Here is a 55960-nt window from a genome sequence, read left to right as displayed (position 1 = left end):
GTCGCCTCCCGCTGCCGAAGCGGCAGCTGCCAGGGCGGAGCCGATGGTAGCCATCCTCCCGTTCCAAGTCGACTCGGCCGACAGCGAAACCAAGGCGTTGTTCGACGGCGCGGTAGAGGAAATCACCAACGCGCTTTCTTATTTCAAGACCGTCGCCGTGCTGGCGCGTCATTCGGCCTTCGCGCTGGCCCAGCATTCAAGTGAAGACATCAGGGCGACCGCCGAGCGCCTGGGGGCCGACTATGTCGCCGAGGGCAGTGTCGAGGCCGCCGATGGCGATTACAACGCGCGCGTCGTGCTCACCGAGACGGCGTCCGGCCGGCGCGTCTGGGCCCAGAACTTCACTTTTGCCAGAGGCGAGATCTTTGCCTTCCAGACGATGGTCGCGCAACGGGTCGTAACGGCCCTGGTTACCAATATCGAAAGCGCGGTAATGCGGCGCGGGCTGCCCGCGCCCGCCGCCAACGTCGCTGCCTATCTGCATTTCCTGCGCGGGAAGGAACTTCTGCGCAGCTATGGCGAACGGGTCAACCAAGAGGCGCGTGCGCATTTCCTGAAAGCCATCGAGCTCGATCCTGGTTCTGGCCTGGCGCACGCTTATCTGGCGCTGGCCGAGGTGATCATCGGCGGTTATGCCGACGCGCCGCGTAACGTGCTCGACGAGGCGCGAGACCGCGCGCTGCACGCCATCGCGCTCAGTCCCGACGAGGCAAGGTGCCATCGGATCCTGGCGCAGACCCTCCTTTATCGGGGGCTCGATGAATTCGACGCCGCCGAAAAGCATTTCGCCCGCGCGCTCGATTTGAACCCCTACGACGCCGACACGCTGGCCCAGATCGGCTATTTCCGAGCGCTGCGCGGTGGCGGCGAAGCCGGCCTCGCCTTGCTCGACCAGGCCGTCCAGCTCAATCCGATGCATCCAGTCTGGTATTATGCCGACCGGGCTGCAGCCCTGTTCGTGGTTGGGCGCTACCAGGACGCGATTGCGTCCCTATCAAGCCTGCCGCGCAAGAATGCCTGGCAATGGGCATGGCTGGCCGCGTGTCACGCGCTCCATGGCGATATGGAGAAAGCCGGAGCCTGCGCTAGGCAAGGCCGAGCACTTGAGTCAGGCCTCACCGTGGCGAACATTCTCGCCGAGTTGCGCATCGAACGCGCCGAGGACCGCGAGCGGATGAGCATGGGGCTGCAGCGCGCCGGCTGGGACGCTGCCAGTTGAAAGCAACCGTCCATCCTTAGAAACTCACCACCACCGCATCCGCGTTCCGCTTCGCCGGCCCATGAAACACCGCCTCGATGTTGTTGCCGTCCGGATCGAGCAGGAAGCAGGCATAGTATCCGGGATGGTAGGGGCGCTCGCCCGGCGCGCCATTGTCCTTGCCGCCGGCGGCGAGCCCGGCCTGGTAGAAGGCATCGACCTTGGCGCGGTCCTTCGCCTGGAAGGCGAGATGGTGACGGCCGGTGAGCACGCCTTGGGCGGAACGGCTGTCGGGGGTCGAGACGAACAGCTCGTCGGCCCAGAAATGGTCCTCAGCGCCACCGCCGATCGGGATGCCCAGCACTTCGAATAGGCTGCTGTAGAAACGCCGGCTGGCCTCGATGTCGCGCACCACCAGGTGAAGGTGATCGATGAGCCGGCCGCGATAGAGTTCCATGGGATGCTCCTGGTTGAGAGGGTAAATCTAGATGGGACGGGTGTGCGGTCAATGACGGGTACTGCCGGCTGCTGACACTTCAGCCACTCGCGGGACAGCGCCTGGGACAACGAAATCGGCCCTCAAAAAAATCCGGATAAAAAATGCAACCAGATTGTAGGATCGGCTCCCGCTCCGGCGTCCTTCGGACGCAAGCGGCCCGGTGGACTGGAAAAACCGTGCCGCATCAAACAGGATGCCTTACGGCATGGAGAAAACCATGAACCATTCCTATCGTTGGGTCATCGTCGCGGCCGGCGCGCTGATGACCTGCGTGGCGCTCGGCGCCATGTTTTCGCTGGCGATCTTTCTGGAGCCGATGTCGCTCGACACGAACTGGTCCCGCACCGGCATTTCCAGCGCCATGACCTTGAATTTCCTGGTGATGGGTCTCGGCGGCTTCGCCTGGGGCGCGATCTACGACCGGGTCGGCGCCAGGCCCGTGGTGCTTGCCGGTGCCGTGCTGCTTGGCCTGTCGTTGGTGGTGGCGAGCCGGGCCACCTCGCTTATCGTCTTCCAGCTCAGCTACGGTGTCATCGTCGGGCTGGCGGCCAGCGCCTTCTTCGCGCCGATGATCGCGCTCACCACCGCCTGGTTCGACACCAATCGCAGCCTCGCCGTCTCGCTGGTCTCGGCCGGCATGGGCGTGGCGCCGATGACCATCTCGCCCTTCGCCCGCTGGCTGATCACGGCCTATGACTGGCGCACCGCCATGTTCGATATCGGCGTGATGGCCTGGGTGCTGCTGCTGCCCGCCGTCTTGCTGGTGCGCCAGCCACCGGCGGCGGTCGCAGCCGGCGACGGCACGCCGGCGCCCGTCACCGACGATCCAGGAATGAGCGTCGGCCAGGCGCTGCGCTCGCCGCAATTCATCGTGCTCGGCCTCACCTTCTTCGCCTGCTGCGCGGCGCATTCGGGCCCGATCTTCCACATGGTGAGCTATGCCATGTCCTGCGGTGTGGCGCCGATGGCGGCCGTGTCGATCTACAGCGTCGAGGGGCTGGCCGGCCTTGGCGGGCGCGTGCTCTACGGCGTGCTCGGCGACCGGCTGGGCGTCAAGCCTGTGCTGGTCACCGGGCTTGCTATCCAGGGCCTGGTGATCGCCGCTTATCTCGCCGTCGGCCAGCTCGAGCAGTTCTACCTTCTGGCCGTCATCTTCGGCGCCACCTATGGCGGCGTGATGCCGCTTTACGCGGTGCTGGCGCGCGAATATTTCGGCCTGCGCATCATCGGCACCGTCCTCGGCGCGGCCACGATGCTCTCCAGCCTCGGCATGTCGCTCGGGCCGCTCGCCGGCGGCATGATCTACGACGCCACTGCCAGCTATCGCTGGCTGTTCATCGGCTCGGCGCTGATTGGGCTGGGCGCCGCCGGTATCGCGATCGCCTTCCCGCCGCAGCCGAGCCGGCAGAAACTGCAGATGGCTTGAGAACTGCTGATGGTCTCCCGCCTTGTGGGGGAGATTAGCCAGTCCTCTCACCCGGTCCCCGTGCCCGTGCGTACCGCCTCGCGGTCGCTCTCGTCGCGCTTCACCCGCTCGTCGGAGATCAGCACCACTGGGCATGGGCTGCGCCGCAGGACGGCGGTCGTCGTCTCGCCGAAGATCAGCTCCTCGCCCTGGCGCCGCGCCACGCCCATGACGATCAACGCCACGTTGCGGCCGGCCTGGCGGGCGATGGCGTCGGCGGCGGCGGCTCTGCTGCGGATCGCCGTCTCGATCTCGACGCCGTAGCGGTCGGCAAGCGCGACGATGTCCTTCAGCACGGCTTCCCTGCGGCGGTGCGAGACGGTGTCGCGCAGCTCGTCGCGGCCGGCCCGTGCGACATAGAGCGTCTTGACGGGCGCGCCGGTGACGGCGGCGACGGCCAAAGCCAGTTCGGCGCCGCGGCGGGCAACCGCCGTGCCGTTGACCGGCACCAGTATCTTGCCCGATCGCGGGCCGAGCCGAGGCATCTGGCGGCCGGCGGTGGCCGGCTTCAACACCAGGCAGAGCGGCCCGTCGAAGGCGCCGGCGACCTCGTTCAGCCGATGCGAGAAGGCCCCCTTGGAAGTAACCGCGCGGCCGAGGCCGACGAGCAGCATGCCGTAGCCCTTGCGCGCCTCCTTGGTGACAGCCTCGGCCGAGAGCTCCTCATGCTGGCGGCGGGTGACCGGGGCTTCGCGCACCGGCGTCTCGTCACCTTGCTTCGCCGCCTCACGGCTGTCTTCGGCGCCTTTCTCGATTTCCTCCAGATGCAACCCTTCGGTCGGCTCGGCATCGGTCTCGCCGCTCGAATGCAGCACCGTCGTCGGCTTGCCGGCGCCGATGACGCCGGCGAGATAGGCGGCGAAGCGTCCGACGACACCCTCGTCGACCACAACCAGCAGCCGCTCCAGATTGGCGACGAATCCGCGCTGGTCGATCTCCTCGCGCTCCAGTCTTTTCTGCTCGCCCTCGCCCATCGGCAGGCGGCGCAGCGCCCAGCGCAATGTCGGCGGCATGGCCAAGGTGGTGATGACCGCCATGGTGACGATCATGGTGAAGAGGTTGTGCGACAGCACGCCCATCGACAGGCCGATCGAGGCGACGATGACCTCCGTGGAACCGCGCGCGTTCATGCCGCAGCCCACCGCTACGCCCTCGGCGCGGCTCATGCCGGCGACCTCGGCGCCGATGAAGGCGCCGCCGAACTTGCCGATGCTGGCGATGATGACCAGCGCCACCGTCAGCAGCGCAAGCTGAGGATCGAGAAGCACAGTGAGGTCTGCGGATAGTCCGGCGACGCCGAAAAACACCGGCATGAAAAGGGCGGTGATGATGCCACGCAGCTGCCCTTCGATGTGGCGCGACAGGATTGGCGACTCGCCGACCAAGATGCCTGCGACGAAGGCGCCGAGCACGGTGTGCACGCCGATCAGATCGGTGATCAAGGCCATGGCGCCCATGATGGCGAGGATGACGGTGACGACCGCGTATTCGGAGCGGAAAGTGTCGTTGGTCCAGCGGATGGCGTCGAAGACGATGCGGCGCCCGAGCGTGAAGGAAAACGCCATGAAGAGGGCGACGCCGGCAACCGTGAAGGCCAGGTTGCCGATCTGGATCCGCCCCTGGGTGGCGATGCCGATGGTGATGGCGATGATCACCCAGCCGATCGTGTCCTCGATGATGGCCGACGAGACGATGATCTGGCCGAGGTCGCGGCGCATGAAGTTCATATCGCGCACCACCATGGCGACGATCTTGACCGAGGAGATGGAGAGCGCGGTGCCCAGGAACAGCCCGGCAACGATGCGTTCGCTGCCTGCGGCAAGCAGCGTGGCCGGCATGAACTGGGCGGCGACGAAGCCGAGCGCGAAGGGCACCGCCACGCCGGCGGCCGAAATGGAAAAACAGGCGCGGCCGACGCGGCGCACGAGCCGCAGATCCGTTTCCATGCCGGTGAGCAGGAGCAGCATCAACACGCCCAGCTGGGCGATGGCGTTGATCATCGACTTTTGCGAGGCGTCACCGGCAAAGACCAGCCGCTCGGCCGCCGGCCAGACCCAGCCAAGCAGCGAAGGCCCAAGCAGGATGCCGCCGATCAGCTGTCCCATCACCGCCGGCTGGCCCAGTATTTCCAGGACCTCGCCGATGCCGCGACCGACGACAAGGAGCAGGATGAGTTCGGCGACGAAAATGCCTTCCGAGGACATGCCGGTCTTCTCGGCGGCGAAGGCGACGACGGGCATCAGCAGAAGCGCAGCGGCGGCTAACACGACCGACCGGCGCCGATTGAGTATTTTGGACAAGCTGTCTCCCCTCGATTTCGCGTCATAACGGTTTGGCCGGTGGTTCGGTTGCACGGCCTCGGAGCTGCCAATCTTCCCCTCGTGGGGAGATGTCCGGCAGGACAGAGGGGGTGCGAAGGAACGCGGCTTCACAGCCAGAAGCGTTAACATCTGCAGGTCCGGCATGGGACATGCAGCAAGAGAGACAGGCAGAAGTTGGTACTCTACGGCGCCCCCTCTGCCCTGCCGGGCATCTCCCCCACAGGGACCCACGGGGGGAAGATCCGCAGTTCCGGCGCCGTTTCCTACAATTCTAATCAAATGCCACCGCGGATTTTTGCTTCCCGGTAAAGCGACTCGGCGATGTTCGCGCCGTGGCGGGCAATAAGGAGAAGCTAATGAAAAGCGACTTTGCCGCCGCCCACCTGCACCTCGACCGGGCTTGCCATTACCTGCGCGGCGACGATGAAACGAGCCGCGCGGCGCTTGCGGCGCTCGACCTTGTGATCGAGGCAGTGGCGGCAGCCCAGCATGCCAGGCCGATGGCCGATGTGCTGCTCTTTCCACGGCGCGCGAACGATGGTGTCCCCCGCTTGCAACCTGACTTATCTGCCTGAAAAGGCGGGAACATTCTGGCCGGCCGCACGTTGAAGCGACAGGGGTGTGGCCGGTCGATGTCAAGGCGAGGACCGGCCATGGCGGCGGGAGGCGCCCGGCAGAATGTCCCAGACGAATGCCGCAAAATCCACGGATGTAGCTGTGGCAAGGTCGACAGAGGCGGCTGCGCCGGCAAGATCCACTGAGAACGCCGCGCCGCCGCGCGCTTCCGACACGCTGGCGCTGAAGCTCAGCTCTCCTGAATTCACCACGACGCTGTCCCATTTCCATCGCGCCGAGATCGCGCGCATGGCCGGCTGGCGCGACCGACTCGACCGCACCAGCAACTGGGCGATCACGGTGGTGGCGGCGATGCTGTCGGTATCGCTGTCGACGCCCAGCGCGCATCATGGCGTCCTTTTGTTCGCCATGCTCCTGATCACGCTGCTGTTGTGGATCGAGGCGAGGCGCTACCGCTTCTTCGACGTCTACCGCGCCCGTGTGCGGCAATTCGAGCGCTACTACTTCGCGCAGATCTTTTCGCCGCAGCCGGACTATGCTTCCAACTGGCTCGCGATCCTCGGCGAAGGCCTGCGCTCGCCGCGTTTCCTGATCACGCAGCGCGCGGCGCTGATCCGCCGGCTGCGCCGCAACTACATCTTCATGTACACGATCCTGCTGCTTGCCTGGATCCTGAAGATCACCACGCCGAGCCTGTCGCGCGAAGGCTCTCCCATCGGCTTCGGCGCCTCGCTCGTCGACACGTTCCGGGTGGCGACGCTTGGCCCGATTCCCGGCGTCGTCGTCGTGTGCGGCGTGGCCGGCTGCTACCTCGCGCTGCTCGCCGCGGCGTTCCTGGTCCGCGCCGATGACGGCGAGCTGTCCTTCGGCGACGTGCATGTGTGAGGGAAGGCAGTGGGGCAGTAGTGAGTAGTGAGTAAGTTAGCGATGGGAGTTCGCGGCGTCTACGTGGCCTGAGACTCTTGACCTACTCCCCTACTCCCTACTCCCTACTCCCTACTCCCTACTCCCTACTCCCTACTCCCTACTCCCCTACTCCCCTATTCCCCTATTCCCTTCACTGCAGCGACAGCGCCGTCCGAAACTCCCGGGTCGAATTGCGGGCGGGATAAGGCTCTTCCGGCACGGGAACGCCTAGATGGGCGCAAAGCGGGGCCCAGCCGTCGCCGAGCTTGTGGACCAGCAGACGTTCGGCCGGCACGGTATTCAGCACCGCCTCGACATTGTCCCGATAGATCGCGATCGCGTGGGCGCGATCCTGCGGGCGACCGTCAAAAACCTGTTTCGAAACGAGCGAGATGCCGAGCGACTCCTGGTCTGTGCTGCCGACGATCGCCGGCAGGATGGTTTTTTCGAAACTCTCCCACCAGCTTTCGGGCGAGCGCCAGGTGAGGATGACGCGCGCCTGGGGATAGATTTCGATCAGCTCGCGCCAGTAATGCGCCGAGGGCCAGTCGACGCAGGATTTATAACCGGCAAAGAGCTTGTCCCAGTCGGGCGCGGCGCCCCTGGCCAGCGCCCGCCAGAGCAGCTTCTGCTCCTCATGCGCCATCACCTCCCACATATGATGGCAAGGGCCGAAACCCAGCATGGTCAGCGCCTCGCGCATCGAATCCGTCCCGGTCCGGCCGAAGCCGGTTCCAATCACCTTGAGCGACATTTCCCCTCCTCCTTCGTTGCGATCAATCTCCCTGGACCACGAGCCGCAGGCGGTTGCCTTCCGGATCGGCGGTCGAGATCACGCGACCGTCCCTTTTCACCGGTATGTCGGCTGCTTCGAGCCTGCGCTCCACGGCAGCGAGCTCCTGCGCCGAGCCAAGCTCGATGGTGAAATGGTCGAGGCCGGCAGCACCCGGCGGCGGCTCGCGCAGCTCGTCGCGCGCCCAGATGTTGAAGGCCACCATATGGGCGCGGCGCGCCGTGCCGCAGTCGAACATGCCGAAAGTCCGGGACTGGATATGCGGCCGGAAGCCGAGCACGCCGAGATAGAATTTCATCAGCATCTCGGGCGCGCGGGCGCGCAAATGGATGTGGCCGATAAAGGCATCCTGCGCCATCTTCGGCTCGATATGGCCGGAATTGCCGAGGTCGCGCAGCAGGCCCGATACGTCCAGCGGCTCGAGCCCCGAATGCGCGCTGCCGTCGGTGGCAATCAGCGTCACGCGGCCATTGGGCGACACGTCGCGGCGCAGCAAACGCTGCGGCGTGTCGAAGCATATCTCGATGCCGTTACCGGAGGGGTCGGAGACATAGAGCGATTCCGAAACCAGGTGATCCTGGGCGCTGAACCGTAGGCCAGATGCCTTGAGGCGGGCGGCCGTATGCGCGAGATCGCGGCGGCTGGTGATATGGATGGCGACGTGGAAGAGATCGCGCGCCTTCTGCGGCAGCGGTGCCTCCGCGCCGGCATGGAGCACGATCAGCGTCCGGCCGCCGGCGCCAAGCTCCGCCATGGTGGCGTCCTCGCCAAGCAGCGCCAACCCAAGCGCGTCGCGCCAGACATTCAAGGCCGCCGGCACGTCGGTCACCTTGAGATGGACCGGCCCGAGACGGGTCACCGGAGACAGCAATCCATCATCCATCGTCGTCTGTCCGATTGCGGCCAATGACATATTAGCTGTGAATGAATTGCCTGTCGCGCTCCAAGTTCGGGTTGACCCCTTCCCGGCGGGCGGCGACTATTGCGACGGCCGGTTTTTCTGGAATTGGTTCAGCAGGAGGAGATCGCATGGACGAGACCGAACAGTGGCGCAACATGGCGAGCGCGCCGCGGGACGGCAGCCGCATCCTGGTGACGGTGCGTTCCTCCGAGCAGGGACCGGCCGAGGTGGACATGGCCTACTGGTCGCGCGCCGACCAGTTCGGCGAGGAAGGCTGGCGGGCGTCGGACTCCTCGCCCGGCCGCATCGTCGAATATGCAGAACCGGAACTCAGATGCTGGATGCCGCTGCCGACCGCAGGACGCGGGACGATGCCCAGCCCGTGGGAGGGAGATGACGTGCCGTTGGTGGACGGCGAGGGAATTTAGGGGTGAAGCCCGCCGTCGTTCAGAAGGCCGGTTTTCAAAGCCGAAGCGAGGCGGCACCTCGCCCGGCACGCCGGCGAGAGAGCACTGCACGGGCCGACGCTGCCACGGCAAGAAGCCTGCTCACGAGCATTGGTAGACTTATCCTGGGAGCGCCGGGCAACCGTTGAGCTAACTGCTGCTCCAAGTACCGCGCCTGGGCGATGTCGTGACGAAAGATTGCGGGTGGGCCTTGGAGCCGGTAGAAACCGTCATCTTGCCGGAAGGGCCAGTCGGTCGGGCTGAATGGCAGCATTGAGGTTCTCCCACGTTTCAGGTTCGGCCAACTCTCTGGCGCGACCGTGATAAAGCTGGAGAAGGCAGCGTGATCGAAACGTGAAAAAGACCGCCTGGGACAGATAGCGGTTGAATTACCAGGGGCGAAGCGAAAGAATTGCCATAATCGTGGCCGGGGCCGAACTCAATGAAGGGGCCTCATCTTTATCTTCTGGGCGGATTTGATCTCGCCGGTACTGGCGCGGCTGCTCCAACCTTGAGCCGCAAGGCACGGGCGATGATGGCCTATCTCGCCCTGCAAGCCGGACAGGCACAATCGCGCGAGAAGCTGGCCGCCCTGCTCTGGAGCGTGAATGGCGAAACCCAGGCCCGGATGAGCCTCAGGCAAGCCGTTTCGGCCATCCGAAAGGCCATGCGCGAGTGCGGCAGCGGACGGTTTCTGACAGACGGCGCCAGTGTCGGCCTGTATCTCGACGAGATCGACTTCGATGTCGCCCGGTTCGAGACGCTTGCGACAGGATTCTCGCCCGAACGCCTCGAGCAGGCACTCGCCGTCTACCGCGGCGACCTGCTCGACGGTCTTGGCGTGAAAGAGGAGCCGTTCGAAGATTGGCTTCGAATTGAACGCGAGCGGCTGAGAACGATCGCGATTGCAGCGCTGGACAGGCTGGTGGCGCATTACAGCGCGTCGAACGACCTTTCATCCTGTGCGCGGACGGCTGCGCGACTGCTCGCAATGGAGCCTCTGCGCGAAGATATCCACCGGGCATTGATGAGGGCCTATGCCGCGCAGGGCCGCATCAACCTTGCTCTTAAACAGTATGAGCTCTGCCGTGAGGCGCTGGAGAGAGATCTTGGGCTGCAGCCAGAATTGGAAACGCGCCAACTGTACGAGGCTCTGCGGACACGCCGGATGAGCTCATCGCCTCACTCGACACGTCCGGTTGCGGCCGCCGAGCCGGCGGCCGGTTCAGGGGCAAATGCCGGTGGGAGCCTTTCCGGCGGCGAGCCGTTGCCACCGACCACCCACTACGTCAAATCGGCAGGAATCAACATCGCCTATCAGGTGACCGGCGAAGGGCCGATTGACCTCATATACGTGCCCGGCTGGGTCTCCAATCTCGACCTTGCCTGGGGCTCGCCGCGCTTCGCGCATGTGCTCAAGCGGCTCGGCACCTTCTCACGCCTGATCCGATTCGACAAACGCGGCACCGGTCTATCCGACCGCAATGTCGGCCTGCCGACGCTGGAAGAGCGCATGGAGGATGTGCGTGCGGTGCTGGACGCAGTCGGCTCCACCCGAGCGGTGCTGTTCGGCAGCTCGGAGGGCGGTCCGATGTGCATGCTTTTCGCCGCCACCTATCCCGAGCGTACGTCCGCGCTGGTGCTTAACGGAACCTACGCCAAGGGCACTTGGTCAAAAGAGTATCCGTGGGCCAGAACTGTGGCGCAGGTGGACGACGACGTAGCGGCCGTCGAGAGACAATGGGGCAAGCCAGCCGACATGAGCAACGCAGCGCCGAGCCTGACCGAAGACATGGTCGAACGCGAATGGTTCGCCGCCTATCTCAGGAATTCGGCCTCGCCCGCCGATGCAATCGCGCTCTGGCGCTGGGGTACCGAGGTCGACGTTCGCGACATCCTGCCGGCGATCCGCGTGCCGACGCTGATCGTGCAGAGGACCGGCGATCGCTGGGTGCGCCCAGAGGAAGGGCGTTACTTGGCAACCCACATCCAAGGCGCCAGATACGTCGAGCTGGCCGGCAGAGACCACGTGATCTGGGGTGAAGATTGCGACAGTCTGGTTGACGAGATACGAAGCTTCGTCACCGGATCGACATCCCGAAAGACCATCTCTGCGCTCACCGGATGAGCGGGGGCATGTCGTCGGCAGAACTGCTCATTTCCCGTCCGTGGGAAGGTTGGCGGTTCCGACGCCGCGCCAAAAGGGGCGCAGCCCTCAGAATAAAAACGCCGCCGTGGCCGGATCGGGTCCCGTCCGGCCGTCGGCCGAATCCAGACCGTGAACGGTCCGCATGTCGTCCGCGTCCAGCTCGAAGCCGAAGATGTCGAAATTGCCGGCGATGCGCTCCCGGTGGATCGACTTCGGAATGACGACCAGCCCTTCCTGCAAGTGCCAGCGGATGATGATCTGCGCCACCGACTTGCCATGCTTCTTCGCGATCTTCTCCAGCGTCGGATCGGCCAGCAGCCGGCCGCTGCCCAGCGGGCTCCAGCTCTCGATACGGATGTTGTGCCTGGCGTGAAAATCGCGCTTGTCACGCTGCTGGAAGCGCGGATGCAATTCGATCTGGTTGACGACCGGCGTCACGCCGGTCTCGCCGATGATGCGCTCCAGATGGTCCTGGTTGAAGTTCGAGACGCCGACAGACTTGATACGGCCGGCCTTCCGCAGCTCGACCAGCGTCTTCCAGGCCTCGACATATTTGTTCTGACTGGGCACCGGCCAGTGGATGAGGAACAGGTCGATCTGGTCAATGCCGAGCTTCTGCATCGTGTCGTCGAAGGCGCGCAGCGCCGCGTCACGCTGATGCGCGCCGTTGCGCAGCTTGGAGGTAATGAACAGCTCAGCACGCGGGACGCCGGCAGCACGGATCGCCTCGCCGATGCCTTCCTCGTTGCGATAACCCTCGGCGGTGTCAATCAGCCGGTAGCCGGCCTCGATGCCCCAGCGCACAACCTTGGCCGTGATCTCCGGATCGACCTGCCAGACGCCCAGCCCGATCTGCGGGATGGTGGCGCCATCGTTCAATTTGAGCTGTTCGGGCATGGGAGGTTCCTTTTGGAAGGGAGGGTGGTGCCGACTATGTAGGCCACGGGTCGGGGAATGCCAGTCAGGGAGAGGTTGGCGAGACAGCAATCCCTCTGTCCTGCCGGACATCTCCCCACGAGGAGGAGATTAGCAGCTGCGGAGGCTCAGCCCCTCGCCCCGAACCGCAGCCCATCCATCAAGAGCTTCACCAGCCGCCCCGACCGCTCGCGCCAGTCTGGCGTGTTCGGCGCCGAGTAGATGCCGCCCAGCGCATGCATCACATCGGAAGCATCGACGTCGGCGCGGATTTTTCCCGAGGCGGCGGCGGCCTCGATCAGGCTTCGCATGGCGCCCGAGACGCGGCCGGACGTGTCGGAGAACAGCGTCGAGTTGGTGGTGAGCAACAGGCGCAGGCTGGTGGCGAGGCCGCGCTTGGTGGCGATGTAGTCGACGAAGCGCTGCATCCAGAGCTCCAGCGCGACATCGGCAGGATGCTCACGAGCAAGTTCCTCGGCCGCGTGGCAAAGTCCTTCCACCTCGCGGCGATAGACGACCTCGACCAGATGCTCGCGAGTCGGGAAATGGCGGTAGAGCGTGCCGATGCCGACCCCTGCCCGCTTGGCGATCTCCTCCAGCGAGGCGTCGACGCCATCGGTGGCGAAAGCCTGCGCCGCCACCTCGACCAGCCTGTCACGGTTGCGTTGCGCATCGGCGCGCAGCGGCTTTGGCGCATGCGCGTCGCGCTTCGCTTCAGCGGTCATTTCCTGGTCAGGCACTTTTTTCTCCACCGAACGCAATATGGGGGGTTGAACCATGACCGGCCAGACCCCACGTAAATAAACGGAGGCGCCTCCGGTTTAGTGGAGTGCTTTTATCATATAACCAGGGGAAGCGGTATGTCACGTAGAGAAGGACGGCAAGCGCACCCTGGTTGGTGGAGCGCGGCGATGAGGCTGCTGATCTCCCCCGCAAGGGGGAGATTAATCTCCCCGCCGTCCGCGCCCTCCCTCAAATGTTGCCCTTGCCCCTCCCCTGCCAAGTCCCATTTCCATCGCTAGCGTCCAGCAATCGGAGCCCGACGCCCCATGACCAGCCAGACCATCATCGATCCTCCCGAAGACGGCCATTTCAGGAACGGTCTTGCCGCCAACGGTTCAACCCCTAGTCCCACCATGCTTTCACTCCACCTCACCATTAATGGCCAGGCCCACGCGTTGGAGGTCGAGCCGCGCGTCACCCTCCTCGATGCGCTGCGCGAACGGCTCCACCTCACCGGCACCAAGAAAGGCTGCGACCAGGGCCAGTGCGGCGCCTGCACCGTGCACGTCGACGGCGAGCGCGTGCTGGCCTGCCTGGCGCTCGCGGCCCAAGTCGAAGGGCGCTCGATCACCACCATCGAGGGCCTTGCCGGCGAGGACGGCACGCTGCACGCCGTGCAGGCCGCCTTCCTCGAGCAGGACGCCTTCCAGTGCGGCTATTGCACGCCGGGACAGATCATGTCGGCGGTGGCCTGCATCCGCGAGGGCCATGCCGGTTCCGACGATGAGATCCGTGAATACATGGCCGGCAATCTGTGCCGCTGCGGCGCCTATCCGCACATCGTCGCCGCCATTCGCCAAGCCGAACAGGAGCTGCGCTCGTGAGAGATTTTTCCTATCTACGCGCCGACAGCGTCGAGGCCGCGCGCAATGCCGCCGCTCTTCCCGGCGCCATGCTGCTTGCAGGCGGCACCACGCTCATCGACCTCGCCAAATGCGGCGTCGCCGAACCCTCGACCGTCATCGACATCAGCCACATCGAAGGGCTTAACGCCATCGATGTCACCGCCGACCGCGCCGTGATCGGCGCGCTGGCCAGGATGAGCCATGTCGCCGACCATACTTCCGTGAAGAGTTGCTTCCCGGCCGTATCGGAAGCCCTGTGGCAGGCGGCCTCGGCGCAGTTGCGCAATATGGCGACCATCGGCGGCAACCTGATGCAGCGCACGCGCTGCCCCTATTTCCGCGATCCGCAAAATTTCCCGGCCTGCAACAAGCGCGCGCCCGGCAGCGGCTGCTCGGCGATCGGCGGCGCGACGCGCGGCCATGCCGTGCTCGGCGTCAGCGAGGCCTGCATCGCCACCTATCCGGGCGATCTCGCCGTGGCACTCGTCGCCTTCGACGCCGAGGTCGATCTCGGCGCGCGCAAGCTCAAGGTCGAGGACTTCTTCCTTGCGCCAGGCGCCACCGCCGAGCAGGAGCACGACATCCGCCCCGGCGAAGTGATCACCGCAGTAGAGATCCCAGGCTCGGCCCCCGCCAGACGCTCGACCTACATCAAGGTGCGCGACCGCCAGTCCTATGAATTCGCGGCGGCAAGCGCGGCGGTCGGACTGGAGCTTGAAGGCGACGGCCGCATCATCCGCGACATCCGTGTCGCGCTCGGCGGCGTCGCCACGAAACCGTGGCGGGCGCGCGCTGTCGAAGAGGCGCTGAAAGGCAAGCCGCTCGACGAAGCCACGATCCGCAAGGCGAGCGAGCTCGCCATGGAGGACGCCATCGATCATGGCGCCAACCACTACAAGATTGCGCTGGCGCCGCGCGTGATCGCGCGCGCCATCCTCAAATTGGGAGAGACGGCATGACCGTTCATGACATGAAACACGCCGCGTCTGACAGCGCGCGTCTCGAAGCGGTCGGCGGGCGGCTGTCGCGCGTCGACGGCCCGGCCAAGATCACGGGCGCAGCGAAATATGCCTTCGAGCAGCAGCTCGAGGGGCTGGCGCATGCGGTGCTGGTCGGCGCAACGATTGCCGCCGGCAAGGTGACGGCGATCGACGCCCGCGCAGCCGAGACCGCGCCCGGCGTGCTCGCCGTGCTGACGCCCGACACCATCATGGAATTGAGGGGCGCATCGGACTGGCTCGGCAACCCGCCGTCGCAGCCGACCTACGCGCCGCTCGTGCGCGAGGTCACCTTTTCCGGCCAGCATGTCGCGGCGGTGGTGGCCGAGACATTCGAGCAGGCGGTCGCCGCCGCGGCGCTGGTCAAGGTGTGGTATGACGAGACGCCGGCCATCGTCGACCTGAGCGACGGCAAGGCGGGCGACGGCATCCCGATCGACGCCATGACCAAGGAATGGGGCGACGCTGAAGCCGCCTTCGCCGAAGCGCCTGTGCGCATCTGCGCGGCCTACAACACGCCGCGCGAATTCCAAGCCGCGATGGAGCCGCATGGGCTGATCGCGCGCTGGGAGGGCGACGAGCTGACCATCTGGGAGCCCAGCCAATGGCTCGACGGCATGGCGCGCACCTATGCCGAGTGGTTCGGCCTGCCGTTCGAGAATGTGCGGCTGGTCTCGCCCTATATCGGCGGCGGCTTCGGCTCCAAAGCGCTGGCGCTGGCGCATAGCGCGGTGGCTGCGGCTGCCGCCAGGATGCTCGACCGGCCGGTGAAGCTGGTGCTCACCCGCCCGCAGAATTTTACGTCCTATGGCGGTCGCGCGGCGACGCGTCAGACCGTTGCGATCGGCGCCGACAGGGATGGCAAAATCCAGTCGATCGTGCATCGCGGCGTCAACGAGACTGCGGTCGACGGCATGTGGGTTGAGCCGCTCGGGTCGGTCACCTCGATCATGTATGCCACGCCCAACTTCTCCTCGAAGCAGAATGTCGTGCGGGTCAATACGGTGGTGCCGGGCGCAAAACGCGCGCCGGGCGAGAACCCGAGCGCCTTCGGCATCGAAAGCGCCATCGACGAGCTTGCCTATGAGCTCGGTATCGATCCGCTGGAGATGCGGCTGATCAATTATGCCGAGCAGGACCCGCATGCGAAGAAGGCGTGGTCGACACGCCAGTTGCGCGAGGCCTTTGCCGCCGGCGCGGAAGCGTTCGGCTGGGCGAAGCGCAGCAACGCGCCGCGCTCGATGCGCGACGGCCGCCAGCTCATCGGCTGGGGTGTCGCGGCGGGCACCTATCCGGTGCGACGCGCGCATGGCGAGGCGGTGGTGAAGCTGCTTTCCGACGGTTCGGTCGAAGTCGAAAGCTCGTCCATCGACATGGGCCAAGGCACTTACACGATCCTGGCGCAGACCGCCGCCGAGACGCTAGGCGTGCCGGTGGAGCGGGTGTCGGTGAAGCTCGGCGACTCGCATTTCGCCCGCGCCGGCGTCACCGGCGGCTCGCGACTTGCCGGCGTCATGACCGGCGCCGTCCACAAGGCGGCAGGCCAGGCGCTGGACGAGCTGATCGGGCTCGCGCTTTCCGACCCGCGCTCGCCGTTCCAGAAGCTGCAGGCGAACACGCTGCAAGTGAGGGATGGCCGCATCGCCTCGCCGCGCGGCGAAGGGCCGGACCTGTCGATCGCCGACTTCATGATGGCGATCGGCCGCAACCAAATCGAAGCCAAGGGCGACACGCTGCCGGCCAGCACGACGCCGGAAGAGCGCTACAAGAACTACACCACTATAGCCATGTCGATCCCGCACACCGAGGGCGACTATTCGCGCCATTCCTGGTGCGCGCATTTCGTCGAGGTGCGCGTCGACGAGGATTTCGGCACGGTGCGCGTGTCGCGCGTGGTGTCGGCGCTGGATTCGGGCCGGCTCTACAACCCGAAGCTGGCGGAGAGCCAGTGGAAGGGCGGCATCATCATGGGCATCGGCCAGGCGCTGCTCGAGGAAGGCATTGTCGATCGTCGCCACGGCCGCATCGTCAACGGCAATTTCGCCGACTACATGCTGCCGACCAATGCCGATATCCCAGACATCCAGACCATCTCGGTCGGCATCCCCGACCCGCACTCCTCCGCCCTTGGGGGCAAGGGCGTGGGCGAACTGGCAATCGTCGGCATCGCGCCGGCGATTGCCAACGCAGTGTTCCACGCGACAGGGAAAAGGGTGCGGGATCTGCCGATCACGCTGGAGAAGCTGATCTGAGGTCGACGCCAGCGACGGCCTCCGCCCTAGCCGGCGGCACGTGTCGCGCCGACGGGCCGAGCGCGCGTCGTCATCGTCTCGGCCCGCGCCGGCGGACGTGAATGCCTTTACGGCACGAACAAAACCTCGGCGCGAGGCCAGGGTTTTGCTCGGCCTGCCAGATCAGAACTTGTAGCTGAGGCCGACCCGCAGATCGTGCGTCTTGAGATCGATGTTCGCAACCGTGCCAGGACCGAACAGCGGCACCGAAACATCCTTTTTGCCGAAGTCGGAGTAGCGATATTCGACGCGCGCGATCCACCTGTCGGTGAAAGCGTGCTCGACGCCGGCTCCAACCGTCCAGCCAAGATGGGTTTCGTCGTGGATCGGTATTGAACCGCTGGTGGCGATCACAGTCATTTCATACTTGGCCGCGGCCACGCCCGCGGTGATGTAAGGCAAGGTCCGATCGAAAGCGTAACCGGCCCGCAGCCGCGCCGAACCCGACCACTTGAGTTCGGTCTTGAGCAACGCACCGGCACCGGTGAAGGTCCCCACCCCATCCACATTGCTGTAAGCAATGTCCGCCTCGGCGCCGAGCACGAAGCGGTTCGCCATTTCCTGATCGAAGCCGATATGGATGCCGCCAATGAACCCATCCGGGTCGAGGGGCGCGTTAACGTCGGCACCCCCAGGGCCAGCGTCGGCGATGAAGAGATTGGACTTTCCGGCGACGTAGCCGAAGTGAGCGCCAGCATAGAGGCCGGACCAGTCGTAGTCGGCGGCAACGGGCAAGGTTTCATTGATGTCCGCCGCCGACGCGATGCCGACAGGCGCCAGAATGAAGGCTGTGGCGAGAAGAACCGTTTTCACTGTTTGCTACCCCAATGTTGCTTCCCCAGCCGCGAAATGCTCGGCGGCGATCCGGGTGTCGTCGAGGTTTTGCATTGTTCGCCAGCGGCGTCTTGGGCTGGACCGCACCTGAATTGTCCTGGAGAGCGCCGCAACGCTTTCCCGGTCGGTGTGGCCATACAGCCTCAGTCGATTGCCGGTCTGGACGCAGCGATTGGGTGTGAGTCTACCTGGCTCCGCCCGGCGCCGACGAGGAATTCGGCGCGGTCAGCTCAGCGGCGGGCGGCAGCCTGATCAGTTACGAAAGGCATGCCTATGTCCGAAATCAGTTTGACGAGATCTGCTTGGCGCCTCGTGCCGGTCTTGGCGAATATCCGGTTGAGATGGGTCTTCAACGTGTTTTCACTGATGCCGAGCAACGAGGCGCTCCTGGACGCGGGCAATCCGCTGCCGATCCGCAGGAGGACCCGTGCCTCCGCGGGAGTAAGATCGAACAGCGTCGTGAGAACGGCCTCCGGCAGCGGAGAAGAGGACGTTGTGGTCGATACGAAGACGGCAGCGCAGGCGGGCCGGAAAGCCGCGCGCGCAGTTCCTTCGGTCAGCGGCAACACATAGGCTACGGCGGGCGGTTGACCCGGCGCTGAAACGGGCAGCCCTATGCCGCGAGAGCCAAGCGAAGCATCTGCGCCGGCAGCGCTGGCTAATGCTTCCGCCAAAGCGCGGGCGACCACCGGATTCTGCGGTTGGAGCAGGCCCTTCCTGGAAAGAATGGGACCCTGCCCGGAAAACATCCGGTCGGCAGCCCCATTCGCATGGAGGATTGCTCCGTCGGCGCCGGCAAAAACGATGGGCACGGCGAGATGGTCGAGCGCTTCGCGATAGAAATTGGCGGTAATGCGGGTCTGATCGAGCAGATCTCCAATCAGGGAAGCGCGACGCAGATGCGGCGAGAGCAATGCCAGGAACCGCTGCTCTTCAACGGTTATGATACCCCTGTTGGCACGCGTGGTGCAGCCCATGAGACCAATCCGGTCCGGCGTGTGAACGAATTTGGTGATGCAAGCCTCGCGCAATCCCTGCGGTCCGGCCCAATTCTGGAAGAACGGCGTTTGCTGGAGCTCGGCCTCGCTCATATGCGACAGCGTCGCAACAGGCGTGTCGATGTCGCCAACGACCGCGGCCTTCAATCCGGGAATTTCGTCAAAGTCATAATCCTCCTGGAGCGCGCGCATTTGCACCGGATCCCAAGCTGATTGAGCCGCGAAACGGCCCTGATTGTCAGCAGTGCTGGCCAGCGCGACAGTGGTATAGGCAGCGTCGACAGCTTCGGTGACCCGGGTCATCACTCCGGTCCAGCCTTCCGGATTCAAAACGCAATCATAAATTTCCCCGATAATCGAATAAAGTACTTCGCTGCTAAGCCTTTCCACCGTTTCTCCTAATCCAGGCATGCCCCGCCCCTCACAGGATGGATGGCGGGCAAAAATGAAACCAGCACTTTGACAGCGGCCCGGTGCAAGGACACCGATCCCGCCTGGAGGATTTTGCTGGCGTCATACTTTCGGGTGACGCCAAGCGTGGTGGGGCTCGATTAAGGGGCTCAATCAGCTGAACGCCGACCGCTCAATGTTGCTGGTAATTCCTGGAATGGAAAGTGTCGCGTTCGATTTTTTTGAGACTGCGGGTTTTAGCGGGCGCTTCCTTGTCACGAAAGACGGTGTTTTCATCGGCTCGCCGGTTGAGGTCTTGATGCTGTTACGATGCAGGCAGGGGAACGTGCTTGCAGTATGAGGGATGCTTGCACAGGATTATCTACAATTCCAGCGACCTGATCGGCGGCGAACAAATCCAGAAAGAGCAGTGGATCTCAACGCTGTCATCCGGTTACGCCCGTCTGCGTGCCGATCCGGCCGTCGGCAGATCGTTCGAAGGCGAACTCAGGATTGTTCGAACTTGCGACGTTTCGGTGGGCACGATCCACGGCACTGTCAAATCGATATCGAGAACCACTGAAGACATTGTGGCCCAGAGTACCAACAATGTCGTGTTGCTTCTCAATGCCGGACACTCCGCGCTCAGCGTCGACCAGTCGGGAAGGAGCGTCGATCTGAGTCCAGGCGCGTCCGTTCTTGTCGAGCAGAGCGCTCCGTCAATCATCCGAGTGAGCGACGGACAATGCGGCCTGATCGCCGTGCAGACCGATCGCGAACGCGTGCATCAGCGATGTGCAGGGTTTGAGGATCGCCTGATGACGGCCGTGTCTAGCTCCATGATGATCAACGCCCTTGTTCGTGCCTATGTCGGCGTTCTGGCCCATGAGAAAGAAGCCGAGTCTCAACTGACCATGCAGTTCGTGGCCGATCATATTGCCGATCTGATCGCCGCCACCGCTTCCCCTACCGCACCTGTGACGGCGGACGACAATGCGGACGCGCGAGGTCTACGTGCGGTACGGACGCAAGCGATTCTGACTAAAATTCGCAGCGGCTTCACCGATCCAGAAATCTCCGCGCAAGGCGTCGCAAAAGAGCTCGGCCTGTCGGCGCGCTATGTCCAGGATCTGCTGCAGGAGACAGGCATCAGCTTCTCCGAACGCGTTCTCGAACTGCGCTTGCAGTACGCGCACAGGATGCTCTCGCAAAGGCACAACGACGCCTTGCGCGTCAGCGAAATCGCGCTGATGAATGGCTTCAGCGACGTGTCCTACTTCAATCGCTGCTTCCGCCGCCGCTTCGGCTACACGCCAACAAGCGCCAGATAGAACCGGGCGTCTCCCGAAATCGATCAGGCGACGCGATTTCCGATTTTTCCATTCGCTCTATCTGCTTGTATTAGCCGCATTTTTGCGACGCCAAGCGACGCCGCTTGGCTGCAAAATGCTCGGTGGTGCCAAACCATCACAGCGCGCAGAAAAGAACCGGCATCTCTTTCCAGTCCAATTCCAGTGCGGCGCTGCCCAAGACAATGCCGGGCTCCAATGACATGTCACCTTCAGGGTGAAATGACTTGTCTGTCAGGGGATTAAATGCCGAAGAATGGATTTGAAGGCCGGAAGAAGGCGTTGAAATATCTGGCGTTGACGTCGACGGCGCTGATCGGCCTTGGCCAGCCAAGCGCCACGGCAGCCGAGATCTGGACCGGCGCGGCGTCCACGGATTGGTTCACCGCCGGAAACTGGAATCCCACCGCTGTCCCGACATCGAGCGACGACGTCACCCTCGACGCGGCGTTTCCGCACCCGACCGTGGTCAATGCGGCGAACGCAGCCGCGCAAAATCTGTTTGTCGGCACCATTGCGAGTTACACAGGCTCGCTGACGATTACGAACGGCGGCACGCTTGCCGACACCGCCGGCTATCTCGGCTACGCTTCGAACGCCAACGGCAACGTAAGCGTCGTTGGAGCGGGCTCGCTCTGGAGCAACAGCACCGACCTTTTCCTTGCCTTGGGCACCGACAGCACCGGCACCCTTACGATCTCAAACGGTGGCGCCGTGAGCGACACCGTGGGCCATGTCGGTTTCGGTCAGGGCACTGGCACGGTCACGGTGGACGGGACTGGCTCGACCTGGACCAACAGCGGCGATCTCTATATCGCCGAACGTGGCGTCGGCACACTGGACATCACCAATGGCGGCGCGGTCAACAGCGCCACGGGCAGCATCGGTACGAATGCAGGCTCCAATGGCATGGTGACGGTCGACGGCGCGGGGTCGACCTGGACAAACTCTTCCCACCTGTACGTCGGCGATCAGGGCACCGGCGCGCTGAACATCTCGAGCGGCGGCAAGGTCAGCAATCTGAGCGGCATTCTAGGCAACCTGGCGGGCTCCACTGGCACAGCAACTGTCGACGGTGCTGGTTCGACCTGGGCGAACGCGGCCCTTGCGGTTGGAAACGCGGGCTTCGGCGCGCTGGAGATCACCAATGGCGGCGCAGTCACCAGTTCGGTGGGCTATGCCGGCTATGCCGCAGGCTCCAAAGGCCTGGTAACGGTCGACGGTGCCGGCTCGGCCTGGACCAACACTTCGGACCTCTTCATCGGCTTCCAGGGCCAGGGTGCGCTGACGGTTACGAATGGCGGCGCGGTCAGCAACACCATCGGTATGATCGGCGCGCAGACGGGCTCTGTCGGCACAGCGGTGGTCACCGGCGCCGGCTCGACCTGGACCAGCAGTTCGAACTTCTATGTCGGCGATAGCGGCACCGGTGTGCTGACGATCGGAAATGGTGGCGCGGTCAGCAATGGTGAGGGCAATATCGCCGCGCAGGCAGGCTCGACCGGCATCGCGTTCGTCGATGGCGCCGGCTCGACCTGGACAAACAGCTCCAACCTGATGGTGGGCGATTTCGGTAACGGCACCCTGGCGATCTCTCACGGTGCCGTTGTCAGCAACACTTGGGCCGCTGTCGGCGCGAAGGCGGGCTCCATCGGCATGGTGTTCGTCGACGGCGCCGGCTCGACCTGGACCAACAGCTCCAACCTGGGTATTGGCGATTTCGGCGCCGGCACTTTGGCGATAAGCAATGGCGGCGCGGTCAGCAGCGCCTCGGGCTATGTCGGCAACTCGGCGGGCTCGACTGGCGCGGTGTTCGTCGACGGCGCGGGATCAAAGTGGACGAACAGCGGGAACCTCTACGTCGGAGGCCTCAGCAAGGGCACGTTGACGATCTCGAACGGCGGCGCGGTCAGCAATGACCTGGGCTACCTTGGCTTCGACGCGGCCTCGACCGGCACGGCAACGGTCGACGGCGCAGGCTCGACCTGGGCCAATAGCGGAAACCTCGTCGTCGGCTATCATGGTACCGCCACGCTGGCGATTTCAAACGGCGGCGCTGTCAGCGACACCAAGGGCTATGTCGCACTCGAAGCCGATTCGGCCGGCGGAGTCGTGGTCGATGGACCGGGTTCGACCTGGATGAATTCCGGCGACCTGTTCGTCGGTTTCAAAGGCGCGGGTACGCTCCAGGTCACCGATGGCGGCCACGTCCTCAACCAGGCCGCGATCCTCGGAGAATTCGGTACCGCAACCGCGACCGTGACTGTGGACGGAGCGGGATCTTCCTGGAGCACCGATGACAGTCTTACCCTGGGAGGCGCCGGTCACGCGACACTTTCCATCTCCAACGGCGGCTCAGCAGATGCCAATTTCGTCTTTGTCGGCCAGGCGGCAACAGCCACCGGTGCAATTACCGTCGACGGCGCGGGCTCGAAATGGACCAACAAGAACGGCATGTACCTTGGCGGTCTCGGAAGCGGCACTCTTGCCGTCACCAATGGCGGCGTCGCCTCCGGCGGCACCGCCTACATGGCGATCGCCACCGGTGCCACCGGACAGGCAACCGTCGACGGCCCGGCCGCGCTGTGGGAGATGCACGGCGACCTGGGGATCGGTTTCGGCGGCACGGCTTCGGTGACGCTCTCCAACGGCGGCGTCGCTCTGGTGGACGGCGTTACCGTGATCGCCAGCCAGGCCGGCTCGACCGGCACGCTGAACATCGGCGGCGCAGCGGGCACTGCGGCGACGGGCGCCGGCGTCCTCGATTCGGCCACATTGCAGTTCGGCGCCGGCACCGGCACGCTCAATTTCAACCATACCAGCGCGAACAATGGCTTCGCTGCCGCGATCAGCGGACTGGGGACGATCAACCAGATCGCCGGCAACACGAAGTTGACCGGTAATTCCGCCGGGTTCACCGGGACGACGAACGTTCTCGGCGGCGGCCTCTATGTCAACGGCTCGCTCGGCGGCGCGATCAATGTCACCGGCGGCCTGCTTGGCGGATCAGGCACGGCAGGCAATGTGACCATTGCTTCGGGCGGGACCTTCGCCCCAGGCAATTCGATCGGCACGATCAATGTGAGCAATACAACCTTCTCGGCCGGTTCGATTTATGCCGTTGAAGTCGAAAGCGGCGGCACATCCGATCTGATCAGCGCCACCGGCGCCGTGACGATCGGCGGCGGCACGGTCGTCGTCATCCCCTATCCGGATTATGCGACCGGAACGACCTACACGATCGTCACGGCGGCGGGCGGTGTCACCGGTGCCTTCGACAAGGCCAGTCTCGAAGGCTCGATCTTCATTGCGCCGACGCTGACCTATGACGCGAACAATGTCTATCTCAACCTGGCCAAGGCAAGCTTCGCTCAGGTTGGCCTGACGCCGAACCAGATCGCCACCGGAGGTGGCGCCGAAAGCCTGGGGGCTGGCAATCCGCTCTACGACGTAATCGCCGTGCTGCCGACAGAGGCAACTGCCCAAGCGGCCTTCGACCAGCTCTCGGGCGAGATCCACGCCTCGGCCAAGGGGATGTTGCTGGAGGACAGCCGCTTCATCCGCGACGCCGCCACCAAGCGGATCAGCGCCGCGTTTGGCGATGCCGACGCAGCCGCGTTGCCGGTCATGGCCTATGGCGAGGGCGGGCCGGAAATGGTCGCGGCCGACACCGATCGCGTCGCCGTCTGGGGCCAAGCTTTCGGCTCGTGGGGGCATGTCGGCAGCGACGGCAATGCCGCCGCCTTCGATCGTTCGACCGGGGGGCTGCTGGCGGGTGCGGACGGGCTGGTGGGCGACTGGCGCGTCGGCCTCCTCGGCGGCTACAGCCATTCCTCCGTCAACGCCGATGCTCGCCGTTCCAGCGGCGCCGGCGACAATTATCATCTCGGGCTCTATGGCGGCACCAACTGGGGCGCCATCGCGTTCCGCACCGGCGTCGCCTACAGCTGGAACAGCATCTCGACAAAGCGCGCGGTTGCCTTCAATGGCTTCGCCGATCAACTGTCGGCCGACTACGACGCCGGCACGGCACAGGTGTTCGGCGAACTCGCTTACAAGGCCGATGCCGGGCGCTTCAAGTTCGAGCCCTTCGCCAATCTCGCCTATGTCAGCGTGCACACCGACGGCTTCACCGAGAAAGGTGGCGGTGCAGCCCTGACCAGCGCAAGTTCAACCACCAACGCGACCTTCACCACGCTCGGGCTACGCACCTCGACCGGCCTGACGCTGGGCAACATCGAGGCGACCGCGCGTGGCACGCTCGGCTGGCGCCATGCCTTCGGCGATGTCACGCCGACTTCGACTTTCGCCTTCGCCGGCGGCGATGCCTTTACCATCGCCGGCGTACCTGTCGCCAGGGACAGCGTGGTGATCGAGGCCGGTTTCGACCTGCCGATCTCGGCCAATGCCACGCTCGGCCTGTCCTACACCGGTCAGTTCGGCTCCCATAACGCCGACAACGGCGCCAAGGCCAACCTCGACGTCCAGTTCTGATGGCGAGAGGTGAGAAGGATCGGGAGTAGCATGAGAACGCTCGGCCGACGGAGCCCGGCCGAATATGGCAAGGGCTCGGGCGGCGAGGCGGATTGAAGCTCCCACATCTTCCTGTCAGGGAAGTCGGCTTCAGGGAGACCGAGAGATTCATCGCTTTCGCCCACTCCAGCGTCGGCTCTTCCTACCAATCCAAGCCGAACACCAGCTTGCCGAAATGCAGGCCGCCGGCGGCCATGTAGGTGTAGGCTTCGGTCGCCTCGTTTTGTGAAAACACCTTGTCGACGACCGGCTCGATCCGGGCGGCGCCGATGGCACGGGCGGCGTCGCGCAGGTCCGAGACCGATCCGGTGTTGTTGCCCACCACCTTCAGCGCCTTGATGATGATCGGCAGCAGATTGACCGTGGCCTCGGCGCCGGTGACGAAGCCGATGGTGAACAGCGTGCCGCCGGGCGCGGTGGCGTTGACGGCGCGCGCGAAGGTGGCGGTGCCGCCGGTCTCGACGACGAGGTCGGCGCCGAGGCCATCGGTCAGTTCCAGCACCTTGCCGTCCCAATCCGGTGTCGCGCGGTAATTGATCAGGTGATCGGCGCCGAGCGCCTTGGCCCGCTCGAGCTTCTCGTCCGAGGACGACGTGATGATGACGGTGGCCCCGGCCGCCTTGGCAAGCTGCAGGGTGAAGATCGAGACGCCGCCCGTGCCGAGCAGCACGACGACGGAGCCCGGCCCGACATCGGCGGCGCGGATGGCGTTCCACGCGGTGGTGCCGGCGATCGGCAAGGTCGAGGCCGACTCGAAGGAGAGATGCGCCGGGACCGGCACGACCGAGTTGGCTGGCAGCGCGACATATTCGGCCAGCGACCCGGGCAACGAGATGCCGCGCATCTGCGTCATCTCGTGGGGACGCGGCCGGCCGCCGATCCAGCGCGGCTTGGCGTGGGCAACAACGCGGTCGCCAGGTTTGAATGTCGTCACGCCCTCGCCCAGCGCGACAATCTCGCCGGCACCGTCGGCAACGGGAACGAGCGGAAACACCGGGCCGGGATAATTGCCGCTCGCAACGGCGACATCGACGAAGTTCAGGCTCGCCGCACGCTGGCGGATCAGCACCTCGCCGCGTTGCGGTTCGGGCGTGGCGATGCTGGCGGCGCGGAAGGCGTCGAGCCGGGGTTGGCTGAGTTCGATGGCTTTCATGGGTTCACTCCGTGCGTGGTCGATGGACGATTGAGCGAACCTATCTGCTGCGCTACTACTCGATAATCGTTGGACTTTGCATTTGAGTATTGCAAATCATGCAGCAATCAGTTGAGCCCTCCGCCCTTGCCGAAATGGCGGCCTTCGCGGCCGTCGCCGAGGCGTGCTCCTTCACCAGGGCGGCAGCGAGAGTCGGGCGCGACGCGACCATCCTGTCGCGCCGTCTCCAATCGCTGGAAGAGCGGCTGGGGGTGCGGCTGCTCCACCGCACCACGCGCAGCGTGTCGCTTACCGAGGCGGGCGCGGAATTCCTGTTGCGCGTACGCGCCATCCTTGCCTCGGTCGACGAGGCCGAGGCGGCTGCATCGGCGCATGCCGCCGGCGGGCCGCGCGGCCTGCTCAAGCTGGCGCTGCCCGGGACCTTCGGGCGCATGTGGATCGGGCCGCTCTTGCCGCAATTCCTGGCGGAGTTCCCCGAGGTCCACATCGAGGCAGAGTTCTCCAACCGCTTCGCCGATCTCGTCGCCGAGAATTTCGACGTCGCCGTACGGCTGGGCAGCCTGGAGGACTCGCGCCTGGTGGCGCGCAAGGTGGCGACGCGCCGCCGGCTGCTCTGCGCCGCGCCCTCCTACCTCGCCAGAAGGGGCAGGCCGGAAACGCCGCAGGCGCTGCTGGAGCATAGCTGCCTGGGTTTCTCCGGCTTCCAGACCTTTCCGGCCTGGGAGATGACCGACCGCGAGGGCCGGCGCGTGCGCGTCGAGGTTTCGGGGCCGTTGGTCAGCGACGACGCCGAGGTGCTGGTCGAGGCCGCCGTGCAGGGCGTCGGCCTGATGATGAGCACCGACTGGCTGGTCGGGCGCGAGCTCGCCGACGGCCGGCTGGTGCCGATCCTGGAGGACTGGACACTTGCCGACGAGGGCGCGGTCTATGTCGTCATGCCCTCGGCCAAGGGTCAGGCCGCCAAGACCCGCGCCTTCGCCGACTGGATCGGCAAACGCTTTGCGCCTGAGCCGCCGTGGCGAAAGTAAGCGCGACATAGCGGGCATTCGCGGCGGAGATCCCGAACGCCGCGTTCGCAGGACAAGGTTTCTCGCTCCAGAAGGGGATAGCCAGAAGGGGACAGGCAGTTCCGGCGGCCGCGCCCTACCCTTTTGCCGCCAGCAAATTCGCATCCCGCGCCAGCCCCCAGCGGCCGTCATTCTCCTTGCGCAGCAGCGTCAGCGTATAGCCGGACCGCCGCACCGGCTCGCCGCCGGGCGGTGTCGCGGTCATATCGATGCGGTTGCGGATATAGGCCCAGTCGCCGAGCAGTTTGAGCTCTACGATCTCGCTGTCACTGTCGATCTTCGTCTCGCCCATGTTCCTGGAGGCCGCGGCGAAGGCTTCCTTTCCGAAGGGCTCCTTGCCGGGAACCATGAAGACGACATCGTCCGTCATCAGACCAAGCACGGTCTCCAGATCGCCTTTCCGGCTCGCCGCCATCCAGGTCTCGACCACCTGGCGGATCGCGGTTGCGTCATCGGTCATCGGTTTACCTCCTTGCAATCGTCGGCGGTCGGATTGTCGTCAATACCTGGTGCAATCGCCGTCGCCGGCAACGCCGCGGACGAACCCGAGCGCTATCGCGCGCGTTTTGCGACGAAGGAGGTCGCCCGGTTGCGCATGGCAGGCCTAAACTTCCGCAATGAAATCGTGACGAGGCCGGGCGGCTCGCAGATCTTGCTGGTCGACTCTTTGGCAATCTGCTGGAATTGTTCGAGCCGGCCAAGAGCACTTAAGCGAGATCCATTCAAGAGAGATTGGCCGCTCGCCGGCTTTCGCCAATCTCTATATGATGCCCACCACGGTGGGGGATCGACTATGAAAAGCGCACTGGCAATCGTCACACTTGCCCTTCTAGCCACCCCTTCCGCCCATGCCGCGCCTTGCGCCTGGTCCGCCCGGATGGAGGAGGACGAAGGCGGCAGGGTGATGACGGCTTCGGTGTGCGGCGGGCCGAAGGGCGATGCGCATCTGATGCTGGCCTGCTTCGATAAGCCGGTGCTGAGCTATGATCTCGGCGCCGCGGGCGGGCAGCTGGAGCCCGGCATCGGCGGATCCTTCACCTTCAAGGCCGGCGGCAAGAGCGTGACCAAAAAGCTCGAGCTCGAGGCGATGTACAATTACTTCACGGCAGACCTGTCCGGCCCTTCCGACCCGTTGCTGGCGCTGCTGCGGGGAAAGGGCGAGGTGACGATCTCGGCCGACAAATACGGCACGGCGAGCTTTCCGCTGAAAGGCTCAGGTGCTGCGATCGGCAAGGTGCTGGCAGAATGCGGCAAGGGTTCGGGCGGCGAGGCTGATTGACTCTGCCGACGAGGGAAGACCGGGCAGCGTCAATGGCTCATTTGCCCTGCCCTTTCATGAACTGCCCGAGCAGTTCCACCGGCAGCGGGAACACCACCGTGGACGAGCGCTCGCCGGCGATGTCGTGCAGAGCCTCGAAATAGCGCAGCTGCATGGCCTGCGGCTCGGCCGCAAGCATGCGGCCGGCCTCGACCAGCTTCGCCGCCGCCTGCTGCTCGCCGTCGGCATTGATCACCTTGGCGCGGCGCAGCCGCTCGGCCTCGGCCTGCTTGGCGATGGCGCGGATCATGCTTTCATTCAGGTCGACATGCTTGATCTCGACATTGGAGACCTTGATGCCCCAGGCATCGGTGCGCTGGTCGAGGATCTCCTGGATGTCGCTGTTGAGCTTGTCGCGTTCGGCCAGCATCTCGTCGAGCTCGTGCTTGCCGAGCACCGAGCGCAGCGTGGTCTGCGCCAGCTGGTTGGTCGCGGCCATGAAATCCTCGACCTGGATGATTGCCCGCTCGGCGTCGACGATGCGGAAATAGAGCACGGCATTGACCTTGACCGAGACGTTGTCGCGCGAGATGACATCCTGCGGCGGCACGTCCTGCACCACCACGCGCAGATCGACCCGCACCATCTGCTGGACGAACGGGATGAGGATGATGAGCCCAGGGCCCTTGACCCCGGTGAAGCGGCCGAGCGTGAAGACCACGCCGCGTTCATATTCCCTCAGGATGCGGATGGCCGCCGACAGGAAGATGATCACCAGCAGGGCAATGATGAGATAGGCCACGTAACCGACCATCATTTCACTCCGTTGTTGCTCGCATCGCGACGCCGCACGGTCAGGACGAGGTCGCTTCGGTCACCTCAACGCTGTCGCCGGGTGCGACCGGTCGTCGGCCCTCGCCCGCCAACGCTCGCCCAAGGCCAGCACATGGCCCTCGCCGCCCTGCCAGTCGACGATCTCGACGGGCAGGCCGCGCATCGCCTCGCCGCCGACGCGCGGCGGTTTCCTGCGCGCCGCCCAGACATAGGTTCCGGTGAGCAGCGCCAGCCCGAGCGTCAGCACGGCGGCGGGGCCGATGACCGCCCACGACATGGCAAAGCCCGGCCCTTCGATCCTGAGCAGCATGGCCGAGCCGAGCAGGAAAGCGGCGACGCCGCCCAACCCCAGAACCACGGTGGGGTTGAAGGCCTCGATGATCAGGAAGGCGATGCCGAGCACCATCAGCGCCAGGCCGGTATAGTTGATCGGCAAGAGGTTGAGCGCATAGAGCCCGAGCACCAGGCAGATGGTGCCAATGACGCCGGGCGCCACGGCGCCCGGGCTGGCGAACTCGAAGACGAGGCCATAGACGCCGACCAGCATCAGGATGACGGCGGTGTTCGGGTCGGTGATGACGGAGAGCAGCCGTATGAACCAGCCAGGCTCCAGCGTCTCGACCGGCAGCCCTTTCGTCGCCAGCACTTTCTTGGCGCCGGCGACATCGACGGTGCGCCCGTCGGCAAGCTGCAGCAACTCGGTAGTGTCGCGGGCGACGAAGTCGATGACATGCTCCTGCAGGGCGGCGTTGGCCGACAAGCTCGCTGCCTCGCGCACCGCCTTCTCGCCCCAGTCGCCGTTGCGGCCGCGCATCTCGGCGAGCGAGCGGATGAGCGCGACCGCGTCATTGGTCACCTTGGCCATCATCTCGTCGCCGGGCGGCTCGGCGACGTCCTTCTGGTTCTTGTCCTTGTCGCCGCCCGGCAGCGACGGCAGCCCGCCCATCTCGACCGGCGTCGCCGCGCCCAGATTGGTGCCCGGCGCCATCGCCGCGACATGGGTTGCGTAAAGAATGTAGGTGCCGGCGCTCGCCGCATGGCCGCCGGCCGGCGCGACGTAGCCGATGACGGGCACGGGCGAGGCCAAGATGTCGGCGATCATCTCGCGCATCGAGGTGACCAGGCCGCCCGGCGTGTCGAGCTGAAGGATGAGCACTTCGGCGTTGCGTTGAGCAGCAGTATCGAGCGCCTCCTCGAGCTGCCTGGTGCTGGCCGGCCCGATAGCGCCGTCAATGGCAACGCTCAACGCGACCTTCCCGCTCCCGGTCGAGGAGAAGGAAGAAACGGCAGCCGCGGCCAGGAGGGCAACGGCGAAAAGGGCCACCCGCGCGAAGGTCACGCTCGAAGCTCCATGAGCTCAAATATGGGTTGTGCCGTGGCGAAGTCCATGGGCGTCGAAGGGCGCCTGCGCCAACCGTCGGCGGCTGCGGTTGGGCGCCATGGTTCAGGCCAGCGAGCTGAAAGCGCTGCGCAGCGGAATCGGTCCTGAAGAGACAAATCGGAAAAAAACGCTCCCGGCCCGTGTCTGATCGCACGAGCCGGGGCGCGGGGCGTCAATAGTCGGAGCCGCCCTCGACGACGACCCGACGATGATGGTGCCGGTGGATCGAACTCGTGACGACCACGTCCTGACGACGGTGATGGCGATAACGCCAGCTACGCTTGCCATTGTCATAGAAGGCGACCGTGCCGTGATGGCGGTGATGCAAGCGATGGCCCTCGTCATTGATGATGATGGCGGGGCGGTGATGATAATGATGCCTGTGATGCGTCCTGATGACGACATCGGCCTCGGCCGCCGAAGCGACGGCGGGTGCGGCGACGCAGAGCGCCAGGGCAGCAAGAAGCACTGTTTTCATTGCTTTATTCCTGATTCCTGAATCATCCCTTCGGCTGGGTAAACCGCTGCCTGTCGCTTTGGTTCCGGGGAGGACGACATGCGCCATCCGCTCCGGCGCGCGGTCGAGATCGGGTGGGAGGATGGGCCGGCGCCGCAGTGGGCGGGGGTTCGTTGGGGGTAGCTGAGGCACCGGCCGAAGGCGGAATGGGCACCGCCGCGTGTCAGAATATGCTCCCCGTGCGGTGACGAAATTGCGCGATCGCGGAAGGAAGGGCGCGGCGCCGAGCTGCCGCTCTCCCCAAATCATGCGATCCGGCCTCTCCGCCCAGCCACCGCTATCGCGGCCGCCAACGCCACCACCCCCGTGGCCGCCGCGAAGGTGAACACCATGCCGCCGGCGACCGCTGCCGGCGCTGCCGTCGCGACGTCCTTGGTGCCCACGGCGAAGGCGAACACCGCGCCCATCACCGCCGTGCCGGTGACAAGGCCGAGATTGCGCGACAGGCTCAGCATGCCCGACACCACGCCGCGCTCGGACCTGTCGACGTCGGCCATGACGGCGGTGTTGTTGGCCGCCTGGAAGAGTTGGTAGCCGGGCGTCAGCAGGATGATCGCCGCCACGTAGCCGACGACACCTAAGACGCCCGGCAGCACAGCGAGCGCGACGCAGCCGGCGACCATCAGCACCAGCCCGGCCATGACCATCGCGGCAGCGCCGAGGCGGTCGACGACACGCCCGGCAATGATGCCGCAGAACGCCGAGACCACGGGCCCGATCGACATCACGGCTCCGGTCGCAGCGTCGCCGAGGCTCAGCGCACGCGACAGGAAAAACGGGCCGACGACCAGCGTGGCCATCATCACCGTCGAGACCAGCGCGTTCATGGCGAGGCTCGGCGCCAGCACCGGGTCGCGCAACAGCGCGAGCTTGACCAGCGGCGACACTACCTTGGCCTCGGCGACGACGAACAGCGCCGCGCCAACAATTGCCCCGCCGAGCAGCGCTATGTTCAGACCACCGAAATGACCGCGCCCCATGGTCATGGCCAGCGCGTAGGCGGCAAGCGTGGCGGCAAGCAGCAGCGTCCCCAGCACATCGAAACGCGCGGCTCCCTTCGCCTCTGCGCGGTCGATGCCCGCCCCTTTGTCGCCCGGTAAAAAGCGCCAGACGGCCAGCAGCGCGACGGCGCCGAGCGCGGCGTTGACGAGGAAGATCGAGCGCCAGCCGAGAGCTGCGATCAGCACGCCGCCGAGCGAGGGGCCAAGCGCCGTGCCGATCGCCGACATGGTGCCGAGCAGGCCCATGGCGCTGCCGGTGCGTTGCTTCGGCACCGTCTCGCCGACGAGGGCTATCGTGAGCGCCATCATCACCGCGGCGCCCAGGCCTTGCACGGCGCGGGCAGCGATCAGCATCGCCAGCGACGGCGCGAGCGCGGCGGCAAACGAAGCGGCGCTGAAAAGCGCCAGGCCGGCGATCAGCAGCAGCCGGCGGCCGACGACATCGCCGAGACGCCCGACGCTGACGATCAGCGCCGTGATGGCGAGCAGATAGGCGAGCACCACCCACTGCACTGCCGGAAAGGACGCGGCGAAGACCGCGCTCAACGTCGGCAGCGCGACATTGGCGATGCTGGTGCCGAGCGAGGAGACGAGCATGGCAAGCGACAGGCCCGCCAACGCGCCCGTCGTCGAATGGCGCAGGGGCGCGGCGCGGGTTTCGGCAATGTCGGCCATGATTTCTTCTCCGTCGGTTGAACTTGCGGGGAAGATAGGCGTGCGCATGACATGGCGGAACACGCAGCGTATGCACTTGAATAGTGCATCAGACGCCATGCCGCGTTGACGAATCCGTGCTATGGTCGCGCCATGTCGCGACCCGATCTCAACCTGCTCGTCACGCTTGACGTGCTGCTTGCCGAAGGCAGCGTCGCCAAAGCCGCACGGCGCATGAAGCTCAGCCCTTCGGCAATGAGCCGGACCCTGGCGAGGCTGCGCGAGGCGACCGGTGACCCGCTTCTGGTGCGTGCCGGGCGCGGCCTGGTGCCGACGCCGCGCGCTGTCGAGCTCGGCGGGCAGGTCGGGCGGCTGGTGAAGGAGGCGGAAGCGGTGCTGCGGCCTGCCGAGCGGCTCGACCTCGCGCGGCTTGGCCGCAGCTTCACGCTGCGAAACAGCGATGGTTTCGTCGAGAATTTCGGCCCGGCGCTGCTCGCCCGCGTGGCTGAGGAAGCGCCGGGCGTGCAACTGCGTTTCGTGCCCAAGCCCGACAAGGAGAGCGGCCCGATGCGCGAGGGCGTGGTCGATCTGGAGACCGGCGTAGTGGGCGGTTCGACCGGGCCGGAGGTGCGCGCGCAGGCGCTGTTCCGCGACCGCTTTGTCGGCGTCGCGCGGGCCGGCCATCCTTTGTGCGAAGGCCGGATCACCGCTGCGCGCTTCGCCGCCGGTCGGCACATATTGATCTCGCGCCGCGGCCTCGACCGCGGCCCGGTGGATGACGCCCTGGAGCTCGCCGGGCTGACGCGGACAGTCGCGACCGTCGTCGGCGGCTTCGCCGAGGCGCTGGCGCTGGCGCGTGGCTCCGACCTCATCGCCACGGTGCCGGAACGCTATACCGGAACGCTGCGCGAGGGCCTGTTCACCTTCACGCTGCCGGTGAAGCTCGCCGCGCTGACGGTCTCGCTCTTGTGGCACCCGAGGCTCGACGCCGATCCGGCGCATCGCTGGCTGCGCGGGCTGGTGAAAGAGGTGTGCCGCCTTTCCTCTCCGCCGTTTCGCGAGGGCGAGGAACCCATGCCCTGATACGCCGCGGCACCGCGGAACCAACCGCGCGTTGCAGGCGATGCCTTTATCATATTAGCCATTACTAACATGTACTATCGTACGCAGGACTAACCGTATCTGTCATGGAACCCGCGGCATAGTCAGCGCGTTGCCGGGCGCGCGTGAAACAGCCGGAGGCTCGCTTGAGCGAATTCAGGAAGTTCGCCTGCCCCCGGTGTCTGGGCGCCGGCAAGGTGTTCGAGTGCGAGAAACAGGTGGCGTCGAACGGCGCATGTTGTCCCTCTGGCGCGTTCCGCGACAATTGCCCTGGACAACGGGGTTCCTGCCAGGCCTGCAACGGAACCGGCCTGCGCGGCTACGGCGCGCCCTCTTCGATAGAGGAGTAAACCCGGCAGGCTTCGCTTTCGCTACACTTGGGAGTCTTGCCTTTCATTCGTAACTTCTAATATAATGCCTAAGGACGAGAGCGGAGCGGCGGGCGCCCCGCATGACAATCTATCGTGTCGAGGAAATGGACGGCGAAGCCGTCGTCGCGGTCCATTCGGCCGCAGCAAAGACGCCTTTCGAGGCGGCTGAGAAGGCGCTTGGCCAGAAAGTCACTTTGCGCGCCGGCGCCGACAGATGGGTCCGCGTCGTCGATCTCACCGAGCGGCCGAAACCGGTCAGGCTCAGGCCCACGACATTCGAATTCAAGGCTATAGGCCAAAGGAAATAGCGCGCTCCGTTTTGCACTGGCGCCAGTGTGCACGAAGGGCGGCGAAGTCGCCGAGCAAACCGCCGCGCACTTTTCCTGGCTTTAAGTGCTGGCGCCGCCCATCAGCGCGGCGACCAGGGTCGCCAGGAACACGAGCAGCCCCAAAGCGACCCGGTCCAGCCATGACCGCCGTCTGGCAAGAACCTCGAACAACCGTTTGGCCATCGCAACTTCCCCCATTCGGCGACACTCTATCACGTCTTTCATGAGCGGGTCATGAAACGGCTCACAGATAGATTCGATGCCCCTTTCAAGCGGAATCCCGTCGTCGCCGGGCATCAATGCTGTACTGCCGAATTGCACCCAAAAAAAGTCGGGGTCGAAGCGATATGCCGGCCGGCGAAAAATCAGCCTATTCAAGCGGATAGGATATGCGCGGGGCTGCTTGGTGGATGTCTGAAAAGCCTGGAATTCCGCCATTTCGTGGCTTTCGCCGTGTCCCCGGCACGGCTGCAAAGCGTGCTTCGAGGACGAAAAGGCGGCTAAAAAGACGCTTCCGGGCCGCTGTCCGGCGGCGTTGACAGGGCACCGCGCCAATGGCACTCGGCAACCACTGGTCACGCCATGACCGTTGCTGTTGGGGACGGACGGGGTTTCAGCAGCTTGGCGGCGGCGCCGGACGGGCGGGCATCTTCGAGGTGTACCGCCCGCTCCTGGCCAGCCTCAATTTTCAAGCCGGATGTCGCGGGACCAAGCCGGAGCATCACCGCCCCGATTCAACGCTTGACCGACAACGGCACCGCGGCTGCCAGTTCCCGGCGCCTGTCTGGCATCGGCCTCAAATATCGCCCAACCAGGCCTGCCGACGGCATCGGCGCGTGATCGGATCGGATCTCAGAACGTGAAGTCCGAGGATGGCACTGCGGCCGTCACCGCCGAAAGCCTGTCACGCCCTCCCTTTATGTTGCACCGCGTTAGATTTGTTGCATTGCGATATGAGCCCGCAGGCGCAAGTCTTCTCCAAGGCGGGATACGAACGAGCTTGCGAGGTTCGTATTCGTGTCAGCATCAGCGCAGGATTTCCGGCCCGACATAGAAGGGTTGCGGGCGGTGGCCGTGGCGGGCGTCATCGCCTACCATTTCGGCCTGACCGCGCTGCCCGGCGGCTTTGCCGGGGTCGACATCTTCTTCGTCATCTCGGGCTATCTGATCACCCGCCATCTGGTCGCCGAGATTTCCGGCACCGGCCGGCTCGACCTTCTGCGTTTCTACGCCCGGCGCGCGCGGCGCCTGCTGCCGGCGGCGCTTTTCGTCATCGTCGCCACACTTGCCGCCGGCGCGGTCATCCTGTCGCCGGAAGAACAGGCGCTCTATGCCAAGGGCGCCATGTTCGCCTCGGCTTATATGATCAATCTGTGGCTGATCCGCTGGTCGTTCGACTATTTCGCCAATGACGCCGCGAGCAACCCGTTCATCCATTACTGGTCGCTGTCGGTCGAGGAACAATTCTACCTCGCCTGGCCGGCGCTGCTGATGCTGGCCGCCTGGCTGAAGCCGGGCAAACGCTCGATCGTCATTGCAATCGCCGCGGCCGGCCTCGTCTCCTTTGTCCTCTGCGCCTGGCTGACGAGCGTATCGCCACCCTGGGCGTTCTACTTTTCGCCGCTGCGCGCATGGGAATTTGCCGCCGGCGGCCTCGCATCGATGGTGCCGGCGCGGCTGTTGCAGGAGCGTCCGCGGCTGGGGCGGGCGTTGAGCCTGGCCGGACTGGCGATGATCGGGGCCGCTTATCTCACCTTCAGCGAGGGCGCTCCCTTCCCCGGCTTTCTGGCGCTTCTGCCGGTGGCCGGCACAGTCCTTCTGCTCAAGGCGGGAGCGGCCGGCGTCAGGGACGGCACTCCTCGTTTGCGCAATTCCGAACGGAACTGCGTGAACGCCGCCCTGGCGCTGCCGCCTTTGCAATGGATCGGCAGGCTCTCCTATTCGCTTTATCTCTGGCATTGGCCGGTCATCGTCTATGCCGGCATGCTGGCGCCGGAGCTGACGCCCGCCGAGCGGCTCTGTTGCCTTGCGCTGACACTCGCGCTGTCCATCCTCAGCTACCACCTCATCGAGAACCCGATCCGTCGCAGCGGCTGGCTGATGGCCAATGCGGCGCGGGCGCTGGTGCCGGCCCTCCTCCTGACCGGCACCGGCGTCGCAGCCGCCTATGGCAATGCCAGGCTCGCCGCGCATGATCTCGACCCGCGGCAGCGCATCATAGCCGCGAGCGCCGCCGAACCCTCCACGGCCCGCGCCAAAGCAGGCTGCGTGCTGGACTACGAGACGGTCACGCCGATCCCTTGTGTGTTCGGCGACGGCGGGCGCACCATAGCCCTGTTCGGCGACTCCCACGCCGACCACTGGTCGACGCCGCTGATCGAGGCGGGCCGGAAAAACGGCTACCGGGTGATGACCTGGCTGAAAAACTCCTGCCGCGCCTCGCGCATCAGCGTCTGGTCGGCCGAGCTGAAGCGCGCCTACGCAGAATGCGACCGCTGGCGCGAGCAGGCGATCAAGGAGATCATCCGCGCAAAGCCAGCGCTGGTGGTCATATCGGAGCTTGCGCTGAGCAGCGGGCGCAAGATGGCGGGGCGCGACGGCGACACGGACAGTCAGGACGCCGACTGGCGGGCCGGCCTGCGCTCCACGCTCACCAGCCTGAGCCAGGCCGGCCTCAAAGTCGCCTTCATCCGCGACGTGCCGTTCAACAACGCGAATGTCGACACCTGCGTGGCGCGGGCGCTTTGGCGGAACGAAACGCCCTCGCGCTGCGACCAGACGCGGGCCTATGCCGCCAACGACAAGATGGCGGGGGTGGAGCGCGATATTGTCGACAGCATCCCCAACGCTGCTTACGTCGACCTCACCGACCGCTTCTGCAGCGCCACCATTTGCCACGTCTTCATCGACGGCAAGCTCGCCTTCCGCGACCGGCACCATATGGCGACACCCTTCGCGAAATCGCTGGAGCCGGACGTGGAAAAGAGGGTGATTTCGAAGGTGGGAAGGTGATGCTGCCAATCTCCCCCTTGTGGGCTACGGCATGCACACATTTCCAAGCGGCTGTCCTTTGGCGATAGCGTGCATGGCAGCTTGGCGCATGCATTGTCTTATGTAGCGCTGGTCGACCCCCACTCCGTCTCGGCTTCGCCGAGCCACCTCTCCCCCGATCGACGGGGTAGAGGAAGGCGCCAAGCTTTTTGCCGTCAACGCTCGGCCAGCAACGCTCCCTTCCTTTCCCTCCGGAGGGGGGAAAGGTGGCGCTGCGAAGCAGCGACGGATTGGGGGAACCACGTGGCAATCAAGCCTTGGCCTGCAGTCGCGCCAGTCACAGAAGATATGTGCGTAGCGTAGTCGTTGTGGGGAGAGATCAGCAGCTCATGCCCCCTCACCCCACCACAACGACAAAATGCTTCGTCACCGGCTCGAGGATCTTCCACGTCCCTTTGAAATCGGCCTCGACCACGAAAGCATCGCCAGGGCCGACCTCGACCGGCTCGCCGCCGTCGGGCGTGATGATGATGCGGCCGGCGATCATGTGGACGAATTCATAATCGTTGTAGGTGGCGTGATAGGTGCCGGGCGAAGCGCGCCAGGTGCCGGACATCACCTTGCCGTCCCCGGTGGTGTGCTGCACGGCCGTCTGCATGGTCGGCCTACCCTCCACGACGATCCAGCCCGGCAGGTCGCCGGCCTCGGCATGCTCGACGGCGCCGAATTTGAGAATGGTCTGCTTGGTCATGGGAGCTCCTGCGGTTGAGATTTACGTCAGGTGTGGCATAGCCGATGGCGCCAAGGTGCGCGAGTGATGCTGCGACATCGCGCGACGCGCTATTCCCGCTGGTCCGTGCGCCCTTGCGGGGGAGCGAGCGTTTTCCCGCATTTGCGAACGGGCTCGCCCCCGAGACAGGGGCCGCGCATTTTCCTCGGAACACCGGCCCCGTCGAAACCGTTTATCTCTCGAAGGGGCGTCCTGCAACTCAAGGAGGCAGCGATGAAAAAGCTTCTGCTTGCTTCGATGATCGCCATCGCCTCGGCGTTCGCGATCGCGCCGGCCAGCGCCGGTAGCGTGCAACTCGGTATCGGCGTCGGTCCAGGCTATGACGACGACTATTATGGCGGATACTACCCTCACCGCTATTACCGGCATGTCTACGATGATGACGACTACTATGTCCCGGATCGTGAACGTTATGTGGTCCGCTATCATAGCCGGTATTATGGCGATAATTGCCGGGTCAGAATCGTGAAGCACTGGCGCCATCACCACCGCGTCATCGAAAAAATCCGCATCTGCGAGCGCTGACCGAGCGGTGCCCATGATTGGCTGATCTCCTACTCGCGAGGGAGATGGCCGCCCGCCCATCCCCAGGGATGGGCGGGCGAATATTAGCGATTTGGAACATAACCTGCCTCCGGCGCGTTTATGGGGTGATCAACTCCAGGGAGGAGGTAGTCATGAAAACGCTCCTGCTCGCCTCCGTTATAGCCATTGCGTCGGCATTCGCCGTGATCGGCCCGGCCAATGCCGGACGCCTAGAATTCGGGATCGGCATCGGGGACGGTTATTACGACGACTATTACAACGATTACGGGCCATATTACGGTGACGACTATTACAGTGACCCCTACATGTATCGGCCGTATTACCACCGCATTACTACCGGAATTACTATTTCCGGCATCACAGGCGCTGCCAAGTCGAATATGTGAGACACTGGCGTCATCACCACCGGGTCTACGAGGCGATCCGCGTCTGCAGGTATTGAACCTCGCTGGCAACGAGGGGCTGGCTTGTTGGCCGCTTTTTGCGACCTGTCCTCGAGGGTGACCACGCGCTGCGAATATTAGCGATCGGGAACATACGCTTGCAGCGACCGTTTATTTGGTAATCGGCCTTCAGGAGGAGGTTGCCATGAGAAAACTCTTACTTGCTTCGGCGATTGCCGTCGCCTCCGCCGCAGCCACGGTCGCGCCTGCGGATGCACAGTTCTTCAGCCCGTTCTTCGGTGTCCCGTTCTACGGCGGCGGCCCGTTCTACGATTACGGCGGCCGCTATTATGGACCGCGCTACTATGACGACTACTATCCCGGCTACGTGGTCCGGTATCCGCACTACCGGTACCATCGGTATTACAGGCACTACTACATCTATCCCCATCGGTACCACCACAGGCATCATCACCGGCACCATCACAGGCATCACCACGGGTATTATTACCGGTATTAGCGGGCCGGCGGACTGATCTCCCTCCTTGTGGGGGGAGATCAGTCGGCGCCTTGCAAATTCCCGGCAAAATGCCATCTAATTCTCCGGCATCCACGGAGAACATCCTTGACGCAGCGAAGCGGCAGCGCCGACCTGCCGCTGCATGGCGGGCGGGTCCCGAAGTGGCTGGGCGATCGGATGACGAAGCTCGGCGCAGTGCTGTGCGAGGCGATCATTCACCACTACGGCCGCGATGAGCTTTTGCGGCGTCTGGCGCATCCCTTCTGGTTCCAGTCCTTCGGCGCCGTGATGGGCATGGACTGGCATTCCTCCGGCATCACCACCTCCGTCATCGGCGCGCTGAAGCGGGGGCTCAATCCGCTCAGCAATGAGCTCGGCATCCATGTCTGCGGCGGGCGCGGCGCGCATTCGCGCAAGACGCCCGGCGAGTTGCTGGCGATCGGCGAGCGCGTCGGGCTGGACGGCGATGCCCTGGCCACCGCCAGCCGGCTCGTCGCCAAGGTGGACAGCGCCGCCGTGCAGGACGGTTACGAGCTCTATCTGCACGGCTTCATCGTCACCGATGATGGGCGCTGGGTGGTGGTGCAGCAAGGCATGAACGGCGACGCTCGCCAGGCGCGCCGCTACCATTGGCTGTCGGAGGGGCTCAAAAGCTTCGTCGACCAGCCGCATGCGGCGATCGAGGGCGAGCGCCAGGGCGAGATCGTCAACCTGACCGACCGTCGCGCCGAGAAAGCCCGCGGCGGCCAGATCGCGCTGCTCAAGACGATGAGCCCGGAAAAGATCCTGACCGAGCTGGCCGCGCTGGAACCGCGGTCGGAGCCTGAACCGGCCGCGCAGCCGCTGCTGCCCAACCTCGTCATGCCGGCTCATCACGACGTGCGCGAAAGCGACATCGTCATGCGCCGCCTGCATGGCAACATCGCCTCGGCCATCGAAAGCGGCCCGAAGGATTTTCCTGAATTGCTGCTGGTCCCCGGCGTCGGCCCGCGCACGGTGCGGGCTCTGGCCATGGTGTCGGAAGTGGTGCACGGCGCGCCCTATCGCTTCTCCGACCCGGCGCGCTTCTCCCTCGCCCATGGCGGCAAGGACCGCCACCCCTTCCCCGTGCCGCTGAAAGTCTATGACGAGACCATCACCGTGCTGAAATCGGCGGTGGGCAAGGCCAAGCTCGGAAGAACCGAAGAGTTGGAGGCGCTGAGGCGGCTGGATGGAGAGTCCCGTCGGATGGAGCGCTACGTGACGGGGCCGAGCCTGAAGGAGATCGTCGCCGGCGAGATGGACCAGTCGCATTTGCTGGGCGGACGGAGCGTGTTCGGGTGGGAGGGGAAGCCTGAGGGTGGCGAGGAGCCAACCTCCAAAACGCACACCGGACTCCGCAAATAACGTTGAAGGTCAGCGCCGCCCCTCATTGCCCTGCCGGGCAATTTCTCCCCGTAAACGGGGAGAAAGCGACCGTCGCCGATGCCGCGCTTCTCCTTCGCCCCGTTTACGGTGCCCGAAGGGCGGATGAGGGGCAGCGCCGAGCGTTTGTGATCTCAGCTTGGGCGGACGTTATCTCTTCCCCTCGATCAGCCGCATCCCCTCCTCTGGCTTCACGTAGTGTATCAGCCCCGCCTTTTCGGACAGGACCATGATCCCTCGTTCCAGATAGCCGAAGGCTTCCTTGGGATATTCCTCGGAGTATTCGTCGGTATCCATGGAACAGACCACGACACCTTCGTTCCCTTCCCAGACGAGGATTTTGTCGCCAAGCTTCGCAAGGGTGCCGTCGGTGTATTTCATTGGTTCTTCAAGCGCCCAGCGTTTATGGTCAATCAGCACCCACATCCAGGCCGTGTGCCTCATCTCGTCGCTAATCTCCAGCCCGTTGAGGGACTTGAAGGATAGCCCAGATAATCCGCCACATCCTTTCGGCGCAGTTTCCACGCATAGGTGGCGCAGAGGATGATATGCATGACGTTGTATTCGCCGCTTTTCAGCCGATCGAACGTCTCCTCCAAGGCCTGGTCTTGCTTACCTTCCTCCCAGAGAATCTCGCACTCATATGCATGTCTTCGATTGCTCCAAGCGCCGTACCTCTGATCCAGCAATTCCCGCAGTTCGGTGAATTCTTTTGATCTAGAAGCGTCCTGCGTATTTCGACATCCCTTTTTATGACCTTCAGAGTTTCGCCATCGTCCCCATCCATCGGGGATTCTCCTTTGCTCCCCAATCTATTGGATTTTCTCCGGATCGCCATGACTGTCGAGATAAGCGCGGAGACTTTGAAACCTGAAGGTTAAGGTATTTTCGTCTCACCCCGCCTTCCGGCCCGTCATCCCGTAGTGCACAGCCAGCAAGTCCAACCCCACCTTCAACAATTTCACAACCACGTCGCGCCCCTCGCCCGCGCGTTCGGCGATGGCCTTCACCGACTGGCCTTCGAGGCAGATTTTTCGGGCCACTTCCGCCACTTCCCAATGGGCGAGCGCGGCGGCAGCGTGGGCATACGCCCGGCCGGCTGACAGCACCTGGTCCGGGACGCCGCCGCCGATCCGGCCGCTATCGACGCGCTCGCTCCAGGATTGCGGCTGCAGGCCCTCGCGTTGGCTGCGCTCGAAATCGTCGCGGAAGCGCTGGCCGGCCTCGCGCTGCTGGCGGCTGAGCGAGGTTATGCCGGTGAGCGGATCGACATTGCGCAGGCGCACGACGCCGCCGGTGGAGGTGTAGCCGCCGTTCGAGACTTCGTAGACGCGCCGTGCCTCGGCCGTGCCCGTGGTGAGGCGCTGACGGCCGAATGGGTCCGTTTTCAGCGCGAAGTCGTGGCCGACCTCGCGGCGGATGCGCACCTGCTCGGCCTCGCCCTTGGGGAGCTTTGGGGGTTGGGGTTTCTTGGCGGCTTTGCGGGGCATGGTGCGGTCCTTGGGTTGGAATTCTAGAGATGTTGGCGCGAGACACCCTCATCCGGCTCGGCGCAGAGCGCCGAGCCACCTTCTCCCACAAGGGGAGAAGGGAGAGCCTGGCGCCCTCACATCACCTGCCGCGATGGCCGTGAAACCTTGCATGGTGATGAGCGCAGTAGGAGCGCGTGGCCGACGTCGGCAGGCCGCAGCAGAGCATGTCCGGTCCCGGGCGCGCGCCTTGCGGGTCGGCTTCCGCATCCTCGCGCAGCGCAAGATCGAGCGGCGCGCGGCAGCGGCCGAACAGGCAATCGAGAAAGCGCATGGCCGCGACATGCGGCTGGCGGCCGGGGTTCACCGGAGGCGGCGGCGCCGGGAGCTTGTAAAGATGCGCTTCGGATTTTTCGCGGGTGCCGGGGGCGAGCCAGGCGGGCGGCAGGGTGCGCGCGGGTTTGCGCGGCTTGGGATTTTTGAGCTTGGGCGGAATGCGGGCAGTGACGACATTCGCTTGCGTGACGGTTCCATCGACGGACAGGTCTGCGGGACAGCACCCCCTCTGTTCTGCCCGTCCTCCGCAGCAGCTGCGGAGGGTGGACCGGACATCTCCCCCGCAAGGGGGGAGATTGGCTGTGGCAGCGTCGGTGTCTTCCACTTGCCGCGCAAGCGCAGCCGGCTCGGAGAGCGTCACGCCTCCGGCCGCCGTCCTGCCCCGCCTGCCCGGACGATCCGGCCGGGCGTGCTTCCTCGGCCTGCCGCCGGCGCGGCCGCCTTTGGGATTGGCGAAGCCGATGGCGCTCAAACCGGCGTTGCGGTGGACGATGCCGATGATGGCGTTGCGCGAGACCGGGCTGCCGCGCAGCGCGCTGAAGCGGCCGGCGATGCGCGAGGCCGACAGCCCCTCCTTCAGCAAAGCGGCGATCTCGTCGATTTCCTTCTCGGTGTAGGCGGCTGCCATCTGCTCATTCCGTTGATTGCGAAGCGCTTGGGGCGAAGCGCCAGGCTTCAGGCCAGGCGCCAGGGTTCGGCCGCGAGGCCGTTTGGTGGTCAGGTCAGCGAAGGCGTTGAAGGTCAGGCGGCGCCGGCAGCGTTGTCTTGGCGCAATTCCGGACGGAAAACCGCTTCGCACTTTTCCTGGAATTGCTCTGGCGCCGCGCCGGTCAGTCGGAGAAGAGCGGCCTCGGCCGCAGCCCGCGTCAGGCCCGACACCGCGCGGCCCGTCTTCAGGTCGAACAGGATGACGGTGCCGTCCTCTGTGCGGATGCAGCTTATGCCCGAATTGGGGGCCGGAGCCGGGGGAGGAACGGCTCCGGCCGTTCCGGTGAACCGGGGTGCGGGCGGTTCAGCCGGATCCGGGGCAAGCGCCCCGGAATGCGCCCGGACCGGGGAGGAGGACGGTCCGGACGATTGGAATTCGACAGGCGATTCGAACGGGAAAGACGGTTCGAATTGGAAAGGCAACGCGTTCATGCCGCCTCCTTTTGCGTGGCGGCGAACGCGTCGATGCTCCGCCAGGAATCGATAAGCCCTGAGATGCTCGTCGGCGGCACCGGAATCATCGGCTGTGCGGAAATGCTTGCGGGATGTTCATTCATGCGCTAAGCGTACGTTATGTACGAAATACGCGCAAGCGAAATCGTACACTTTGGACGATAATTTTCAGGCATTTTGTACGATGATGGATTCTCGGCACAGATTGCAGCAGGCGCGGGCCCAGGCCGGCTATGCCTCGCCCAGCGATGCGGCGCGGGCCTTGCGCGACATCAACAAGAACACGCTGATCAGCCACGAGAACGGCAACCGGCCGCTGTCGCGCAAGGCGGCGGAGAAGTACGGCCGGCTGTTCGGCGTCGATCCCGGCTGGCTCTTGTTCAACGGGGATGGCGCAGAGGCGGCGCCGGTCAATTTCGCCCCCTCGCCCGTCACCATCGATGTGCCGATCGTGTCGTGGATCAGCGCCGGCGAGCTCGGCAGCCAGGACAGCGTCGTCAACCTCTCCGACTATCCGACCATCCCCACCGCCGACCTCGAGGAAGGCGAGTGGATCGCGCTGCGTGTCGACGGGCCGTCGATGAACAAGATCTCTCCGCCGGATTCGATCATCTTCGTCAACCTGCGCGACAAGCGGCTGGTGACCAATGGCTGCTACGTGATTTCAGACGAGACGGGACGCGCCACCTACAAGCGCTGGCGCCCGAACGACAACCCGCCCTTCCAGCCGGCATCCTACTTCGACATTCCGCCGCCGGAGCTGGAGGGGGCGATCACGATCATCGGACGGGTGAAGCGGTCGATGATCGATATGTGAGGGATAGGCGGCGGCATGTCGCCTCAAGAGGAGTGCGGCAGGGCTATGGTTGAGGCAAAGAACAAAAAGAGAACTTTTCGTCTTGTGCTTGTCCTCGAAATACTCTTATATCACGGATGCGTGAGGTTGGGTCCATAGGGGAGGGGGTAATGAACAAGTCGGTCAGGGAAAACCTGATATTCATTATGGTGGCGCATGCCTGCTTCCTGGCGCAGCCGGCCATCGTGCATGCCGAGGATACGGACTATCATCCGCAAAATTTTATCCAGCCTCTGAGCGCCGCCAGAGGCACAATCACTCCGGCTGGCGGCGCCGCCTTCTACCTGAAGCCGGAGGACCGCTGCAACCTGGTGGTGAAGGAGTTCGGCTGGGACCGCGACCAGTGCGGTACGATCGACCAGTTGATCTTCGGCTTCACGCCGGAGATCGATAATCTCACCGTCGAAAAGCCCGTGTCGGACGGCTATGTCAGCCTAGCGGACTGGGACAGCGCCGACCGCAACGAAGAAATTAGTTCCCTGGAGGAGAGCTTCAAAGAGTCGGTCAAAGCGCAGTCGCAACGGCTTGGACAGGACATCCGCTTCGACGGCTGGCTCCTTTATCCGCAAATCGATAAGGGTAAGAATATCCTTTACTACGCCAACATCCTGAACTGGGCCGGCGACAGGACGATCAACATCTCGGTCTCGGTCTTCGACCGCCAGGGCTATGTCCCAATCAAGATCGTGCCGGTGAACGGCAACATCACGAGCGATGCCGTGCAAAAGATCGTCGAGGCGTCGGCCGACGCCTACAAGCCGAAGGCCGGCAGTTCCTATTTCGAATTCTCCAGCGGCGACAAGGTGGCCGGTTACGGCGCGCTGGGCGTCTTGGCGACGATGCTCGGGGTCAAATACGGCAAGGCCGCCGGCGTCGGGCTGATCGCGCTGGCGCTGCTGGTGCTGAAGAAGGGCGCCTTCCTCGTGCTGTTGCCGCTGGTGTGGCTGAGAAGGCTGTTCAGCCGCAAGAAGGCCGATAGTTGAAGTGAACTTGCGGGCCTCCTGAGACATTGAGTTCCTTCGTGCCCCTCAGGGGGTGGCCCTACCCCACAAACTCATTCGTGAAATAGGCCCCGAGATTCGGCCGCTCCTTTAGCACCTTGCCATCGCCATCCAGTAGGATCCCCGAGGCGAACAGATACCCGCCCATCGCCTCCATCTTGGCCTTGTCCATCGTGCCGATGGCGCCGTCCGCGCTTTTCAGGAAGTGCCCGTCGTTCAGCGCCTTCAGCGAGGCTTGCACCAGCGCTGGGTTGGTCAGCGTATCCTTGTTCGCGGCGATCAGCAGCTCGCCCGCCTGCTGCGCATGGTCGACGGCGAATGCGTAGCCGCGCCGCGTCGCCTGGACGAAGGCCGCGGCCGCCTGTCGGTTGGCGGCGAGGAAGGCGTTGCTGGAAACGATCAACGTGGTGTGCTCGTCCGGCACGCCATAATCGGCATAGCGGAAGCTGCGCTGCTTGAGGCCTTTCAGTCCGGCCTCGACGCCTTCCCACGTCGAGACTTCCAGCGTGAAATCGACCGCGCCGTTGGCCAATGCCTCGTAAGCCGAGGTGCCCAGCGTCACAGTGGAAAACTCACCTTTGCCGCCGTCATGGCGGATGATGGTCGAGATCAGCGCGTTCTCCCAGTCGCTGCCGAAACCGCCATAGGTCAGGCCGTCGAGATTTTTCGGAGTCTTGATGGCGGCGCGGTCGGCGTTGAAGACGACGCGGCCGGTCTCCGACTGGACGACGGCGTAGACGGCCTTCAAATCCGCGCCCGCGCTCTTTTGCGTAAACAGGCCGAGCGAGCCGGAAATGCCGAAATCGGCAACCTGGCTGGCGACCAGCGTGCCCGAGCCGGTGTCGCCATAGGGCAGGATTTCGACCTCGATGCCCGCATCGCGGTAAAAGCCCTTGTCGCGGGCGACGAACAGGCCGATGTGATTGGTGTTGACGGTCCAGTCGAGCGCGACGGTGATTTTTTGCGCGGCGGCCCGGGCACGTGCAGCAGTCCCGGCAAATGGCAGGCTGGCGGCCAGAAGCATCGCTTGACGGCGGGTGAAGTCGGTCATCGGTTTTCTCCATCGGATGGTCGGGAAATCGGTTCGGCGGCGCCGAGCAAAATCTCGAGGATGCCGGCTTCGATCGCGGCTGCCTTGCCGGCAAGTGCAGCGCTCTCGGTGCGCGGGCGCGGCAGCGGCACAGCCACCTCGCGCACCACGCGCGCGGGCCGTGCCGACAGCACATAGATACGGTCGGACAGAAGCACCGCCTCGCGCACGTCATGGGTGATGAGCAGCGCCGTCCAGCGATGGTTTCGCCACATCGTCTCCAGCCAGCGCTGCATGGCCGCGCGGGTGAGCGCGTCGAGCGCGCCGAACGGCTCGTCGAGGAGCAGCATGTCGCGCTGCTGCACGACGGTGCGCAGCAATGCCGCGCGCTGGCGCATGCCGCCGGACAGCTCGGCCGGCCAGGCGCGCTCGAAGCCGGCAAGGCCGAACTCGGCGAACAACGGGGCCACGCGCTCGCGCGCCGCGCGGCGCTTTATGCCCTGCACCTCAAGCCCCAGCGTCGCATTGTCGATGACGCGCCGCCACGGCATCAGCGCATCGCGCTGCGGCATGAAGGCGAAGCGGGCGCCATCGAGCGGCGCGCCGTCGAACCGCATCTCGCCCTCGCCCCGGATCGCGCCGGTGAGTAACTGGAACAGTGTCGACTTGCCCGCGCCGGAGGGGCCGAGGATCGAGACGAACTCGCCCTCTTCGACATGCAGCGAAATGCCTGCCAGAACCTCGAGCGCGCCGAAGTTTTTTCGCATGTTGCGGAGCTCGAGCCGGGTCATGGCCGGCCCTCTCCGGAAGGCTTGTCGCCATAGCGCCCCGCCCTTTCGCTCTTTGCATTTTCCCAGGGCATGGCGAGACGCTGGCCGAGCACGGCGAGGCCGAACAGTGTGAGCGTGAGCGCCGAGTTGACCGCGACGGCGGCGAGCACCAGGTCGGGGCGGAAATTGTTCTTGGCGCTGAGCATGTAGATGCCGAGCCCTTTCGCCGCGCCCGCATATTCGGCGAAGATGGCGCCGACCACCGCATAGGTGATGGAGATGCGCAGTCCGGCGAAGAAATAGGGCAGCGCCGACGGCAACCGAGCGAGCCAGAAGATGCGCCGGCGGCCCGCTCCCATGGCGGCGAGCATCTGGCTGACTTCCTTGGCCGTGGCGGCATAGCCCGCGACCAATGCCACCATCATCGGAAAGAAGGTGACCAGCGCCACGAGCAGGATCTTCGGCAACAGCCCGAAGCCGAACCAAAGCACCACCAGCGGCGCGATCGCCACCAGCGGCAAGGTCTGGCTGGCGATCAGGAGCGGGAACAGCGCGCGGCGCAACGGGGCAAAGAAGTCAACCAGCGCCGAGAGGATGAAGGCGGCAACGAGCGAGCAAGCAAAGCCCGCCAGCGTGGCGCGGATGGTGGGAAGCGTGTTGTCGGCCAGCGCCGCCCGGTTCTCCCAGGCCTGCGCCAGCACGCGCGAGGGTGCAGGGAGCACGGTAGGGGCGATGCCGCCAAGGCGGGCGTAGAGCTCCCAAGCGACGAGAAGGAGAGCGAAAGCCAGCGCAGCAGGGAAGATCTTGGCGACGGTCGTGGTGAAGGCTGATCTCCCCCCTAGAGGGGGAGATGGCCGGCAGGCAAGAGGGGGGCGGGTAGGAACGCCAGCTTTCGAAACTTGTGCGAAACCAATTGGCGAACGCCGCGTGCGCAACCAGTTGAGCGGTCGGCGGGACGGCACCCCCCTCTGCCCTGCCGGGCATCTCCCCCGCAAGGGGGGAGATTCGCCGTCACCTCTGCCTTCGCCAATCGCCGAAGGTTCCCCTCTCTCCTGCGAGATGGGCCTGGGGGCATCTCCCCCACGCGATGGATCAAGCCAAACAGCCACGACATCTACCTCGATAGATCGAGCTTGCGCTCAAGCCGCGGTCGGGCTGTTCGCCGAAATGGTGATGTCGAGCGTCACGTGACCGGCGCCCGGCCCGAAGCGGCAGAAGGCTTCGTTCAGCGTGGCGAACACCGCGCCGGCGTCGCCGCGCAGCTTGGTGCAAAAATGCTTGGAGCGTTCGAAGACGCCCGACTGTTTCAGGAAATCGATGCAGCCATAGATCTCGTCCATGTGGTCGCCGGTACCCATCACATAGAGCGAGAATTGCGCCGCCACCGGCTGGTTGGTCGAAAGCGTGGCCCCGACGGCGCGCAGCGCGGCGCGCTTGCGGTCGTCGAGCGGGATCGCCGGGCCGCCGATCTCCTCGGAGCGGCAGATCGGGTCATCCGGCTCGCCGGGGCAGCCGCGCGAGACGGCTGCCGACAGAACACAATGCCTGCCGCTTTTGGCGGCCGCCACGAACAGGTCGCGCATGGCTGGGAACAGCACCTCGGGCGGCCCGACCAGCAGCGTCGAGATATCGTCGGTTTCGATCCTCAGCCTGTCGCGGTAAGGATCGAGCGCGCCAAGCGCGCCAAGGATCACGCCGACGAAATCGTCGGCCATGGGATAAAGGGAAATCTGTGCGCCGGAAAACATGGCCCGCCTCGCTCCGCTGGTATTATCCAGATCAGCTTTAGGGTCCGGAGGCTTGCCGCCACCATCTCAGCCCCGACCGTACGAAGCACCCCTGTGGATGGCGGGGTTAAAGCACTGTTTACGGTGCTGGGAAAGCGCTTTTTTGCGGTGTCGGTTGGGCCAACCGCCCATCTCCCTATGGGAGATGCCGGTGGTTATAAGATTTTTGTAGTTTTCTTATAACTGCTTTATCTAACTATTTTGTCGTTCAAATTGTACGAATCTCGCTTGATTGCTTTTCGTACGTAAAGTACGATACCTCCCTTTCTTTGAGGGGATTTGCTTGAACACCGCGAACCATGCCGCTTTTGCCGACCTCTCCCACCCGTTGTTGTCGCCTTTGCCGCTCGCCGAGCGCGAACGCCTTGCCGGCGCCTGGCGCATGGCCAGCCAGGACATCGCCGACGACATCCGCTTCATCCGGCAATATCTGAAGGTGATAGCCGAAAAGGAGGAGCGGCTTTCGACCGGCACGCTGGTGCATGGCCGCGCCTATGTCGAGGCGTGCGCGGCCTGGCTGCCGGAGACGGCGGCGCGGTATTTGCGCAACCTCAGGCTGATCAGCGAATGCGAAAGCGCGATGATAGCGGCGGGAGTCAGGTTTGCCCGATCGAGCGATGCGTGGTGAGAGCGTTCTGACCTCTTCCGTTAGAGAAGGGAAGGAACTCCAAGGCCGCCAGCGACGCGAACAATCATGCCGCTGCAACCCTCGGCTCTGGGCCTCGAAAAATGCATCGTTTCACACAATCGCCAATTGGTGGACGCGGGCGAGCGGCCGGGCGTTAATTCTGCGCAGGCGAAGGAGGGTAAAGCCATATACCAGGGAGGAATTTCGTTTTGATGGACCAACAAATCGACATCGGCATACAGCCTGACGATCAGCCCTACGAAGTCACTTCATTCGCCCGCAAGCATGGCCTGACGGTCCCGGTTGCCGACGCGGTCCTTTTCGCCAAAGGTCCGTCGCCGTCACGCGCAGCTTGCGACATGGCAGCGCTTGCCTTCCTCTGCGCGGTCGCGCGATACGCCGGAAAGCAAGGGACGCGATAGCCTCCTCTTATAGCTTAATTGCAACCCGCCTGCCGCCGGCGTGGCTGGCGGCGGCGATGCCGAGCGTGCCGGTCAGCCGGCCGCCATGGTCGAAGCCTTCGCTCAGAGGTCGTGACAGTTCAGCGGGGAGCGTAGATGCGAAGCATGGTGCCGTTATCGTAAGCGGCCGTCACGAGGACATCTAGCTTGAGCGCGTCGGTCAAACCGCTGAATAGCGGTTTGCCACCGCCATAGGCGATCGGCCGAGTCAGGATGACATACTCATCAATCAGCCCCGCCTTCGACAGCGCCTGAGCGAACTCTGCGCCGCCCCATGCAATGATTTCGCCGCCGGGTTGCTTTTTCAATTTAGCGATTTCCTCGTGCAGGTCACCTTTCGCAATAGTGGACTCTGGCCAAGTCGCCTCTTTCAGCGTTTTCGAAAACACGACCTTGGGGATGTCGTTCATCGGCGCGGCATAGGCATCCTCGGATTTTTGCCAGTACGGCCCCATTTCCTCGTAACTCACGCGGCCCATGATGTGTGTGCCAGCGCGACTGATGCGATCGAGTTTCCACCGCTTGAGCTCTGCCGTTCAGGAAAACCGCCCGTCGACATTCCCACCGGCCCTACGACATATCCGTCGACCGACATGGTCATGATCAAGACGACTTTGCGCATGGTCGGTATAGCCTCCGGGCACAGTTCTCACACGGAGCGTCGCACCGTCACATGATCCGGTGAAAAGGGGGCAGGCCTTGGCTGGCGGTCAGCCCTTGGTCTTCTTGGCGGGGGACTTTGCCTTGGCCGGGCCCTTGGCGGGCTTCTCCGCCTTGGCCGCTTTCGGCTTGTCGGCCTTGGGGGCGGCGGCCTTTTTTGGGCTCTTGGCTTTCGGCTTGCCGGCCGCATCGACTTCGGCCGTCGCCTGGTCCCAATGCTCCTTATGAGCGCCTTCGGGCCGGCCGGCCTGCTCCCAGATCTCGTGCGCGCGCTGGCGAATGCGTTCGTGCCTGTCGTCCGTCACTGTCGCCTCCTGATGTTGGGACGGTTCCCCGGCGCGAACATTAGCCGAATTTTCGCGTGTCGTCTTCGGTATCACGAACAAGCGACCGACCTGGACGGCAATTTCGCTCAGTGTCCGTCGGTGACGACCGCGATGCCCAGATGCGCTGCCTTTTTTGTAATCAATCCGGCTAAATCCGCGTCAGAGCGGTCGGTCCCCGTGCGCTGGCGCAGCAGGGTAATCGCCTCGTGCATCGACAGCAGGCCAGTCCTATGCTCGGCTAAAAGCTTGTCGACTTGGCGTGCGATGTCAGGTGATTCGACGTGTGGATGATGCATGGCAACGACTCCTTCCGCGCTTCGTTGCCTCCCAAACCACTGCCTTATCTTAGGCCTTATGCCCGGATGCGAAAAGAGCCCGATCCTTGCCCAGTGCTTCGGAGGATCGGGCTCTTCCAGGGCTGGATCTACTCGATCACCTGAACAACGCGGCGCGTGCCGGGATCGATCAGCACCGTATGGTCGTTGACGACCGCATAGCGGTACTGGACGTCCGGAACCTGCTGCAACTCGACGGTGTCAGGCACGGTGGAGCCGACGCCAAGCTCGAGGCCGAGCACATTGACCGAGGCGATCGGATGCTTGTGAACATATTCCTTGACCACGGTCTGCTGCTCGGGGGTGACGATCACCTCGTCCGCGGCCGCTATGCCGATGCCGGCCATCAGAGCCAGGCCGGCGACAGCTGGAATGAGGGTGGTTTTCATCGTTTCTCTCCTGTTGCGTTGGTGAGCTCCGCCCTGCCTCCGCAGGGGCGGAAACACGAGCAGGTCGAACATGGGAGCTCCCGGGGCAAACGCCGCCGGCAGGGTGTTGTTCCGTCAGCGGCGACTAAATGATTTGGCGGAACCTTCGCATCGGCTCCGCATTTGGAAGGCATTGAAACTGCCCAAGTCGTTGAAATTCAAAGGATGCCGCAGTCATGCAGGAAGGCTCCATCAGAAGCGACATCGAACTTCGTCCCCCCGTGGCCATCGCGGTGGGTGCCGGCTTCAAGCGCGAGATCACCTCTCTTACCGCGATGCAGAACTTTCTCAAGGAATGGCCGCAGGCCATGCGGGGCGGCAGCTACGCCAACGCATTCCGCGCCTGCGAGGCGGCGCGGAGCGGAGAGATCGATCTCGACAAGGCGCGACAGGCGTTCCTGGTCTTTGCGCGGAAGGCCGGGATCGAATGGACGGGCGCCGATCCCGTCGCGGTGCTGCGCGAAGCAAAGATCAGGCGAATCCGGGCACGCGAAAGCCGGGCACCAAACCGGCACGTGCCTGGCTAGGCCCAGCCTAGACGCGTTCGGCACACCATGTGATCGGCGTTGTCATGCAAGCTTTGGGATTTGGCCGGCCGATCCTGAGAGCAAGCTCGGCGCCTCCTGGCGTCCATTTTGCCTGCAGACCGCCGCCTTCCCGGCTGACGGTCGGCTGAAACGATCCGGGATCTCGACTGGTGGCCGCTGTCAGTTCGGCGCCGATTCGCCCAGCGCCTCGGCAACGAAGGACGCAGCGATCAGATCGTCGGCCTCAATGCGTAGGGAGCCCTCGCCGCCCCCCATGATCGCCGCGACCTTCTGGAAAGCCTTCATTTCATGCTCGGTGATCCGGGCGTCTTGCATCCTGGCTTTGAGATGGGCAACACGCATCCCGAGCGAACGAGATGTTCCGATTTCTCGTTTCGACATGTTGGTAAACTCCTCCTCGCCCCGCCCGTACTGTTCGCCACTGCCCGTATTTTCACGTTGCCACTGGTTTGTGTTGTCTATGAGACAACGTGAACCAGAGCCGGTAACTCAAGCGCTGAGGGAAGGTTCCGTTAGCAGATGGTAACAAAATAATAATCGGTTAATGGCCCGTCGCCGTAACCAGGCGGCGGGCCATCCGATTTGGTGCCCTATCGATCAATCGATGACCTTGACGATCTTGCGGGTACCGGGGTCGACGATCACCGTCCGGTTATCGACGACGACGTAACGGTATTTCACGTTCGGCACTTCGTGTAATTCGACCGTATCGGGAAGCGTGCTGCCGACATTCAGCTCGACGCCCGGAATCTTAACAGAGGCCAACGGCTGTTTATGCACGTATTCCTTGATCACGGTTTCTTGCTCCGGCGCGATCACGACATCCTGCGCGGCAGCAGCGCCAATGCCAGCAAGAAGCAGGAAGCCAGCGGCGGCGGAGGTGAGGTGCATTTTCATTGGTCGTCTCTCCTATGTGGATCTGAATCGAATCGCCTGAATGCTGCGCCTGCGATTTTCCACAGCGGGTCGGCATTGCCGTAACGCCGTTCGCCTACCCTTGTTCCTGCAAAACTGGACCGGTGCCTGCAAAAACAACCGCCGCCGTGTTCCGCGACCATCGCTTCCGACCGTGGCACCAATTTCGGAACAATGCGTTTCGGGCTGGGTTACCCATGCGAAGGGACCGACTTTCCGAGGAGAAAATCCAATGAAACATCTGCTGATCACAAGCATGATCGCGCTCGGCGTCGGTTGCGGCGCCGCGATGGCGCAGACCGAGTCCGCGCAGCCGAGCGGCGGCGACAATAATTGCACGGCCGGGACGGCCGATTGCCAAAAGGGCGGCAAGGCGCGCGGCCAGGCTCAGGGTGAGATGAAGTCGCAAACCCAGCAGAACGCCCAGGGCAAGGCTGGCGCAAACACCGAAGAGCAGGCTCAAGGCAAGACCAAGATGAAGACCGAAGAGCAGGCTCAGGGTCAGTCAGGCGCCAACACTGACCAGAACGCCCAGGACAACACACAGCTGAAGAAGAAGCAGCAGGCGCAGGGCAAGACTGGCACCAGCACCGAACAGAACGCCCAGGGCACCACCAAGATGCAGACTGAGCAGAACGCCCAGGGCAAGACCGGTACGACCACCCAGCAGAATGCCCAGAACAAGACGAAGACCCGGACCGACCAGCAGGCTCAGGGTAAGACCGGCACGACCACCGAGCAGAACGCTCAGGGCACCACCAAGATGCAGACTGAGCAGAACGCCCAGGGCAAGACCGGTACGACCACCCAGCAGAACGCCCAGGGCAACACCAACGTCGAGACCGACCAGAACAAGACGGCATCGATCAATAACGTGACGGTGGAACAGAGGACGCAGATCACGCAGGTCATTCATGAGAGCCATGTCGAACCGGTTCGCGACGTTAGCTTCGACATCTCCGTCGGCGTCGAGGTGCCGCGCCACAAGGTGCGTCTGCACCGTCTGCCGGCCCGGATCGTCAAGATCGTTCCGGCTTATGAAAACTATGAGTATTTCGTCTTGGCCGATGGACGCATCGTCATCGTCGACCCGGACACCTACAAGATCGTAGTGATCCTGAGCTGATCCGGTCAGCATAGCGGATAAGGGCCCGCCCAGGTGGCGGGCCTTTCTGCATGGAGAAGCATCTTAAACCCGGCAGGCAGTCGCCCGCATGCGCTGCGGTCCATTAGGCATGACTTGAATGTCGCCGGCTCGGGAACGATCCGGCGCAATTGCCAGTTGTCACAGCGGAAGTCCTGCGTCCGTGGTCCCTGTCGGGGCCGGACGAAAGGGCAATGGGGCCGCCGGCAAACCGTTCAAGCTTGCGGTCCACCCGGAAAAGGTGCATGGGTCAAAATGGGTAGAGATATGGGCGAGATCGCTGATGGCCGAATATGGTCGCGGCGCTCGGTTGGGCAAATGTATTTTCCGCAGTTTCTTGTGGGAATGGTTGGCACGCTTCTAGTGATCCTCGGCTGGACCTTCATGTCCACGGGATCTGTCTGGATGGCGATCGGTTGGACATTCCTGGCGGCCGTGGCTCTGCAGGCCGGCTATTTCGTGGCCGTGCTCTGGCTCGTGCACAGTGAGATCCGCGTAACCGACGAAGGCAAAGCGGACGTAAGCGCGGCACCCGCCAAGATACCCGGACCGTTCGAGCGCGATGGCATCATCCACGCCCTCATCTTGCGGCTGTTCCCGAAACTGCTTCCCTGA

Annotated in this window: 55 protein-coding genes, 1 pseudogene and 1 riboswitch (1 of these 57 only partly in view); of the genes and pseudogenes, 26 read left to right on the top strand and 30 right to left on the bottom strand. The window is 64.4% G+C overall.

Going from position 1 to position 55960, the window contains the following annotated elements:
• A protein-coding gene (locus LB535_RS10765; protein ID WP_224632156.1) for a winged helix-turn-helix domain-containing protein crosses the window boundary here: on the top strand, positions 1 to 1219 show its 3' portion. Its footprint begins 305 nt before the window's first position; 1219 of the gene's 1524 nt are visible here — the last part of the coding sequence; its start codon lies beyond the left edge, outside the window; it ends in the stop codon at positions 1217 to 1219.
• A gap of 16 nt (positions 1220 to 1235) precedes the next feature.
• Here LB535_RS10765 and LB535_RS10760 read toward each other — a convergent pair whose 3' ends face one another.
• On the bottom strand, positions 1236 to 1655 hold the full coding sequence (locus tag LB535_RS10760; protein WP_224632155.1) for a VOC family protein: 420 nt from the start codon (positions 1653 to 1655) through the stop codon (positions 1236 to 1238).
• A 259-nt stretch (positions 1656 to 1914) separates the two neighbouring features.
• On the opposite strand from LB535_RS10760, the gene LB535_RS10755 reads away from it, so the two are divergent.
• Positions 1915 to 3123, top strand: a complete 1209-nt coding sequence (locus tag LB535_RS10755; RefSeq protein ID WP_224632154.1) for an MFS transporter — start codon at positions 1915 to 1917, stop codon at positions 3121 to 3123.
• 47 nt (positions 3124 to 3170) lie between these two features.
• On the opposite strand, the gene LB535_RS10750 is transcribed toward LB535_RS10755, so the two are convergent.
• Positions 3171 to 5402, bottom strand: coding sequence for a cation:proton antiporter (locus LB535_RS10750; RefSeq protein ID WP_224632367.1), 2232 nt, complete (start codon positions 5400 to 5402; stop codon positions 3171 to 3173).
• A gap of 437 nt (positions 5403 to 5839) precedes the next feature.
• On the opposite strand from LB535_RS10750, the gene LB535_RS10745 reads away from it, so the two are divergent.
• Complete coding sequence (locus tag LB535_RS10745) at positions 5840 to 6058, top strand: hypothetical protein (RefSeq protein WP_224632153.1); 219 nt, start codon at positions 5840 to 5842, stop codon at positions 6056 to 6058.
• A 103-nt stretch (positions 6059 to 6161) separates the two neighbouring features.
• A complete protein-coding gene (locus LB535_RS10740) occupies positions 6162 to 6944 on the top strand; it encodes a DUF2270 domain-containing protein (RefSeq protein WP_411969556.1) in 783 nt (260 codons plus the stop codon).
• Between the two features lie 172 nt (positions 6945 to 7116).
• Here LB535_RS10740 and LB535_RS10735 read toward each other — a convergent pair whose 3' ends face one another.
• Both LB535_RS10735 and LB535_RS10730 read right to left on the bottom strand, forming a co-directional pair.
• Entirely contained in the window at positions 7117 to 7719 is a 603-nt protein-coding gene (locus LB535_RS10735) for a sulfotransferase family protein (RefSeq protein ID WP_224632152.1), read from the bottom strand.
• Positions 7720 to 7741: 22 nt separating this feature from the next.
• Complete coding sequence (locus tag LB535_RS10730) at positions 7742 to 8641, bottom strand: VOC family protein (RefSeq protein ID WP_224632151.1); 900 nt, start codon at positions 8639 to 8641, stop codon at positions 7742 to 7744.
• Between the two features lie 146 nt (positions 8642 to 8787).
• On the opposite strand from LB535_RS10730, the gene LB535_RS10725 reads away from it, so the two are divergent.
• Together LB535_RS10725 and LB535_RS10720 are read left to right on the top strand one after the other, a co-directional pair.
• On the top strand, positions 8788 to 9087 hold the full coding sequence (locus LB535_RS10725) for a hypothetical protein (protein WP_095768322.1): 300 nt from the start codon (positions 8788 to 8790) through the stop codon (positions 9085 to 9087).
• 460 nt (positions 9088 to 9547) lie between these two features.
• Complete coding sequence (locus LB535_RS10720) at positions 9548 to 11233, top strand: alpha/beta hydrolase (RefSeq protein WP_224632150.1); 1686 nt, start codon at positions 9548 to 9550, stop codon at positions 11231 to 11233.
• A gap of 87 nt (positions 11234 to 11320) precedes the next feature.
• Here the strand turns inward: LB535_RS10720 and LB535_RS10715 are convergent, their stop codons facing one another.
• Positions 11321 to 12151, bottom strand: coding sequence for an aldo/keto reductase (locus LB535_RS10715; RefSeq protein WP_224632149.1), 831 nt, complete (start codon positions 12149 to 12151; stop codon positions 11321 to 11323).
• Positions 12152 to 12297: 146 nt separating this feature from the next.
• Positions 12298 to 12894, bottom strand: a complete 597-nt coding sequence (locus LB535_RS10710; protein ID WP_224632365.1) for a TetR/AcrR family transcriptional regulator — start codon at positions 12892 to 12894, stop codon at positions 12298 to 12300.
• Between the two features lie 411 nt (positions 12895 to 13305).
• Here LB535_RS10710 and LB535_RS10705 point away from each other — a divergent pair, with 411 nt between their 5' ends.
• The 3 genes from LB535_RS10705 to LB535_RS10695 are packed head-to-tail and all read left to right on the top strand — an operon-like array spanning position 13306 to position 17047.
• Entirely contained in the window at positions 13306 to 13776 is a 471-nt protein-coding gene (locus tag LB535_RS10705) for a (2Fe-2S)-binding protein (protein WP_224632364.1), read from the top strand.
• A complete protein-coding gene (locus LB535_RS10700; RefSeq protein ID WP_224632148.1) occupies positions 13773 to 14756 on the top strand; it encodes an FAD binding domain-containing protein in 984 nt (327 codons plus the stop codon). Before LB535_RS10705 ends, LB535_RS10700 begins: the two co-directional genes overlap by 4 nt.
• Positions 14753 to 17047 (top strand): xanthine dehydrogenase family protein molybdopterin-binding subunit, encoded by a 2295-nt coding sequence (locus LB535_RS10695; protein WP_224632147.1) that lies wholly within the window; start codon positions 14753 to 14755, stop codon positions 17045 to 17047. The genes LB535_RS10700 and LB535_RS10695 overlap by 4 nt, the downstream gene beginning before the upstream one ends.
• Before the next feature lie 162 nt (positions 17048 to 17209).
• On the opposite strand, the gene LB535_RS10690 is transcribed toward LB535_RS10695, so the two are convergent.
• Positions 17210 to 17899, bottom strand: coding sequence for an outer membrane protein (locus tag LB535_RS10690; RefSeq protein WP_095768316.1), 690 nt, complete (start codon positions 17897 to 17899; stop codon positions 17210 to 17212).
• A gap of 251 nt (positions 17900 to 18150) precedes the next feature.
• Entirely contained in the window at positions 18151 to 19329 is a 1179-nt protein-coding gene (locus tag LB535_RS10685; RefSeq protein ID WP_224632146.1) for a helix-turn-helix transcriptional regulator, read from the bottom strand.
• Positions 19330 to 19676: 347 nt separating this feature from the next.
• Between LB535_RS10685 and LB535_RS10680 the strand changes: the two genes are divergently transcribed.
• The gene (locus tag LB535_RS10680; protein WP_224610284.1) at positions 19677 to 20639 is read left to right on the top strand and encodes an AraC family transcriptional regulator; all 963 of its coding nucleotides are present in this window, start codon (positions 19677 to 19679) and stop codon (positions 20637 to 20639) included.
• A 264-nt stretch (positions 20640 to 20903) separates the two neighbouring features.
• Positions 20904 to 25151 (top strand): autotransporter outer membrane beta-barrel domain-containing protein, encoded by a 4248-nt coding sequence (locus tag LB535_RS10675; RefSeq protein ID WP_224632145.1) that lies wholly within the window; start codon positions 20904 to 20906, stop codon positions 25149 to 25151.
• Positions 25152 to 25332: 181 nt separating this feature from the next.
• Here LB535_RS10675 and LB535_RS10670 read toward each other — a convergent pair whose 3' ends face one another.
• Positions 25333 to 26343: a zinc-dependent alcohol dehydrogenase family protein gene (locus LB535_RS10670; protein WP_224632144.1), complete on the bottom strand. Its 1011-nt coding sequence runs from the start codon at positions 26341 to 26343 to the stop codon at positions 25333 to 25335.
• A gap of 98 nt (positions 26344 to 26441) precedes the next feature.
• On the opposite strand from LB535_RS10670, the gene LB535_RS10665 reads away from it, so the two are divergent.
• A complete protein-coding gene (locus tag LB535_RS10665; RefSeq protein ID WP_224529533.1) occupies positions 26442 to 27371 on the top strand; it encodes a LysR family transcriptional regulator in 930 nt (309 codons plus the stop codon).
• 115 nt (positions 27372 to 27486) lie between these two features.
• On the opposite strand, the gene LB535_RS10660 is transcribed toward LB535_RS10665, so the two are convergent.
• Positions 27487 to 27870: an SgcJ/EcaC family oxidoreductase gene (locus tag LB535_RS10660; protein WP_224632143.1), complete on the bottom strand. Its 384-nt coding sequence runs from the start codon at positions 27868 to 27870 to the stop codon at positions 27487 to 27489.
• Between the two features lie 333 nt (positions 27871 to 28203).
• Between LB535_RS10660 and LB535_RS10655 the strand changes: the two genes are divergently transcribed.
• Complete coding sequence (locus LB535_RS10655; RefSeq protein ID WP_224630633.1) at positions 28204 to 28689, top strand: hypothetical protein; 486 nt, start codon at positions 28204 to 28206, stop codon at positions 28687 to 28689.
• Positions 28690 to 28726: 37 nt separating this feature from the next.
• On the opposite strand, the gene LB535_RS10650 is transcribed toward LB535_RS10655, so the two are convergent.
• The 4 genes and pseudogenes from LB535_RS10650 to LB535_RS10635 form a co-directional block, all read right to left on the bottom strand.
• Positions 28727 to 29485, bottom strand: a complete 759-nt coding sequence (locus tag LB535_RS10650; RefSeq protein ID WP_224632142.1) for a slipin family protein — start codon at positions 29483 to 29485, stop codon at positions 28727 to 28729.
• A pseudogene (locus LB535_RS10645) lies at positions 29482 to 30841 on the bottom strand (NfeD family protein). Before LB535_RS10645 ends, LB535_RS10650 begins: the two are co-directional and overlap by 4 nt.
• Positions 30842 to 31055: 214 nt before the next feature.
• Positions 31056 to 31361: a hypothetical protein gene (locus LB535_RS10640; RefSeq protein ID WP_095768308.1), complete on the bottom strand. Its 306-nt coding sequence runs from the start codon at positions 31359 to 31361 to the stop codon at positions 31056 to 31058.
• A 284-nt stretch (positions 31362 to 31645) separates the two neighbouring features.
• The gene (locus tag LB535_RS10635) at positions 31646 to 33076 is read right to left on the bottom strand and encodes an MFS transporter (protein WP_224632141.1); all 1431 of its coding nucleotides are present in this window, start codon (positions 33074 to 33076) and stop codon (positions 31646 to 31648) included.
• 132 nt (positions 33077 to 33208) lie between these two features.
• Here LB535_RS10635 and LB535_RS10630 point away from each other — a divergent pair, with 132 nt between their 5' ends.
• Complete coding sequence (locus LB535_RS10630; protein ID WP_224632140.1) at positions 33209 to 34138, top strand: LysR family transcriptional regulator; 930 nt, start codon at positions 33209 to 33211, stop codon at positions 34136 to 34138.
• A 469-nt stretch (positions 34139 to 34607) separates the two neighbouring features.
• On the top strand, positions 34608 to 34835 hold the full coding sequence (locus tag LB535_RS10625) for a hypothetical protein (protein ID WP_095768306.1): 228 nt from the start codon (positions 34608 to 34610) through the stop codon (positions 34833 to 34835).
• Between the two features lie 81 nt (positions 34836 to 34916).
• Here the strand turns inward: LB535_RS10625 and LB535_RS10620 are convergent, their stop codons facing one another.
• Positions 34917 to 35294 (bottom strand): hypothetical protein, encoded by a 378-nt coding sequence (locus LB535_RS10620; protein ID WP_224632139.1) that lies wholly within the window; start codon positions 35292 to 35294, stop codon positions 34917 to 34919.
• Between the two features lie 579 nt (positions 35295 to 35873).
• On the opposite strand from LB535_RS10620, the gene LB535_RS10615 reads away from it, so the two are divergent.
• Positions 35874 to 37868, top strand: a complete 1995-nt coding sequence (locus tag LB535_RS10615; RefSeq protein ID WP_224632138.1) for an acyltransferase family protein — start codon at positions 35874 to 35876, stop codon at positions 37866 to 37868.
• A 376-nt stretch (positions 37869 to 38244) separates the two neighbouring features.
• On the opposite strand, the gene LB535_RS10610 is transcribed toward LB535_RS10615, so the two are convergent.
• Positions 38245 to 38598: a cupin domain-containing protein gene (locus tag LB535_RS10610; protein ID WP_224632137.1), complete on the bottom strand. Its 354-nt coding sequence runs from the start codon at positions 38596 to 38598 to the stop codon at positions 38245 to 38247.
• Between the two features lie 252 nt (positions 38599 to 38850).
• Between LB535_RS10610 and LB535_RS10605 the strand changes: the two genes are divergently transcribed.
• The 4 genes from LB535_RS10605 (at position 38851) to LB535_RS10590 (ending at position 41472) form a co-directional block, all read left to right on the top strand.
• Entirely contained in the window at positions 38851 to 39162 is a 312-nt protein-coding gene (locus tag LB535_RS10605) for a hypothetical protein (RefSeq protein ID WP_095768303.1), read from the top strand.
• A 152-nt stretch (positions 39163 to 39314) separates the two neighbouring features.
• On the top strand, positions 39315 to 39569 hold the full coding sequence (locus LB535_RS10600; RefSeq protein ID WP_318012282.1) for a hypothetical protein: 255 nt from the start codon (positions 39315 to 39317) through the stop codon (positions 39567 to 39569).
• A 202-nt stretch (positions 39570 to 39771) separates the two neighbouring features.
• Entirely contained in the window at positions 39772 to 40086 is a 315-nt protein-coding gene (locus tag LB535_RS10595) for a hypothetical protein (protein ID WP_224632136.1), read from the top strand.
• Between the two features lie 105 nt (positions 40087 to 40191).
• Positions 40192 to 41472 (top strand): DUF763 domain-containing protein, encoded by a 1281-nt coding sequence (locus tag LB535_RS10590; protein WP_224632135.1) that lies wholly within the window; start codon positions 40192 to 40194, stop codon positions 41470 to 41472.
• Positions 41473 to 41640: 168 nt separating this feature from the next.
• On the opposite strand, the gene LB535_RS10585 is transcribed toward LB535_RS10590, so the two are convergent.
• The 4 genes from LB535_RS10585 to LB535_RS10570 all read right to left on the bottom strand — a co-directional run bounded on the left by LB535_RS10585 (position 41641) and on the right by LB535_RS10570 (position 44435).
• Positions 41641 to 41934 (bottom strand): hypothetical protein, encoded by a 294-nt coding sequence (locus LB535_RS10585; protein ID WP_224632134.1) that lies wholly within the window; start codon positions 41932 to 41934, stop codon positions 41641 to 41643.
• Positions 41935 to 42383: 449 nt separating this feature from the next.
• A complete protein-coding gene (locus LB535_RS10580) occupies positions 42384 to 42980 on the bottom strand; it encodes a DUF6456 domain-containing protein (RefSeq protein WP_224632133.1) in 597 nt (198 codons plus the stop codon).
• 121 nt (positions 42981 to 43101) lie between these two features.
• The gene (locus LB535_RS10575; protein ID WP_224632132.1) at positions 43102 to 43923 is read right to left on the bottom strand and encodes a GcrA cell cycle regulator; all 822 of its coding nucleotides are present in this window, start codon (positions 43921 to 43923) and stop codon (positions 43102 to 43104) included.
• A gap of 113 nt (positions 43924 to 44036) precedes the next feature.
• Entirely contained in the window at positions 44037 to 44435 is a 399-nt protein-coding gene (locus tag LB535_RS10570) for a hypothetical protein (protein WP_224632131.1), read from the bottom strand.
• Between the two features lie 205 nt (positions 44436 to 44640).
• Between LB535_RS10570 and LB535_RS10565 the strand changes: the two genes are divergently transcribed.
• Both LB535_RS10565 and LB535_RS10560 read left to right on the top strand, forming a co-directional pair.
• Complete coding sequence (locus LB535_RS10565; protein WP_224632130.1) at positions 44641 to 45273, top strand: helix-turn-helix transcriptional regulator; 633 nt, start codon at positions 44641 to 44643, stop codon at positions 45271 to 45273.
• Positions 45274 to 45422: 149 nt separating this feature from the next.
• Entirely contained in the window at positions 45423 to 46295 is an 873-nt protein-coding gene (locus LB535_RS10560) for a DUF2167 domain-containing protein (RefSeq protein ID WP_176477074.1), read from the top strand.
• A gap of 58 nt (positions 46296 to 46353) precedes the next feature.
• Here the strand turns inward: LB535_RS10560 and LB535_RS10555 are convergent, their stop codons facing one another.
• The 4 genes from LB535_RS10555 to LB535_RS10540 all read right to left on the bottom strand — a co-directional run bounded on the left by LB535_RS10555 (position 46354) and on the right by LB535_RS10540 (position 49861).
• The gene (locus LB535_RS10555; protein ID WP_224632129.1) at positions 46354 to 47364 is read right to left on the bottom strand and encodes an ABC transporter substrate-binding protein; all 1011 of its coding nucleotides are present in this window, start codon (positions 47362 to 47364) and stop codon (positions 46354 to 46356) included.
• Positions 47361 to 48134 carry an ABC transporter ATP-binding protein gene (locus LB535_RS10550; RefSeq protein ID WP_224632128.1) on the bottom strand — a complete coding sequence of 258 codons (774 nt, stop codon included), beginning with the start codon at positions 48132 to 48134 and terminating at the stop codon, positions 47361 to 47363. Before LB535_RS10550 ends, LB535_RS10555 begins: the two co-directional genes overlap by 4 nt.
• Positions 48131 to 48916 carry an ABC transporter permease gene (locus tag LB535_RS10545; protein ID WP_224632363.1) on the bottom strand — a complete coding sequence of 262 codons (786 nt, stop codon included), beginning with the start codon at positions 48914 to 48916 and terminating at the stop codon, positions 48131 to 48133. The genes LB535_RS10550 and LB535_RS10545 overlap by 4 nt, the downstream gene beginning before the upstream one ends.
• Positions 48917 to 49252: 336 nt before the next feature.
• On the bottom strand, positions 49253 to 49861 hold the full coding sequence (locus LB535_RS10540) for a Ykof family thiamine-binding protein (protein WP_224632127.1): 609 nt from the start codon (positions 49859 to 49861) through the stop codon (positions 49253 to 49255).
• A riboswitch (TPP riboswitch) is annotated at positions 49852 to 49964 on the bottom strand. It overlaps the preceding gene by 10 nt.
• Positions 49965 to 50183: 219 nt before the next feature.
• On the opposite strand from LB535_RS10540, the gene LB535_RS10535 reads away from it, so the two are divergent.
• Positions 50184 to 50528, top strand: coding sequence for a hypothetical protein (locus tag LB535_RS10535; protein WP_224548528.1), 345 nt, complete (start codon positions 50184 to 50186; stop codon positions 50526 to 50528).
• A gap of 541 nt (positions 50529 to 51069) precedes the next feature.
• Here LB535_RS10535 and LB535_RS10530 read toward each other — a convergent pair.
• The 4 genes from LB535_RS10530 to LB535_RS10515 all read right to left on the bottom strand — a co-directional run bounded on the left by LB535_RS10530 (position 51070) and on the right by LB535_RS10515 (position 52699).
• Positions 51070 to 51471: a dihydrofolate reductase family protein gene (locus LB535_RS10530; RefSeq protein ID WP_318012292.1), complete on the bottom strand. Its 402-nt coding sequence runs from the start codon at positions 51469 to 51471 to the stop codon at positions 51070 to 51072.
• Positions 51472 to 51699: 228 nt separating this feature from the next.
• On the bottom strand, positions 51700 to 51954 hold the full coding sequence (locus LB535_RS10525; protein ID WP_224632125.1) for a DUF2934 domain-containing protein: 255 nt from the start codon (positions 51952 to 51954) through the stop codon (positions 51700 to 51702).
• Between the two features lie 107 nt (positions 51955 to 52061).
• Complete coding sequence (locus LB535_RS10520; protein WP_095768291.1) at positions 52062 to 52271, bottom strand: hypothetical protein; 210 nt, start codon at positions 52269 to 52271, stop codon at positions 52062 to 52064.
• Between the two features lie 128 nt (positions 52272 to 52399).
• Entirely contained in the window at positions 52400 to 52699 is a 300-nt protein-coding gene (locus LB535_RS10515) for a DUF1236 domain-containing protein (protein WP_140541659.1), read from the bottom strand.
• A 215-nt stretch (positions 52700 to 52914) separates the two neighbouring features.
• Here LB535_RS10515 and LB535_RS10510 point away from each other — a divergent pair, with 215 nt between their 5' ends.
• A complete protein-coding gene (locus tag LB535_RS10510; RefSeq protein WP_224632124.1) occupies positions 52915 to 53265 on the top strand; it encodes a DUF982 domain-containing protein in 351 nt (116 codons plus the stop codon).
• 180 nt (positions 53266 to 53445) lie between these two features.
• Here LB535_RS10510 and LB535_RS10505 read toward each other — a convergent pair whose 3' ends face one another.
• Both LB535_RS10505 and LB535_RS10500 read right to left on the bottom strand, forming a co-directional pair.
• A complete protein-coding gene (locus tag LB535_RS10505; protein WP_140541743.1) occupies positions 53446 to 53667 on the bottom strand; it encodes a hypothetical protein in 222 nt (73 codons plus the stop codon).
• Between the two features lie 216 nt (positions 53668 to 53883).
• On the bottom strand, positions 53884 to 54183 hold the full coding sequence (locus LB535_RS10500; RefSeq protein ID WP_140845422.1) for a DUF1236 domain-containing protein: 300 nt from the start codon (positions 54181 to 54183) through the stop codon (positions 53884 to 53886).
• A 250-nt stretch (positions 54184 to 54433) separates the two neighbouring features.
• On the opposite strand from LB535_RS10500, the gene LB535_RS10495 reads away from it, so the two are divergent.
• Together LB535_RS10495 and LB535_RS10490 are read left to right on the top strand one after the other, a co-directional pair.
• Positions 54434 to 55327 (top strand): DUF1236 domain-containing protein, encoded by an 894-nt coding sequence (locus LB535_RS10495; protein WP_224632123.1) that lies wholly within the window; start codon positions 54434 to 54436, stop codon positions 55325 to 55327.
• 285 nt (positions 55328 to 55612) lie between these two features.
• Positions 55613 to 55960: an exopolysaccharide production repressor protein gene (locus LB535_RS10490; RefSeq protein WP_224632122.1), complete on the top strand. Its 348-nt coding sequence runs from the start codon at positions 55613 to 55615 to the stop codon at positions 55958 to 55960.

The organism is Mesorhizobium sp. CA10 (assembly GCF_020165285.1).
Taxonomy (GTDB): Bacteria; Pseudomonadota; Alphaproteobacteria; order Rhizobiales; family Rhizobiaceae; genus Mesorhizobium.
Note: the sequence above shows the minus strand (reverse complement) of the source record. Positions and strands in the feature narration are given on the sequence as shown.

Bases quoted from the DNA above. Each gene is read 5' to 3' on its own strand.
- LB535_RS10495 (WP_224632123.1), top strand. From the start codon at position 54,434: ATGAAACATCTGCTGATCACAAGCATGATCGCGCTCGGCGTCGGTTGC.
- LB535_RS10565 (WP_224632130.1), top strand. From the start codon at position 44,641: ATGATGGATTCTCGGCACAGATTGCAGCAGGCGCGGGCCCAGGCCGGC.
- LB535_RS10640 (WP_095768308.1), bottom strand. From the start codon at position 31,361: ATGAAAACAGTGCTTCTTGCTGCCCTGGCGCTCTGCGTCGCCGCACCC.
- LB535_RS10575 (WP_224632132.1), bottom strand. From the start codon at position 43,923: ATGGCAGCCGCCTACACCGAGAAGGAAATCGACGAGATCGCCGCTTTG.
- LB535_RS10620 (WP_224632139.1), bottom strand. From the start codon at position 35,294: ATGGCGGAATTCCAGGCTTTTCAGACATCCACCAAGCAGCCCCGCGCA.
- LB535_RS10595 (WP_224632136.1), top strand. From the start codon at position 39,772: ATGAGAAAACTCTTACTTGCTTCGGCGATTGCCGTCGCCTCCGCCGCA.
- LB535_RS10665 (WP_224529533.1), top strand. From the start codon at position 26,442: ATGCAGCAATCAGTTGAGCCCTCCGCCCTTGCCGAAATGGCGGCCTTC.
- LB535_RS10750 (WP_224632367.1), bottom strand. From the start codon at position 5,402: ATGCCCGTCGTCGCCTTCGCCGCCGAGAAGACCGGCATGTCCTCGGAA.
- LB535_RS10655 (WP_224630633.1), top strand. From the start codon at position 28,204: ATGAAAAGCGCACTGGCAATCGTCACACTTGCCCTTCTAGCCACCCCT.
- LB535_RS10760 (WP_224632155.1), bottom strand. From the start codon at position 1,655: ATGGAACTCTATCGCGGCCGGCTCATCGATCACCTTCACCTGGTGGTG.
- LB535_RS10505 (WP_140541743.1), bottom strand. From the start codon at position 53,667: ATGTCGAAACGAGAAATCGGAACATCTCGTTCGCTCGGGATGCGTGTT.
- LB535_RS10710 (WP_224632365.1), bottom strand. From the start codon at position 12,894: ATGACCGCTGAAGCGAAGCGCGACGCGCATGCGCCAAAGCCGCTGCGC.
- LB535_RS10510 (WP_224632124.1), top strand. From the start codon at position 52,915: ATGCAGGAAGGCTCCATCAGAAGCGACATCGAACTTCGTCCCCCCGTG.
- LB535_RS10685 (WP_224632146.1), bottom strand. From the start codon at position 19,329: ATGCCTGGATTAGGAGAAACGGTGGAAAGGCTTAGCAGCGAAGTACTT.
- LB535_RS10585 (WP_224632134.1), bottom strand. From the start codon at position 41,934: ATGAGGCACACGGCCTGGATGTGGGTGCTGATTGACCATAAACGCTGG.
- LB535_RS10675 (WP_224632145.1), top strand. From the start codon at position 20,904: ATGCCGAAGAATGGATTTGAAGGCCGGAAGAAGGCGTTGAAATATCTG.
- LB535_RS10735 (WP_224632152.1), bottom strand. From the start codon at position 7,719: ATGTCGCTCAAGGTGATTGGAACCGGCTTCGGCCGGACCGGGACGGAT.
- LB535_RS10630 (WP_224632140.1), top strand. From the start codon at position 33,209: ATGTCGCGACCCGATCTCAACCTGCTCGTCACGCTTGACGTGCTGCTT.
- LB535_RS10660 (WP_224632143.1), bottom strand. From the start codon at position 27,870: ATGACCGATGACGCAACCGCGATCCGCCAGGTGGTCGAGACCTGGATG.
- LB535_RS10520 (WP_095768291.1), bottom strand. From the start codon at position 52,271: ATGCATCATCCACACGTCGAATCACCTGACATCGCACGCCAAGTCGAC.
- LB535_RS10650 (WP_224632142.1), bottom strand. From the start codon at position 29,485: ATGATGGTCGGTTACGTGGCCTATCTCATCATTGCCCTGCTGGTGATC.
- LB535_RS10670 (WP_224632144.1), bottom strand. From the start codon at position 26,343: ATGAAAGCCATCGAACTCAGCCAACCCCGGCTCGACGCCTTCCGCGCC.
- LB535_RS10635 (WP_224632141.1), bottom strand. From the start codon at position 33,076: ATGGCCGACATTGCCGAAACCCGCGCCGCGCCCCTGCGCCATTCGACG.
- LB535_RS10730 (WP_224632151.1), bottom strand. From the start codon at position 8,641: ATGGATGATGGATTGCTGTCTCCGGTGACCCGTCTCGGGCCGGTCCAT.
- LB535_RS10605 (WP_095768303.1), top strand. From the start codon at position 38,851: ATGAAAAAGCTTCTGCTTGCTTCGATGATCGCCATCGCCTCGGCGTTC.
- LB535_RS10715 (WP_224632149.1), bottom strand. From the start codon at position 12,151: ATGCCCGAACAGCTCAAATTGAACGATGGCGCCACCATCCCGCAGATC.
- LB535_RS10515 (WP_140541659.1), bottom strand. From the start codon at position 52,699: ATGAAAACCACCCTCATTCCAGCTGTCGCCGGCCTGGCTCTGATGGCC.
- LB535_RS10490 (WP_224632122.1), top strand. From the start codon at position 55,613: ATGGGCGAGATCGCTGATGGCCGAATATGGTCGCGGCGCTCGGTTGGG.
- LB535_RS10705 (WP_224632364.1), top strand. From the start codon at position 13,306: ATGCTTTCACTCCACCTCACCATTAATGGCCAGGCCCACGCGTTGGAG.
- LB535_RS10540 (WP_224632127.1), bottom strand. From the start codon at position 49,861: ATGTTTTCCGGCGCACAGATTTCCCTTTATCCCATGGCCGACGATTTC.
- LB535_RS10720 (WP_224632150.1), top strand. From the start codon at position 9,548: ATGAAGGGGCCTCATCTTTATCTTCTGGGCGGATTTGATCTCGCCGGT.
- LB535_RS10500 (WP_140845422.1), bottom strand. From the start codon at position 54,183: ATGAAAATGCACCTCACCTCCGCCGCCGCTGGCTTCCTGCTTCTTGCT.
- LB535_RS10745 (WP_224632153.1), top strand. From the start codon at position 5,840: ATGAAAAGCGACTTTGCCGCCGCCCACCTGCACCTCGACCGGGCTTGC.
- LB535_RS10550 (WP_224632128.1), bottom strand. From the start codon at position 48,134: ATGACCCGGCTCGAGCTCCGCAACATGCGAAAAAACTTCGGCGCGCTC.
- LB535_RS10560 (WP_176477074.1), top strand. From the start codon at position 45,423: ATGAACAAGTCGGTCAGGGAAAACCTGATATTCATTATGGTGGCGCAT.
- LB535_RS10610 (WP_224632137.1), bottom strand. From the start codon at position 38,598: ATGACCAAGCAGACCATTCTCAAATTCGGCGCCGTCGAGCATGCCGAG.
- LB535_RS10600 (WP_318012282.1), top strand. From the start codon at position 39,315: ATGAAAACGCTCCTGCTCGCCTCCGTTATAGCCATTGCGTCGGCATTC.
- LB535_RS10740 (WP_411969556.1), top strand. From the start codon at position 6,162: ATGTCCCAGACGAATGCCGCAAAATCCACGGATGTAGCTGTGGCAAGG.
- LB535_RS10555 (WP_224632129.1), bottom strand. From the start codon at position 47,364: ATGACCGACTTCACCCGCCGTCAAGCGATGCTTCTGGCCGCCAGCCTG.
- LB535_RS10625 (WP_095768306.1), top strand. From the start codon at position 34,608: ATGACAATCTATCGTGTCGAGGAAATGGACGGCGAAGCCGTCGTCGCG.
- LB535_RS10695 (WP_224632147.1), top strand. From the start codon at position 14,753: ATGACCGTTCATGACATGAAACACGCCGCGTCTGACAGCGCGCGTCTC.
- LB535_RS10570 (WP_224632131.1), bottom strand. From the start codon at position 44,435: ATGAACGCGTTGCCTTTCCAATTCGAACCGTCTTTCCCGTTCGAATCG.
- LB535_RS10755 (WP_224632154.1), top strand. From the start codon at position 1,915: ATGAACCATTCCTATCGTTGGGTCATCGTCGCGGCCGGCGCGCTGATG.
- LB535_RS10580 (WP_224632133.1), bottom strand. From the start codon at position 42,980: ATGCCCCGCAAAGCCGCCAAGAAACCCCAACCCCCAAAGCTCCCCAAG.
- LB535_RS10725 (WP_095768322.1), top strand. From the start codon at position 8,788: ATGGACGAGACCGAACAGTGGCGCAACATGGCGAGCGCGCCGCGGGAC.